The sequence below is a fragment of the Lacticaseibacillus songhuajiangensis genome (genome assembly GCF_003946025.1).
GTDB lineage: Bacteria > Bacillota > Bacilli > Lactobacillales > Lactobacillaceae > Lacticaseibacillus > Lacticaseibacillus songhuajiangensis.
In genome coordinates this window covers 1-42,582 of record NZ_RHNR01000018.1, presented here as the reverse complement: position 1 = coordinate 42,582, position 42,582 = coordinate 1, and the positions used below count along the sequence as shown (strand labels likewise).

Annotated in this window: 42 protein-coding genes; 27 read left to right on the top strand and 15 right to left on the bottom strand. The window is 54.1% G+C overall.

Features of this window, described 5'->3' with window-relative positions; all coding sequences use genetic code 11:
- Nucleotides 1–213: 213 nt before the first annotated feature.
- Both pepI and EKM97_RS06005 read right to left on the bottom strand, forming a co-directional pair.
- Nucleotides 214–1,092, bottom strand: coding sequence for a proline iminopeptidase (pepI, locus tag EKM97_RS06010; RefSeq protein ID WP_125571484.1), 879 nt, complete (start codon nucleotides 1,090–1,092; stop codon nucleotides 214–216).
- Nucleotides 1,093–1,160: 68 nt separating this feature from the next.
- The gene (locus EKM97_RS06005; protein WP_125571483.1) at nucleotides 1,161–3,110 is read right to left on the bottom strand and encodes an elongation factor G; all 1,950 of its coding nucleotides are present in this window, start codon (nucleotides 3,108–3,110) and stop codon (nucleotides 1,161–1,163) included.
- Nucleotides 3,111–3,274: 164 nt separating this feature from the next.
- On the opposite strand from EKM97_RS06005, the gene EKM97_RS06000 reads away from it, so the two are divergent.
- Nucleotides 3,275–4,426, top strand: a complete 1,152-nt coding sequence (locus EKM97_RS06000) for a hypothetical protein (protein ID WP_125571482.1) — start codon at nucleotides 3,275–3,277, stop codon at nucleotides 4,424–4,426.
- A gap of 79 nt (nucleotides 4,427–4,505) precedes the next feature.
- Here the strand turns inward: EKM97_RS06000 and EKM97_RS05995 are convergent, their stop codons facing one another.
- Nucleotides 4,506–5,030 (bottom strand): GNAT family N-acetyltransferase, encoded by a 525-nt coding sequence (locus EKM97_RS05995; protein WP_125571481.1) that lies wholly within the window; start codon nucleotides 5,028–5,030, stop codon nucleotides 4,506–4,508.
- Nucleotides 5,031–5,263: 233 nt separating this feature from the next.
- On the opposite strand from EKM97_RS05995, the gene EKM97_RS05990 reads away from it, so the two are divergent.
- A complete protein-coding gene (locus EKM97_RS05990) occupies nucleotides 5,264–7,186 on the top strand; it encodes a fructose-specific PTS transporter subunit EIIC (protein WP_125571480.1) in 1,923 nt (640 codons plus the stop codon).
- 412 nt (nucleotides 7,187–7,598) lie between these two features.
- Here the strand turns inward: EKM97_RS05990 and guaC are convergent, their stop codons facing one another.
- Nucleotides 7,599–8,576, bottom strand: a complete 978-nt coding sequence (guaC, locus tag EKM97_RS05985; protein ID WP_125571479.1) for a GMP reductase — start codon at nucleotides 8,574–8,576, stop codon at nucleotides 7,599–7,601.
- 457 nt (nucleotides 8,577–9,033) lie between these two features.
- Between guaC and EKM97_RS05980 the strand changes: the two genes are divergently transcribed.
- Complete coding sequence (locus EKM97_RS05980) at nucleotides 9,034–9,453, top strand: GNAT family N-acetyltransferase (protein WP_125571478.1); 420 nt, start codon at nucleotides 9,034–9,036, stop codon at nucleotides 9,451–9,453.
- 49 nt (nucleotides 9,454–9,502) lie between these two features.
- Here EKM97_RS05980 and EKM97_RS05975 read toward each other — a convergent pair whose 3' ends face one another.
- Both EKM97_RS05975 and mmuM read right to left on the bottom strand, forming a co-directional pair.
- On the bottom strand, nucleotides 9,503–9,979 hold the full coding sequence (locus tag EKM97_RS05975) for an NUDIX hydrolase (protein WP_125571477.1): 477 nt from the start codon (nucleotides 9,977–9,979) through the stop codon (nucleotides 9,503–9,505).
- Between the two features lie 17 nt (nucleotides 9,980–9,996).
- Nucleotides 9,997–10,956 carry a homocysteine S-methyltransferase gene (mmuM, locus tag EKM97_RS05970; protein ID WP_125571476.1) on the bottom strand — a complete coding sequence of 320 codons (960 nt, stop codon included), beginning with the start codon at nucleotides 10,954–10,956 and terminating at the stop codon, nucleotides 9,997–9,999.
- A 521-nt stretch (nucleotides 10,957–11,477) separates the two neighbouring features.
- On the opposite strand from mmuM, the gene EKM97_RS05965 reads away from it, so the two are divergent.
- The 3 genes from EKM97_RS05965 (at nucleotide 11,478) to EKM97_RS05955 (ending at nucleotide 14,972) form a co-directional block, all read left to right on the top strand.
- The gene (locus EKM97_RS05965; protein ID WP_125571475.1) at nucleotides 11,478–12,869 is read left to right on the top strand and encodes an amino acid permease; all 1,392 of its coding nucleotides are present in this window, start codon (nucleotides 11,478–11,480) and stop codon (nucleotides 12,867–12,869) included.
- 259 nt (nucleotides 12,870–13,128) lie between these two features.
- Nucleotides 13,129–13,818 carry a type 1 glutamine amidotransferase domain-containing protein gene (locus EKM97_RS05960; protein ID WP_125571474.1) on the top strand — a complete coding sequence of 230 codons (690 nt, stop codon included), beginning with the start codon at nucleotides 13,129–13,131 and terminating at the stop codon, nucleotides 13,816–13,818.
- Nucleotides 13,819–13,835: 17 nt separating this feature from the next.
- Nucleotides 13,836–14,972, top strand: a complete 1,137-nt coding sequence (locus EKM97_RS05955; protein ID WP_125571472.1) for an NADH-dependent flavin oxidoreductase — start codon at nucleotides 13,836–13,838, stop codon at nucleotides 14,970–14,972.
- 174 nt (nucleotides 14,973–15,146) lie between these two features.
- Here the strand turns inward: EKM97_RS05955 and EKM97_RS05950 are convergent, their stop codons facing one another.
- The gene (locus tag EKM97_RS05950) at nucleotides 15,147–15,992 is read right to left on the bottom strand and encodes an aldo/keto reductase (protein WP_125571470.1); all 846 of its coding nucleotides are present in this window, start codon (nucleotides 15,990–15,992) and stop codon (nucleotides 15,147–15,149) included.
- A 195-nt stretch (nucleotides 15,993–16,187) separates the two neighbouring features.
- Between EKM97_RS05950 and EKM97_RS05945 the strand changes: the two genes are divergently transcribed.
- Together EKM97_RS05945 and EKM97_RS05940 are read left to right on the top strand one after the other, a co-directional pair.
- Nucleotides 16,188–17,108, top strand: a complete 921-nt coding sequence (locus EKM97_RS05945) for an SDR family NAD(P)-dependent oxidoreductase (RefSeq protein WP_125571468.1) — start codon at nucleotides 16,188–16,190, stop codon at nucleotides 17,106–17,108.
- 8 nt (nucleotides 17,109–17,116) lie between these two features.
- Nucleotides 17,117–17,536 carry a MarR family winged helix-turn-helix transcriptional regulator gene (locus EKM97_RS05940; protein ID WP_125571466.1) on the top strand — a complete coding sequence of 140 codons (420 nt, stop codon included), beginning with the start codon at nucleotides 17,117–17,119 and terminating at the stop codon, nucleotides 17,534–17,536.
- A 57-nt stretch (nucleotides 17,537–17,593) separates the two neighbouring features.
- Here EKM97_RS05940 and EKM97_RS05935 read toward each other — a convergent pair whose 3' ends face one another.
- Nucleotides 17,594–18,568, bottom strand: coding sequence for an NAD(P)H-dependent flavin oxidoreductase (locus tag EKM97_RS05935; RefSeq protein WP_191985987.1), 975 nt, complete (start codon nucleotides 18,566–18,568; stop codon nucleotides 17,594–17,596).
- 199 nt (nucleotides 18,569–18,767) lie between these two features.
- Nucleotides 18,768–19,061, bottom strand: a complete 294-nt coding sequence (locus EKM97_RS05930) for an ArsR/SmtB family transcription factor (protein WP_125571464.1) — start codon at nucleotides 19,059–19,061, stop codon at nucleotides 18,768–18,770.
- Between the two features lie 317 nt (nucleotides 19,062–19,378).
- Between EKM97_RS05930 and EKM97_RS05925 the strand changes: the two genes are divergently transcribed.
- From EKM97_RS05925 to EKM97_RS05890, 8 genes are all read left to right on the top strand, one after another.
- On the top strand, nucleotides 19,379–19,909 hold the full coding sequence (locus EKM97_RS05925) for an RICIN domain-containing protein (protein ID WP_125571462.1): 531 nt from the start codon (nucleotides 19,379–19,381) through the stop codon (nucleotides 19,907–19,909).
- Between the two features lie 22 nt (nucleotides 19,910–19,931).
- Nucleotides 19,932–20,816 carry an SDR family NAD(P)-dependent oxidoreductase gene (locus EKM97_RS05920; protein WP_225419228.1) on the top strand — a complete coding sequence of 295 codons (885 nt, stop codon included), beginning with the start codon at nucleotides 19,932–19,934 and terminating at the stop codon, nucleotides 20,814–20,816.
- Nucleotides 20,817–20,837: 21 nt separating this feature from the next.
- A complete protein-coding gene (locus EKM97_RS05915; RefSeq protein ID WP_125571459.1) occupies nucleotides 20,838–21,404 on the top strand; it encodes a TetR/AcrR family transcriptional regulator in 567 nt (188 codons plus the stop codon).
- Between the two features lie 464 nt (nucleotides 21,405–21,868).
- Complete coding sequence (locus tag EKM97_RS12265) at nucleotides 21,869–23,233, top strand: response regulator transcription factor (RefSeq protein ID WP_225419227.1); 1,365 nt, start codon at nucleotides 21,869–21,871, stop codon at nucleotides 23,231–23,233.
- Nucleotides 23,226–24,278, top strand: a complete 1,053-nt coding sequence (locus EKM97_RS05905) for a HAMP domain-containing sensor histidine kinase (protein WP_125571458.1) — start codon at nucleotides 23,226–23,228, stop codon at nucleotides 24,276–24,278. Before EKM97_RS12265 ends, EKM97_RS05905 begins: the two co-directional genes overlap by 8 nt.
- Nucleotides 24,279–24,411: 133 nt before the next feature.
- Nucleotides 24,412–24,924 (top strand): hypothetical protein, encoded by a 513-nt coding sequence (locus EKM97_RS05900; RefSeq protein WP_125571457.1) that lies wholly within the window; start codon nucleotides 24,412–24,414, stop codon nucleotides 24,922–24,924.
- Nucleotides 24,925–25,065: 141 nt separating this feature from the next.
- On the top strand, nucleotides 25,066–25,338 hold the full coding sequence (locus EKM97_RS05895; RefSeq protein WP_125571456.1) for a hypothetical protein: 273 nt from the start codon (nucleotides 25,066–25,068) through the stop codon (nucleotides 25,336–25,338).
- Between the two features lies 1 nt (nucleotide 25,339).
- The gene (locus tag EKM97_RS05890) at nucleotides 25,340–25,951 is read left to right on the top strand and encodes a CatB-related O-acetyltransferase (protein ID WP_225419226.1); all 612 of its coding nucleotides are present in this window, start codon (nucleotides 25,340–25,342) and stop codon (nucleotides 25,949–25,951) included.
- On the opposite strand, the gene EKM97_RS05885 is transcribed toward EKM97_RS05890, so the two are convergent.
- The 4 genes from EKM97_RS05885 to EKM97_RS05870 form a co-directional block, all read right to left on the bottom strand.
- The gene (locus EKM97_RS05885; RefSeq protein ID WP_125571453.1) at nucleotides 25,946–26,143 is read right to left on the bottom strand and encodes a Rossmann-fold NAD(P)-binding domain-containing protein; all 198 of its coding nucleotides are present in this window, start codon (nucleotides 26,141–26,143) and stop codon (nucleotides 25,946–25,948) included. The two genes, EKM97_RS05890 and EKM97_RS05885, sit on opposite strands and share 6 nt — an antisense overlap.
- Before the next feature lie 107 nt (nucleotides 26,144–26,250).
- Nucleotides 26,251–27,000: a hypothetical protein gene (locus EKM97_RS05880; RefSeq protein WP_125571452.1), complete on the bottom strand. Its 750-nt coding sequence runs from the start codon at nucleotides 26,998–27,000 to the stop codon at nucleotides 26,251–26,253.
- The gene (locus EKM97_RS05875) at nucleotides 26,981–28,150 is read right to left on the bottom strand and encodes a hypothetical protein (RefSeq protein WP_164507456.1); all 1,170 of its coding nucleotides are present in this window, start codon (nucleotides 28,148–28,150) and stop codon (nucleotides 26,981–26,983) included. The genes EKM97_RS05880 and EKM97_RS05875 overlap by 20 nt, the downstream gene beginning before the upstream one ends.
- Nucleotides 28,151–28,310: 160 nt before the next feature.
- Nucleotides 28,311–29,426, bottom strand: coding sequence for a low temperature requirement protein A (locus EKM97_RS05870; RefSeq protein WP_191985986.1), 1,116 nt, complete (start codon nucleotides 29,424–29,426; stop codon nucleotides 28,311–28,313).
- A gap of 117 nt (nucleotides 29,427–29,543) precedes the next feature.
- Between EKM97_RS05870 and EKM97_RS05865 the strand changes: the two genes are divergently transcribed.
- Nucleotides 29,544–30,395 carry an aldo/keto reductase gene (locus EKM97_RS05865; protein WP_125571450.1) on the top strand — a complete coding sequence of 284 codons (852 nt, stop codon included), beginning with the start codon at nucleotides 29,544–29,546 and terminating at the stop codon, nucleotides 30,393–30,395.
- On the opposite strand, the gene EKM97_RS05860 is transcribed toward EKM97_RS05865, so the two are convergent.
- Nucleotides 30,389–31,270: a LysR family transcriptional regulator gene (locus EKM97_RS05860; protein WP_125571486.1), complete on the bottom strand. Its 882-nt coding sequence runs from the start codon at nucleotides 31,268–31,270 to the stop codon at nucleotides 30,389–30,391. The genes EKM97_RS05865 and EKM97_RS05860 overlap by 7 nt on opposite strands.
- Nucleotides 31,271–31,374: 104 nt before the next feature.
- On the opposite strand from EKM97_RS05860, the gene EKM97_RS12160 reads away from it, so the two are divergent.
- The 6 genes from EKM97_RS12160 to EKM97_RS05830 all read left to right on the top strand — a co-directional run bounded on the left by EKM97_RS12160 (nucleotide 31,375) and on the right by EKM97_RS05830 (nucleotide 36,133).
- Nucleotides 31,375–31,932, top strand: coding sequence for a DapH/DapD/GlmU-related protein (locus tag EKM97_RS12160; RefSeq protein WP_318530773.1), 558 nt, complete (start codon nucleotides 31,375–31,377; stop codon nucleotides 31,930–31,932).
- Nucleotides 31,933–31,948: 16 nt separating this feature from the next.
- Nucleotides 31,949–32,692: an SDR family oxidoreductase gene (locus EKM97_RS05850; RefSeq protein WP_125571448.1), complete on the top strand. Its 744-nt coding sequence runs from the start codon at nucleotides 31,949–31,951 to the stop codon at nucleotides 32,690–32,692.
- A 12-nt stretch (nucleotides 32,693–32,704) separates the two neighbouring features.
- Nucleotides 32,705–33,349 carry an NAD(P)H-binding protein gene (locus EKM97_RS05845; protein WP_125571447.1) on the top strand — a complete coding sequence of 215 codons (645 nt, stop codon included), beginning with the start codon at nucleotides 32,705–32,707 and terminating at the stop codon, nucleotides 33,347–33,349.
- Between the two features lie 111 nt (nucleotides 33,350–33,460).
- Nucleotides 33,461–34,474 carry an alpha/beta hydrolase gene (locus EKM97_RS05840; RefSeq protein ID WP_225419225.1) on the top strand — a complete coding sequence of 338 codons (1,014 nt, stop codon included), beginning with the start codon at nucleotides 33,461–33,463 and terminating at the stop codon, nucleotides 34,472–34,474.
- A 172-nt stretch (nucleotides 34,475–34,646) separates the two neighbouring features.
- Complete coding sequence (locus tag EKM97_RS05835; RefSeq protein ID WP_164507455.1) at nucleotides 34,647–35,009, top strand: BlaI/MecI/CopY family transcriptional regulator; 363 nt, start codon at nucleotides 34,647–34,649, stop codon at nucleotides 35,007–35,009.
- Between the two features lie 14 nt (nucleotides 35,010–35,023).
- The gene (locus tag EKM97_RS05830; RefSeq protein WP_125571445.1) at nucleotides 35,024–36,133 is read left to right on the top strand and encodes a M56 family metallopeptidase; all 1,110 of its coding nucleotides are present in this window, start codon (nucleotides 35,024–35,026) and stop codon (nucleotides 36,131–36,133) included.
- 78 nt (nucleotides 36,134–36,211) lie between these two features.
- Here EKM97_RS05830 and EKM97_RS05825 read toward each other — a convergent pair whose 3' ends face one another.
- Nucleotides 36,212–37,501 carry an adenylosuccinate synthase gene (locus EKM97_RS05825; protein WP_125571444.1) on the bottom strand — a complete coding sequence of 430 codons (1,290 nt, stop codon included), beginning with the start codon at nucleotides 37,499–37,501 and terminating at the stop codon, nucleotides 36,212–36,214.
- Between the two features lie 226 nt (nucleotides 37,502–37,727).
- Between EKM97_RS05825 and EKM97_RS05820 the strand changes: the two genes are divergently transcribed.
- From EKM97_RS05820 to EKM97_RS05805, 4 genes are all read left to right on the top strand, one after another.
- Complete coding sequence (locus EKM97_RS05820) at nucleotides 37,728–38,429, top strand: response regulator transcription factor (protein ID WP_125571443.1); 702 nt, start codon at nucleotides 37,728–37,730, stop codon at nucleotides 38,427–38,429.
- Nucleotides 38,422–39,393: a sensor histidine kinase gene (locus EKM97_RS05815; protein ID WP_164507454.1), complete on the top strand. Its 972-nt coding sequence runs from the start codon at nucleotides 38,422–38,424 to the stop codon at nucleotides 39,391–39,393. Before EKM97_RS05820 ends, EKM97_RS05815 begins: the two co-directional genes overlap by 8 nt.
- 116 nt (nucleotides 39,394–39,509) lie before the next feature.
- A complete protein-coding gene (locus tag EKM97_RS05810; RefSeq protein ID WP_125571441.1) occupies nucleotides 39,510–40,280 on the top strand; it encodes an ABC transporter ATP-binding protein in 771 nt (256 codons plus the stop codon).
- The gene (locus EKM97_RS05805; RefSeq protein WP_125571440.1) at nucleotides 40,280–42,301 is read left to right on the top strand and encodes an FtsX-like permease family protein; all 2,022 of its coding nucleotides are present in this window, start codon (nucleotides 40,280–40,282) and stop codon (nucleotides 42,299–42,301) included. Before EKM97_RS05810 ends, EKM97_RS05805 begins: the two co-directional genes overlap by 1 nt.
- Nucleotides 42,302–42,582: the final 281 nt, after the last annotated feature.

The window sequence follows — 42,582 nt, the reverse complement described above, 5'->3', positions numbered from 1 at the left end:
CAGCGGAAGACCGCGTTAGCGGGCTGAAGCGGCCCCGCCCGACGTAGTTCCCGGAGCGTATCCCAAGCGCACCACCACTGGAGTTGCCGACCCACCGCCTAGCGGCGGTTTGAAAACAAACCCAAGCGTAAAGTGCACCCTTGCGGGCGCAGACTTACGCTGACGGACAGTGACACAAAAAAACAGCCGCTTACACGACTGTTTGGTAGTTTACTAATCGTTTTGCTTGAGCCAGTTGTCGAGCACGCTGATGAACTCGTCGTGCTGATCAAGCAGTGCCAGGTGGCGGCTGTTGGCGAAGAGGTGCCACTTCGCACCAGGAATGTGATCGTACACAGACTTGGCAATCAGCGGTGTGCACAGGTCGTCGGTCCCGTTCGTGACAAGGACGGGCACATGAATTTTGTGCAAGTCATCCGTGACGTCGTAGTCGCTGATGGTGCCGTTCTCGGTGAACTCGTTGGGGCCTTCAGCAATCAGGCTGGCGCGCTTACCGTTAGTTGGCCGGCGCAGTGGCTCTGGTGAGTTCTCGTCGGGGTCGTCCCAGCAGTAACGCTCCATGTAGCGGTCGTTGGCGGCCAAGTACTTCGGGCCGCTGAAGTTGCCGGTGCGCTCTGCTTCGGCAATCGCCTCGCGATCTTCATAGCTGAGGTAAGAGATGAGTCGGTGCTGCTCCTGCGTCCACAACTTGATGGAAGCTGGTGAGCCGTCAATCATGACACTCTTCACACCGGTCTGGTCATACTGGGTCAGGTAAAGCATTTCGAGCATCCCGCCCCATGACTGACCCAACATGTGGATTTCGTCTAGGTGGAGGTACTTGCGCAGCGCGATGAGCTCTTCCGCCCAGGTTTCCTTCACGTAAACGGACTCGTCTTCTGGCAAGGAGGACTTCCCGCACCCGACTTGATCATACATAATCAGCTGCCGACCGGTCTCCGCATAGTCATCCATCAATTCAAAGTAGTTATGCGATGAACCAGGACCGCCGTGAATGAGGAGCAGTGGTGCCTTGCCCGGTGTCTTTTCCCCAACAATTCGGTAGTAGGTCTTGTAACCGCGAAACGGCATGTAGCCTTCTTCAATTTTCATACTTTTGCCAGCCTTCTTTAATATTGAATACAAGGATGATTGTACTACTCGCGGGAATTGGCCTCAAATCACTTGGCCATGTAGGGGTAGTGCGCCATCTGCGGCAACTCGTGCCACGGTACTGGGTACCCAGCCCCGTGCGCGCAAAAAACGGAGTCTGGGGTGTTATCCAAATCGGCGGTGGGCTGGTAATCTGTGGCCGCAATCACCTCGTCTGCATTGTGGCACGGTTTGTACCCCGCCACGACACATTCGAGTTGGCCCTGGCCGTGCGTATAGGCACGCTCCGTCTGCGCGTAATCTTGCATCTGCTCAACCGGCGTTGTCCCCGTTAGCGTGACGAACGCAGCACCTGGTGCAGCATCAGGCAACTCAAAAGTGCCACTCATCTGCTGAATGTCATTCATGGCCCGGCCCACTTGGTCCTGACCCACTGTCAGCCGAAAGTCATACCATGGCTCCAGCAGCTGGCATGTCCCCTGCTCGCGGGCCATCATCAGCCCCTGCCGCACCGCCCGCCATGTGGCCTCGCGAAAGTCGCCGCCGACCGTGTGGACGTTGCTGGCGCGACCACCAACCAGGGTAATGGTCATGTCGGTAATTGGCGCACCGGTGAGCACACCGCGGTGGGTTTTCGCCGCTAGGTTACTAAGAATCTGGTGCTGCCAGTTGCTGGCGAGTACCTCGAGCGAGCAATCACTGGCAAAAGTCAACCCACTGCCGGCAGGCGCGGGACTAAGCAGCAGGTGTGCTTCCGCGTAATGCCGTAGCGGTTCAAAATGGCCAACGCCCTCAACGGGGGCGGTAATGGTCTCCTTGTAGAGAATACTACCAGCACCGAAGGACACGGCCAGCTTAAACCGATCCTGCAAAAGTTGCTGCAGCACTTCCAGCTGCACCGGTCCCATAATCTGCACGCGCAGCTCCTGCAGCTCACTATTCCACGCCACCCGCAGCTGCGGATCTTCGTCTTCCAGCTCACGCAACGCGTCTAGGCACGCGTGAATATCGGCGTCACCAGGATCCACCGCGTAAGTCAAGACGGGTTGAATGCTGGCGGCCATGGCGTCTGCGAGTACGCCTAGGCCCTGCCCAGGATAGGTGCCGGTGAGGCCACTGACCGCGCAGACCTGACCCGCTGGCAATTCTGCTACCGCCGTGAATTTGGCGCCATTATAAACACGCAGCTGGTTTGCCTTTTGCCCAGGGAGCAACTCATCCTTCGCGTGCAAAATGCCACCGGTTACGCGCACCCAGCTGAGGCGTTCGCCCTTCTCGTCGTGTGTCACCTTGTACACCCGCGCGCCAAATTCCGGCGTGACGGCTGCCGGCTGCGCCCAACGGGCAATACCGGCCAACAGCTCCGCGGTGCCAGCCAGTTTCAGCGCGGCGCCGAAGTAGCAGGGGAACACCTGCCGCTGCCGAATCAGCCCCTGCACCGTGACCGCGGTCAGTTCGCCGCTGTCCAGGTAGTCTGCGAGCACATCATCATCTTGCACGGCAATGGCTTCTTGCTGCTCCGCAGTCAGCGGCGTATCCGCACTGGCAGTCGTGAAGTCCACCACCGCTTCGTCCAAATTTACCTGCAAGTTGGCCAGCACCTGCGCCTTGTCGACATCTGGTGCGTCCATTTTATTCACGAAGATGAAAGTCGGTACCTGATAGCGGGCCAGTAAGCGCCACAAGGTGCGCGTGTAGCCCTGCACTCCATCCGGTGCAGACACGACGAGCACCGCGTAGTCGAGTGCGCGCAATGCCTGCTCGGTTGCCGCCGCAAAATCCACGTGTCCCGGCGTATCAATCAGCGTCAGGCGCATGTCGTCGTATTGTAATTCCGCCTGGTGGGCAAAAATGGTAATGCCGCGCCGCTTCTCCAGCGCGTCTGGATCGAGGAAGGCATCCCCTTTGTCGACACGTCCTAATTGCCGCAGGGTGCCCGCTTGGTACAACAAAGCCTCTGATAATGTAGTTTTCCCGGCGTCAACGTGTGCGACAATCCCGGCGACGATGTTCTTCATGCGTGCCCCTCCTGCATTTTGCCAATCAATGATTATAGAAGAATTGTAGCACTCGTGTCTGGCTACGCTCACGGTCAATTGCCGCCGCCTGTCACACAACTGATTTATGCTGGCGACACGGGGCGGCGTACAATGAAGCTAAACGTACCCGAAAGGAATTCAGCATGTCGAAACTCAAATACGTCCTCGCGCTAGCCGCCGTTGTGCTGCTTACCGCCTGCGGCAAAAATACAGCGCAAAAGACCAGCAGTGTCTACCAGCACAGCACCAGCCAGTTGCAGAAAAATGACCAGGTTTGGGCGGAAAAAGCCGTCGCAACCGCCGCACTAAACGGTAAGAACGGTCTGACTGCCGAAAAACGCACGAATGACGACAAGCTCGCGCCGTGGATTACCAGCAAAGGCAAGTTCTACAACGTCGCCAACTACCAGCAGACTAACTATGCGACCATCAAGAAGCAACTCAAGAAGAATGACAGCATGCCCCAGAACTTGCATTTTGTGACTGTCAAGCAGGTGAACGCGACGCTGAAAACGCTGGGCGCCACGGCTAAAATCAAGAGTTTGAATGACCTCGTGTACATTAAGCAAACTAACGGGACCACGTTTCAGAATGGCACCGGCTTCCTGATTGCTGGTGACAAGCTCTACGATGTGTACGTGAGTTACACGAGCGGTGCCAAAGGTGCCAGCGTCAACCGCGGCACGGTTTACACGTGCAAGCTGAAGTACACCAGCAGCGCAGCGGTTAAACCCGCGGCCATCACGGGTTTATGGCAGACCAGCGATGGCACCAAGGCACTGGTCAAGGATAAGCAGCTTGTCACTATCCAGAACAACGCCTTCGTGCGCGGCGCTATTGAGAACCTCGGCGCGCTAAAGCAAGCTGAACTCTACGGCACCATGAGTTACTACCTGCGCCAAACGACCACCACGAAAAAGAGCGTCAAGCTCAGCAGTAATTCCCTAGCCAGCGGCGACCTTTGGGGCAATCTCTACGTTTTCCTGTCCGCCAGCAAAATGGTGCAGGTCACCAATAGCGGTGTGAAGGTCTTCACCAAGACGAGCGCCAAAGACGACACGACCGACTTCCCTAAGCAGGTCTTCACGGCCTTCAAAGGTTTGGACAAGGAAAAATCGGCAGCGGGCGTTGCCGGCTACCTTTTGCCAAAAGGTAACAACACCTACTCCGTTGGTCTCGTCAGCAGTACACACTTCGTCCTAGAGAACTACAACACTGGCATCAGCGGCGCCGAAGCAGTGTCCGTTGATAGCAAAGGCAAGATTAGCGTTGGGGCGGATATGAACCACAACTAACACCGATAAGTAAAAAGCGCGGCGCTATTCCCACAATGCTGGGAACAGCGCCGCGTTTGCGTTTCACTTCAGAAATCATCTAAATCCGCGCTTCCCGCTTCAGTTTCGAATACCGCGCCGCGTCATGAAATTGACCATCGAGCAGCTTAATCTCTTCGCGCTCAACGCCCTCCAGTACGTAACCAGCGCGCTCGGCGACCCGACGACTGGCCAAGTTATCAGTGGCAGCCAGAATCGTAATTTTGTTTAGCGCCAAATCACCGAAACCAAAATGTTCCAGCTGGTGCAAGGCCGCTGCGGTAATTCCCTGCCCGCGCGCCGTTTCAGCGAGAAAGTAACCGACTTCCGCATGCTGACTCTCATGGTCCACGTTGTGCAGGTCAATCGCGCCGACAACCGCGTCATCCGCCTGAATGACGAACATAAAGGTACGCTTGGCCAGCGCCGCTTCCACCATGCCGTTCAGAAAGCTGCGTTCGTCGCCCACATTTTTAGTTGCCTGCGCCCATGGGAGCCAGGCGGCGATGCTTTCCCGGCTGCCATCAACGACCGCGAACAGGTCCGGCGCCAATTCGGGACGGGCAGGCAGAAGCTGAACATCCATACTTTTGATCCTCCACAGTGTTTTCACCAATTCGTTAATAATGCCTACAAAATAAACGATGTAAGCGCTACAATTAAATATGTAATCACAGTTATCTGTACATGTAAGTACAAAAGTATCTTCATTATACACCGCTGGCTAGCCAAAGACGCAGCGGTGCCAACGCAATCGCGCCCCAAAAGGCTGAATTTGCCTTCTGGCGCAGCTTCACTTAATGCAGGGGGGCATTGGGTATGAGTAAATACGATTTAATCGCGGCGACCGGCTGCGCAACCGGAATTGCGCACACCTACATGGCGCAAGAAGCACTAATCAAGGCCGCCCGGGAGCGGGGCCTGACCATGAAGGTCGAGACGCACGGCCAAAGTGGCGTGGACGAACCACTCACCGCCGAAGAAATTGCCGGCGCACGGGCCGTCATTATTGCTGCCGATATTGACGTCCACCCCGAACGGTTTGCGGGTAAGCCGCTGGTCATGGTGCCGGTGGCCGCCGGAATTCGCCAGCCAAACAATCTAATTGATGAGGCGCTGGCACCCTACGCGCCCATCTATTTGCCGACCGGTGGCCGCGCCGCCGCAACGACGGCAACGGTCAAAATCAGTCCGATGCGCCTTGCTTACACTAGTCTCATGAATGGTGTGTCGCACATGTTACCGCTGGTGGTGGCCGGCGGGGTGCTGATTGCCCTTTCGATGCTGTTCGGCATCTACTCAATGAACCCCGACAGCAGTCAGTACAATGCCTACGCGGCAATGTTGAATCACATCGGCACGATTACGATGAGCCTCATGGTGCCCGTCCTTAGTGCCTACATCGCCGAAACCATCGCTAAACGCAGCGGCCTCATCGTCGGCTTTGCGGTCGGCATGGTCGCTCAATACAACGGCATCGGTTTCCTAGGCGGCATCATTGGTGGTTATCTGGCCGGCGTGATTGTGCTTGGCCTGCAGCATCTGCTCAGCATTTTACCGGAGCGGGAATTCCGCGGCTTAAAGTCCATTTTTCTCTACCCCGTGTTGGGGGTGCTGGTGGCCGGCACGATTATGTGGTTCATTTCCGCGCCGATGGCCAGCATGAACGCCGCGCTCATGAATTTCCTGAAGAGCATGCAGCATGCCGATCCGGTGGTGCTGGGCGTCATCGTTGGCGTCATGTGCGCGTCTGACTTCGGCGGCCCCATCAACAAAGCCGCCTACCTCACGGGTACGGCGCTCTTGGCATCAGGCAACACACTGTTCATGGCCGGCGTTTCCGCAGCCTGCATCGCGCCGCCACTGGCAACTGGGATTGCCGTGCTACTCAACCGTAAGGCATTTACCCGCGACGAACGTGGTGCCGGCTACGTGAATTTTGTCCTCGGCGCCACGCACATCACGGAGGGGGCCATCCCCTTTGCGGCCAAGAACCCACTGCTGAACATCCCCATCTTCATGATTGGCTCGGCCGTGGCCGCGGTGCTCACCTACATTACGCGGATTCACGTGCCAGCGCCGCACGGCGGCTTCATTATTCTGCCGCTGGTTGACCACCCGATTCTGTGGGTTGTCTTCATCCTCATTGGCGCCGCGATTTCTGGCGGTCTGCTCGCCCTCAGTGCCGGCCGCAGCATGCAAAAGCACCTCACCGTTGCCCCCGCAATGGACGACAACACCGCCAAACAGGTCGCCGCTTATGCTGAACAAACCGAAGCCAGCGGTCTGGGTGAAAACGAACTCGGCTCCATCCTCAGCATGCGCAGCATCGTCATGGATATGCCGACGCAAACCCGCGACGACGTGCTGCGCCAGCTGGCCGAACTCGCCGTGCAAAATGGCATCGCCGACAACGCCGCGGCCGTCTATCGCAAGTACCAAGAACGCGAAGATCAGGGACCAACCGGCATGGTGCAGGGTATTGCGATTCCGCACGCTAAGGACAAAATGGTCGAACGGCCGGCCATGCTGATTGCTCGCCTCCAGCAACCCATTCCGTGGCCAAGCATGGACGAGCAGCCCGTCGACATCATTATCAGCTTCCTGATTCCAGACTCCGGTGACGCCGAGCACGTCGCTTACCTGAGTAACACAGCCAAACTGCTGACGCACCAGAGCTTTATTAAGCAGTTGCGCGCGGCGAAGACACCGCTGCAGGTGATGACCTTGTTTAGGGAATAGACGGCATCAAAAACGTTTAGCTTGCGCGCTACAAAAACGCCCCAGCGAGAATCCCGAATTTAGGATTCTTGCTGGGGCGTTTCCGTATTCTGTTAAGCTGTCCGGTAAGTCGGCGACTACAATCGCTCACGCTGGTTGCCGTGTAACTGGGTGTGAGTGATCAGCAGTCGCGCTCCGAAGGGCAGGCCCTCAATGCATAAGTCAACTAGAACCAAAATCCTAAACCCGGGATTTTAGTCCTAGTCGTATTATGCAACCGGGCCTAACCGCCCTTCTTCGCAGCCTCATCTTAGTCGCGCTCCGAGGGGCAGAACCCTAATGTACAAGGCAGCCCCAACAGAAATCCTAAGACCGGGATTTACACCCAAACCACCTTACATGACCGGACCACCCGTCTCGGTCCGCAGCTTGCCTAGTACTGATCCCCGTTAAAAATGGAGTTCTTCACAATCACATAGTCGACCTTGCGCAGGCCCATGAGGTCGCGGCCGCCGGCGTAAGAAACAGCACTCTGGAGGTCTTCTTCCATCTCGGTGAGGGTGTCGCTAATTTTGCCCTTCAGCGGAATCAGAATCTTCTTACCTTCGATGTTGTGGTGGCTGTTCTTCTGGTAGGAGGACGCAGAACCGAAGTATTCCTGGTACATCTTGCCGTCCTTCTCCACCTTCTTGCCTGGCGTTTCTTCGTGCCCGGCAAAGAGGGAACCAATCATGCACATGTCGGCGCCAAAACGAATCGACTTGGCAATGTCACCGTGCGTGCGAATCCCACCATCGGCAATGATGGGCTTGCTAGCAGCCTTAGCACACCAGCGCAGTGCGGCAAGCTGCCAACCACCAGTCCCAAAACCAGTCTTAATTTTGGTGATGCAGACCTTACCCGGGCCAATCCCAACTTTAGTGGCGTCAGCACCCGCGTTTTCCAATTCACGGACCCCTTCAGGCGTGCCGACGTTCCCGGCAATGACAAAAGCGCCCGGCAGGTGCTTCTTGATGTGGTGAATCATCTCGACAACAATGTCCGAGTGACCGTGCGCGATGTCGATAGTGATGTATTCTGGCGTCAGATCAGCCTTGTCGAGCTCTTCGATGAAGGCGAACTCGCTCGGCTTCACACCAACAGAAATGGACGCGTAGAGGCCACGTTCCTGCATGTCGCGGACAAAATCCAAGCGAGTTTCGGGGGTGAAGCGGTGCATGATGTAGAAGTAGCCGTTATCTGCCAACCAGATGGCGAGTTTCTCGTCCATCACGGTCTGCATGTTAGCGGGCACTACCGGAATCTTGAAGGTGCGGGGACCAAATTTGATGGTCGTGTCAACTTCCTTGCGGCTCCGAACGATACATTTGTTCGGAATAAGTTGAATATCTTCGTAATCAAAAATCTGCATAAGGCTTCCTCCGTATATAAACACGAACAATAATCGTGAATGAAGTATTTATCATTCACACCAAGAGGGTACTATACATGGGTTAGTGAACAAGGTCAAGCAAAAGCCGAATTAATTTTCGCATTTTCGGCATTATCATACTCAATTTAAGCAAAATTAAGTTCACCAAAACACGAATGTTCCTAAATTGCATCTAAACGCGAACATTTTTTCAACATCGCAATCCAGTAATTAGTAATCAGTTGCTAGATTGATGTATTCTTCCACCCACACTTCATCCCCATGCTTTACAAGTCCCTGCACGCCATGCTATTCTTAACGCATGGTGCCAAACCATACTGGTGGGTTAGCGGATCGGCGCGCAAGCGTTCAGAAGGTCTTAAGGCCTGCCTACTACATAAAGAAAGGATGAATCGCCAAGGCGATTCATCCTTTTTGTTTAAGGGAGCGTGATGTCATGAATATTCGGCAAGCCACCAGTAGCGACTACCCGCAGCTACGCAATATCTACCTCAGCAGTCGCCAAACGGCATTCTTCTGGGAAGACGCCGCCAAAATGACGCTGAACGATTTCGACCACGACACCGTCGATGAACAAATCTTGGTCGCGACCGATGAAAAAGATCAGCTCACTGGCTTCATCTCGCTCTACCTGCCGGACAACTTCATCCACTGCCTGTTCGTCGCGCCCACCGCGCAGCACCAGCACACGGGTAGTCAGCTGCTAGCGGCCGGGCTAACACACATGGGGCGCCCGGCACGATTGAAGTGCGTAGCGCGCAATACGAATGCGCTCGCCTTTTACGAAGCGCACGGCTGGCGGCGTGAGAGCCTAAACACAGACGATGAACCGTACTGGAACCTTATTTTCGAATAATGCGCAAAAACAGGGTGTGGCCGTCATGGTCACACCCTGTTTTGCAATTCTAATCAAAATTCGTCAGCACACTGCCACTGCGGCGCGCCGCAAAGTAATTGGCGATAATGCGCTCATGTTGCGCGTTGAAAATCGGCGGCAACTGCTCCTCGCTGAAATACTCGAGCGCCAGTGTTTCGTCATTGTCCGCATTCAGCTGACCGCCCGCCGCACGTACTAAGTAGGTGACGAGTACCGCCTGCGCCACATCCCCATTGGGATAGTGCTGAATCTGACCGCTATCGACGTCCAGAATCCGCAGGGGTTCAACTTCCAGACCCGTTTCTTCGCGGAATTCACGCTGACAGGCTGCACTAGTGGTTTCACCAAACTCCAAGGCGCCACCAACCATGCCCCACTGCTGATAATCTGCCCGCTTTTGGAGCAGAATCTCCCCAGCATCATTCACCAGAATGCCGCCCGCAAAAGTCAGAATGATGGGGGCGTGGCCAACGAGTTGCCGCACATCATGAATGTAATCCGCCATGAGTTAATCCTCCACAGCTAGTTCTGAGCGGCAAGCGCGGTTGCCATTCCCGCGATGTCCGCCGGCGTGCTCCGGCAGCAACCCCCAATGATGCTGGCGCCTGCCGCGCGCCATTCGGGTGCGAGGGCCGCAAAACTACGGGCGTTGGGGTTCGCCTGCCAACTTTTGTCGATTGGATTGTAGATATCACCGTTATTCGGGTACACGATAATCGGCTTGGCCGTTAGGGGCGTCAGCGTGTGTAGCGTTGCTGTCACGTTCTCCTCGGCGGTGCAGTTGATGCCCACCGCGGTGATCTGGTCACAATCATTGGCCATGGTCGCTACCGCATCCAGCGGTGTGCCGTCGCACAGCGCGGTGCTGCTTGCGCCGACTGAGAATGACAGCCAGGCGGTCATTCCTGGAAACTCGTCCGTCAGCAGGCCGCAGAGCGCCTTGACCTCAGCTGCATTCGGCATCGTTTCGAACGCGAAAAGATCAACACCAGCATCTGCGAGTAGCTGCATGCGTTCACGGTGGAAATCGCGGTACTGGGCATCCGTCAACGTGTAGTCGCCGCGGTACTCGCTGCCGTCAGCCAAGTAGGCACCGTAAGGCCCAACGCTACCGGCGATGAGCAGTGCACCGCCTTTTGCCAAGCGCTCTTCGCGGGGTAAGTTCGCCAGGTACTCATCGCGCGCCGCCTGGGCCAGCTGCACCGACTGGGTAATGAACTGCGCACCTTGCGCTTTTGTGAAGCCAGCCTCGACGAAAGCCTGCGGGGTCGCCTGGTAGGAATCCGTCGTCGCAATCGCGGCGCCCGCTTCAAAATAGCTACGGTGCACGGCAATGACCGCTTCCGGGTTCTTAATCAGCGCCTCTGCTGACCAGAGCGCACTGTTCGTATCAACGCCGCGTTTCTCCAGTTCGGTCGCCATCGCACCGTCACTCACAATGTAATTATTCTCGTCCAGCAGCCTGCCAAGTGGGTTAATCATTGCCTGTCCTCCGTGTATCATCAGATGATAATCGTGATATTTATTATCGTTAATGGTAATCTAATTAATGCGCAATTGCACGCGCAGACACGGATACATAATCTTCCGGCGGTTAGGCTGAGAGGCTAAGCGCTGGGTTCCGCACACTTTTAGAACGGCTTCACCCAGCAGCTTTCTGCGCTTAGCACAGCCTCGAAACCGACGCAAAAACCGCGTCAATTCCGAAGCTCCGCTAATGCTCAAAAGCTAAGCGCTGGGTTCCGCACACTTTTAGAACGGCTACGCGCGACAGCTTTCTGCGCTTAGCCCGACTCCGGAACCGATGCAAAAACCGCATCACTTCCGGAGTCACGCTAATGCTCAAAAGCTACCCGCCGCGCTCCGCACACTTTAGAACGGCTACGTGGGGCAACTCCCTCCGCTTAGCCCAATTATGGAACCGACGCAAAAACCGCGTCATTTCCATAATTACGCTAATGCTCGAGAGTTAACCGCCCCACTCCGCACACTTGGAGGTACACATGCAAGATTCCCATACATCCCTAGAACGCAAAATGGAGTCCCGGCACCTCTTGATGATCTCGCTTGGCGGCGTCATCGGGACCGGGCTCTTTCTGAGTTCTGGCTACACCATTCACCAGGCCGGCCCCGTTGGCACCATCCTCGCTTACGGTATCGGCGCCATCGTCATCTACCTCGTCATGCTTTGTCTCGGCGAACTATCCGTCGCCATGCCGCAGACTGGTTCCTTCCACGTTTACGCCGATAAGTACATCGGCCCGGGCACCGGCTTTACCACTGCCATTTTGTACTGGCTAACTTGGACCGTCGCGCTCGGTTCCGAGTTCACCGCCGCTGGACTCATCATGCGCACCTGGTTCCCGCACACCGCTACTTGGGTCTGGAGCGCACTGTTCATGGTGGTCATCTTCACCGTCAACGCGTTGTCGGTCCGCATTTTCGCCGAAGCCGAATTCTGGTTCTCCAGCATCAAGGTCTTCGCCATCGTCGCGTTCATCATCCTCGGCTTGCTCGCCATCACCGGCATTTTGCCAATTAAGGGCTACACGCACGCACCCGGTCTGATTAACCTCTTCAAGGATGGCCTCTTTCCGACCGGCTTCAAGGGCGTGTTCACAACAATGCTGACGGTTAACTTCGCCTTCTCTGGCACCGAACTCATTGGCGTCACGGCCGGCGAAACCAAGGACCCGGAGCACAACATCCCCAAGGCCATCCACACCACGCTGCTGCGCCTGGTCATTTTTTTCATCGGGAGCATCGTCGTCATGGCCGCCCTGATTCCTTGGCAAAAGGCAGGCGTCAACGAATCCCCATTCGTGCTCGTTCTCAGCAACATCGGCTTGCCTTTTGCCGGGGACATCATGAACTTCGTCGTGCTCACAGCGATCATGTCTGCCGCCAACTCCGGTCTCTACGCCTCCACGCGCATGCTGTGGTCGCTGGCCAACGAGGGCATGATTAGCCCGCGCGTTGCCCACACCAACAAGCGCGGCGTGCCACTGCTGGCATTGTGCCTGAGCATGGTCGGCGGCGTGCTCGCCCTCCTCTCCAGCGTTGTGGCGGCCTCAACCGTCTACCTGGTGCTGGTGTCCATCTCCGGTCTCGCCGTGGTCATCGTCTGGATGGTTATCGCGCTATCCGAAATCAACTTCCGCAAAAGTTGGCTCGCTGGCGGTCACTCGGTGGATGAGCTCAAGTACCGCACGCCATGGTACCCCGTCGTGCCCTGGGCCGCGTTCATCATGAGCCTGCTCAGCTGCGTACTGATTGTCTTCGACCCAACGCAGCGACCATCGCTCTACTACATGCTACCGTTTCTCCTGCTGTGTTACGCCTTCTACTACGGACGTGAACGCTGGCGCAAACGCCGAGCAGCAATGCCAAAATAGGTCTAAGCAAAAACCGTTCATCTCCGGATGGACGGTTTTTGCATGCCAATCCGGAATTCATCTGTTGGTTTTGGAATCAATGACATGGCAATAACACCTCATCCCAGAAACAGATGTGTATTGGTGATATTTTAATAACAAAGTGAGAGTCAATTCCAGCACAACGGGCCATATTGTCCGCTGTACGGCGCGAAGGAGCCTGCTATAATCGACTTACAAATCATAAGCACGATAGCAAATCAATCAAGGGGGAATATGCATGACCAAAGCACTTATCGTCGTCACCAGTACAGCGCAATTCGCTGGCCGTAAACAGGCAACTGGGGTTTGGCTCAGTGAGGCGACCCACTTCCACGCCGTCATGCGTGAACACGGCATTGACGTAGATTACGTCAGTCCAGAAGGCGGCTACGTGCCGCTCGATCCTGGCAGCATTTTACCAGAAAACCTCGATGACGCGACCTGGTCCTTCTATAGTGACGACGCTTACCGCCAGCGCTACCTGGCAAATGCCATGAAACCAGCGGACGTCAACGTAGCCGACTACGACCTGATTTATTTCGCTGGTGGCCACGGCACAATGTGGGATTTCCCGGGAAATAAAGCCCTTGCGGCAATTGCCCAGCAGATTTACGCTAACGGTGGTTTGGTTACCGCCGTCTGCCACGGTGTTGTCGGTCTTTTGCCACTGGTCAACCCTGACGGCACGGCCTTCATTAAGGACCGCAAGCTGACCGGCTTCACCAACGAAGAAGAAGCCATCAACAAACTGACCGATGCCGTGCCGTTTCTCGCTGAAGACGCCCTGCGCAAGGCCGGCAGCGACTATAGCAAGGCTGCCGCCTACACGGAACACGTCGTTGCCGATGGTCGCCTGATTACCGGTCAAAACCCGCAGTCCGCACGCGGCGTTGCCCTCAAGGCAATTGCGGCATTAGCGAAGAAATAATAGGAAGAAGTCATATTATGCCAGCATTCAATGACAAACTCGAATTACGGTCCGGCGTCACCCTCAAAAACCGCCTGTTCATGTCCCCCATGACCACCCAGCAGAGTTTCTACAACGGAACGGTCACGCAGGATGAAATCAAGTACTACGCCGACCGGGCAAAAGGCCTGGGGGCGGTCATCACTGGCGCCGCTAACGTTCAGGACGGCGGTAAGGGTTGGCCTGGTGAACTTAGCATTGCCCACGACGAGATGTTGCCAGAGCTGAGCCAATTGGCTAAGGCCATCCAGGGTCAGGGCGCTAAGGCCATCGTCCAGATTTTCCATGGCGGCCGGATGACGCACCGCGCCACCTTGAGCGGCGAGCAACCCGTTTCCGCCAGTGCCGTGGCCGCATTGCGTCCTGACGCGGAAACACCACGTGCAATGACCGTTGACGAAATTCACGCCACGATTGCCGCCTTTGGCGTTGCCACCCGCCGCGCGATTCAGGCCGGCTTTGACGGCGTGGAATTGCACGGTGCCAACACCTACCTGATCCAGCAGTTCTTCTCCCCGCACTCCAACCGGCGCACCGATGAATATGGTGGCAGCCGTGAGAAGCGCTACCGCTTCATCAAGGAACTGCTGGACAGTGTCTTCGCTGCCGTGGACCAGTACGCTGATCGCCCGTTCATCGTCGGTTACCGCTTCTCCCCGCTCGAATTCGAGGAACCCGGCATCCGCTTCGACGACACGCTCTGGCTACTCGACCAGCTTAAAACCAGCCGTCTCGACTATCTGCACATGTCGCTGAACCGTTACGACCGCAGTGAAAAAGGCGCCGCTGACACCCGTAGCATGCTCGCCCGCGCCCATGAACGTCTAGATGGCAGCATGCCACTGATTGGTGTCGGTGGTGTCCGTACCCGCGCCGATGTTGAAGGGGTTTTGCAGTCAGCCGATGCGGTCGCCATTGGCCAACAGCTGCTCTACGATCCAACTTGGGCCGTGAAGCTCGCAGACGGCTTGGACGATGCCATGCTCAGCGCCGACTTCGAAGACGCGCTCAAGTTCGTGCCCCTGAACAAGCCGCTCCACGACTTCGCCTCAAGCATGGTACTGGGACGCAAGGCACGGCAGGCAGCTTACCGAAAGGAACACCCTGCTAAGTAAATCACCATGAACAGAAAAAAGCCCGTTGCCAATTACTACATGGCAACGGGCTTTTGAGTCCCCCCGGACTTTTCCACTGCGCCGCAAAAGCGGCGGGCCTGCTATCTAGAGCAGATTGAACAATCATCCTGCGCTAAGGGTGGTCGTTCAATCTGCTCTAGAGAGGACCCAGCTTTAGATTTCCTCTAGCGGCACCTTCGCACTTGGTGCTGGAAAGAAACTATCAATCAGCCGCAACTCGTTTTCATCGAGATCAACCTCTGCGGCCTCAATGTTTTCACGCATGTGCGCTGGCGTTCCGGCCTTGGGAATACTGAGCACACGGCCACTACGCAGCGCCCACGCTAGCAGTAACTGGTGTCCCGTCAGGTTGCGGGTCTGCGCCAGGTCCAACAATTCCTGCGGCAGATTAATACTGCGACCGTCCCCAGAGCCAAAAGGCGAGTAACCAATCAGGGCGATGCCATCTTGTTGCTGCTCCGGCACCAAATCAAACTCAATCCCGCGTGCAGACAGATTGTACAGCACCTCGTTGGCGGCAACTCCCTTGCCGCCACGAACAGCGCGCGCTTCCTTCAGATCAATCGTGTCGAAATTGGAAACACCGTAGCTACGAATGCGGCCCTCATTTTGCAAATCTCGCAATGTGCCGATGGTTTCGGTCAGCGGTGTGGTGCCGCGCCAATGCAGCAGGTACATATCGAGGTAATCCGTGCCCAGACGCTTCAGACTACGGCCTAATGCCTTGCGAATTTCCCGGTCAGTGGCGTGCCAAGGATAAAACTTGGAAATGAGGTAGATGTCGTCACGATTACGGCCGGCGATTGCGCGCCCAACGACGCGTTCAGCGGCCCCTTCACCGTACATTTCAGCGGTATCGATTACGTTCAAGCCATTATCCAATCCAAACTGGATACTAGCCGCCTCTTCAGCACTCCGAGCACTACTGGTTTCACCCATGTGCCAGGTACCCATCCCCAGAACTGGTACATGCCGGTCGCCCAGCCGTATCGTCTTCATCGTCAATCGCCTCCACGTTATTTTGCTATTAGTATAGCGTGATTGGTATGGCACCGAGGCGGACAAAACTCGCGGGGGTGTCCGGCAACCTCATCTTCTGGCCGTCTACGTTTATTGGCCTCACTGAAAATAGTAGTTGACGATTTAATAGTTAAGTTCTAAACTGTAAACAACTTAACCGAAGGATGATGACTCATGACAAAACAAACGATTATCGTAACTGGCGGCAACTCCGGGCTGGGCTACCAGGCCGCTAAGAATATTGCCAGTGCCCAACCCAACAGCACCATCATTATTGCCAGCCGTAACCAGGCCAAAGCCAGGACCGCCCAAGCCCAGATGGCGGCTGAAACCGGCAATGCGCACATTGTCACCCGCCCACTAGATTTGGGCTCCTTACAATCCGTACGTGATTTTGCCCGTGAGTTCAAGACAGCGGATTTTCCGCCCCTATACGCGCTAGTCTGCAACGCCGGGCTTAACCCCACCAAGCTCACTTACACGCAGGAAGGTTTCGAGACAACTTTTGGTGTCAACTACCTCGGTCACTTCCTGCTCGTCAACCTGCTATTAGATTCAATCAGTAACAATGGTAGAATTGTGTTCGTATCCAGCGATACCCACAACCCACCGAAGCTCTTCCCGTTCCCGGCGCCGGTTTTCACGGACATCGAACCCATTGCCCACCCAGATGCCGACAGCAATGACCTGTTGCGCTACCCGACTTCGAAACTGCTCGATCTCATGGCCGCCTATACCTTCGCGGCCAAAATTCAGGAACAAACGGATAAGCACATCACCGTTAACGCCTTCAATCCCGGTCTCATGACCTCAACCAACCTTAACGGTGACGCTGGCAGCAACCGCCTGATGAAAGTCAGTATGAACGCCTTCTCCTACTTACTTGGTCGGCACGGCAGCGCGATTACCTCGGGTCAGCAACTTGCCGACACGGTCACTAGTGCGCAGTGGACGGGCGTATCCGGTAAGTACATCGACCGAGGAAAGGCGCGTCAATCATCACCCGCTTCTTATGATCAGGCGGCGCAAGAACGACTCTGGCTGCAAAGTCTAGCACTAGCGAAGGTGACACCGGACGAAACTATTCTCAAATAGGAGCTAACATGGCCAAAATCACTAAAGAAGATTACTTGAAAACTATTTTTCAGTTCAAAAACCTGATTAACACTGAATTCGGACATGGCAAGCAGCACGCGCTCAGTCTCACTGAACTACTCATCATGCAGGGAATCGCCCAGCAGCAGAGTTCAGTCGCCATCGCTAGCGACCTGCACATCACCAAGGCCGCCGTCTCGCAATGCACAACCGGACTCGACAGGAAGGGGCTAATCACCCGCACGACTGACCCGCAAAATCGGCGCAACCTCAGCCTTACACTGACCGAAACGGGCCGCACACAATTAGCGCAGACCAACCATGAATTTGACGCTGCCTTTGCCACTTTTGTTCAGGACATGGGTGTCACCGATTTGGAGCAGTTGCTCAGTCTTATGCAGAAAATGACAACAATCATTGGCAAATAAATACAAAAAAGCAGCCGCCTGGCCACTTTTTTTGACGTGATTTGGTAATAATGCGCGTTAATTCTGCTCTTCTGCAAGGTCCAGCTTAGCCATGATGGCCGCAACCGGTTCAGCGCTGTGAATCTGCGAGATGCCAAGGCCGAAAGAGGCAATACCGTTCTCCAAATCCCCGAGCAGCATGCCGTCATGCATCGCACGCATCCCCTGATGGGCGGCGTTAATTTCTACCCGCGTGGCACCATCTGCGCTCATTTTGGCAAGCCGCTTAGCCATTGTCCCGGGTAAGGAACGGTAATAAGCCGGCTGATCACGGTAAAATAGCAAATCATCCGCGTCTGCGGCAATTGCTTGCTGCTTCACATTTGCCGCCAAGCGACTTTCGGCAGATAACAAGAAAGCCGTGCCAACATACAATCCTTCAGCACCCAGAGCGTAGGCAGCCCGCGCCGTCCGTGCATCGACAATGCCGCCAGCGGCCATAATCGGTGTGTGCTCAACGGCATCCACCAGCATTGGCACGATGGCAAAGGTCCCGATCACCTGGCACGGCACCGTGCCGCCTTCGTCAAATCCGGTCGCCACAATGATATCGGCACCGGCTGCTTCAGCCTGCTTGGCATTCGCAACTGTCGGGTTGAGCGCCCGATACACAACCTTGATGTGCTGCTCGTGCAATTTCGCAAACCATTTTGGGGCAACGTCACCGACTACAATCGCGACCGGAACGTGCTCTTCCACGAGTAGATCAAACATCGGCTGCGTAAACGGACTGTCCTCATCGTCGCTGGCCGCAAAATCCACGCTGAAAGGCTTATCCGTCAGTGCACGCACCTTCTGAATCTCACGCCGCATTCGCTCCACAGTTTCCTCCACGTCACGAGTTACCGTCGTTTGCCCAGCGTTGAAGCCCAATGTTCCTAAACCACCAGCATTGCTGACGGCGGCCACTAACTTGGCGTCTGTCATCCAGAACATTGGCGCCTGAATAATTGGCTTACTGATTCCCAGAATTTCACTGACACGATTAGTCATGATGCATTTCCTCCTCTAATTTCTGTCATTTAAAAATTACTAGATCAATCTGTTTTCACAATGCACCAATGACTTGCACGCTTTCATCATCTTCCTTACGTTAAAAAATTGGGTGTTCTAAGCACAATATGGTGATACTAGCTGTACGACATCACCATATTTCTATAAATATAGAAATATCGGGCAAATGAAAACGCCGCTACCTAGCGACGTTAACAGTTGCGGCCGCGGCCCACAGTTCCGGAACAAAGCGTGCTGCCAGCACTGGATCAAGCGTGTAATAAATGAAGGTGCCGCTGCGTTCGGGTACAATGAGGCCGCTAGCCGCCAGCAGTTTGAGATGGTGTGACAGGGTTGATGATGGCACGCCGTCCAGCAGTTCCTCAATATGACCTGCACAAAGACGCGTTTCTTGGCTCAGCAGGGTTACAATCTGGTAGCGCGTCTTATCGCCGAGTGCCTTGTGCATTTTGATAATCGCCGCTGTGTCCATTCCTTGTCCCTCCGCATTGTCGCGCTGTGCTAATATTTCCAAATATACGGAGCTACGGTAACACTTCACTCCGCACATTGAAAGCAGCATTGCCGCTGACTGCGTGTCATTTAGGCGGCCACGTTATGGAACAATGCGCTGCAGTGACCGCGCGCTTCAAAAAAATTTCAAATCTGGTTGACTATAACTAACTGATTGGTTTATTATAAATCAGTCAACAAGTCATATTAAAATTAACGTCATGCAATCTGGTGGGAAGTACCCACCATTTATTTTTGCCATTTAAAGACTAATTAGTCAGTTATGGAGGGATTCATATGCACGCAAGTACCATATTAATCGGTGACGCTCTCATTGTCGCCGGTTTGGTCACTGTCTTTGGCCATCGCTTAATCAAAAATTACCACCGGAAGGTTGAGACCCCAAATGCATTCATGATCAAGAATGAGCAGTCAGGTTTAGTTATCCGCCCACAGAACGCCGGCATCGCTGATGGTGTCCCCATCATCCAGTTCACCCCGCAGAATTGGGAATGCACCACTTGGCAAATGATTGAAATTGGCCCTAACACCTTCCTACTCAAGGACCTCTATACGCAGAAGTCCTTCGCACCTGTTGGCACGCCAGACGCCGGCGCACTGCTTGAGCAGCGCCCCATTGGCGGCGACCGGAATCAGCATTGGCAGTTCAACCATCAAGAAGACGACACTTACACGATTCAGCTCGCCGGCACCGACTTATTCATCACCAGCACATCTAGTACAGTTGATGACCGACTGACGCTCCAGGAAGCCAGTGATGGCGCTGATCAGCGCTGGACTTTGACGCAGCAACACCCCATTATCTAATGAATTCGGAGGCATTACCATTTTGACAAAACTAATCCTCATCACCGGCGCAACCGCCGGCATCGGTAAGGCTACTGCGCGCGAACTCGCTGCCAAAGGCCATCATGTCATTATCCACGGTCGTAATGAACAAAAGGCCCAAAAGGTGGTTGCTGAGATTAAGCAAGCGACGGGCAATCAGCACGTCAATTACCTCATTGCTGATCTCTTTTCAATGACCGCCATCAAAGAGATGGCCGCGCGTTTTAACGCCAAGTATGATCACCTCGACGTGCTCATCAACAACGCCGGTGCCGTGCTCGATGATAAGCGCTTTGAAACTGCGGACGGAATTGAAGGCACAATGGCACTGAACGTCTTTGCGCCGCTCCTGCTGACAGAATTACTGTTACCGCGGCTGCGCAAGTCGCAAGACGCACGGGTCATCAACATGTCTTCCGGAACGCACCGTATGGCGCATCCTGACATGAATGATCTCAATCTGGAACACGTTTCTTCCGGGCAAACACGTTATGGCATTAGCAAGCTTTTTGTCATCTGGAACACCCAGCACCTTGCCGCACATCTACAACAAGCCGGTATTACCAACGTGACGGTTAATGCCTCCCACCCCGGAATGGCGACCACGAATTTTGGTCAGTCGAGTGACAACGGCTTCTGGAATAACTTAGTTTATAAGGTCGCTCTGGCAATCGGTAAGACCTTCCACATCGCCACACCTGAACAGGGTGCAGTCACCAACGTTTACCTGGCAACGAACGATGCCGTCAAGGGCGTCAGTGGTGAATTCTTCAACAACAAGAAACAGCAAGCGAAGCCGGCAACCGGCGAATACACGCCCGCTCGGGAGCTTGCCTTGTGGAAGTATTGCATGGCCAAGCTTCAACCTTGGATTGACGAAAACTGAGTGATTAGTTAAGGTGGACTCATGAGAAAACGAGACGAAAATAAAGTAAAAGCAATCCGCGAAGCTGTCATCAATTTGTGTGCGGCAGACGGTTTCACCAATCTCACCACCGCGAAGGTCGCCAAGCTTGCCGGCGTCAGCCCCGCCACCATCTACCTCAATTACCAAGATAAAACTGATATGTTAAGTCGCCTATATGAAGAAGTAAAGGATGATTTGCACAAAGGCCTCGCCGGCGCCATTGCTGCCGCTGGCGATGATCTTGAGGCGCAACTGCGCGCAACCCTGCGTTTCTCCATCACGCAAGCTCAAGAGCACCCCAAGGAATCGCACTTTGTCTCCGCGCTTTGGACCAACCAAGAGCTGCTGGACGATGCTGCCCGTGCATATGGTCAAACTGCTGCCGGGCCACTGCTACAACTCTACCAGCGCATCGCCGCTGCGCCTGACTTCGTTGACGCCCCTGAAGTCACTGTTGCTAGTCTCGCCACTGTACCGGTGCTGATTTTGCAAACGGCTAATGCCGCAGTTGATGACCCAACACTGAACCAGGCGATTGATATGATTGTTAAAGCACTGAAAAAATAAACAAATAGCGTCTACCACAACTGCGGTAGACGCTATTTTTGTCCTTATCCATAGCGACATCACGCACAGAACGTAAGTTGTTGTCCTCGCAGTCGCGAAAGTCGTCAGTCCCCTCATGGATAAGGCCGCAACAACATGACTGGCAAAAATTTGTCCGCGTCATAACCTGCTTCACTTAAATCTTTATTCTCCCGCGATTAACATTTCAGCAACATCTCAGCAACATTCCGCTAACGTCGTTTTCCTAAAATAGGCTCAACAAGCACTCAGCCGGAGGATAACGATGACCCACAACCAAAAATCACACTTAGTTGCAACATGCACCTACTGCGCCCAGATTATTCTGGCACTGCTATTGCCTGCGCTGAACCATTGGCCCAGCGATTGATGTCGAACTCGCTGACCAGCAACGACCAAATTAAGCTATACTGGGTTCAAAATAACCAACTCTTTGGAGGTATTCCATGCTCAACGCGATTATCCGGCGCCTACATCTCCCCTTTAATATTGACCACCGGCGCGATCGAGTAGCCCTATATGCCGCACTCAGTGTGCCGATTGGTTTGCTGATGGCCGTCGCTAAGCTCGTCATGGGTGTCCTATTCTTTTCAAATTGGTTGCTGATTTTCGGAACTTACTACCTGATTTTGCTGATTTTCAAGATTGTAACCCTGCGGCAATACCAACGCATTCGCGTCAAGCAAGCACCGGTTAATACCAAAATTCGCGCCGAGCAAGCCTTCTTAACACTGGGTGGCATTGGCTATTGTCTGATTGGTCTTAGCTTTGGAATCTTCTGTTTCGTCATGTATGCACACGGATATAATCAGCAGTTTAACCTGAACGCTGCACTGATTGTCGCCATGCTGGGGTTCTTCAAGCTGACCTCCGCAATCATCGGTTTAGTCCGTTCGCGGCATCTGCTGAGTCCCTTAATCACCTTACTAAAGGCCTACAGCGTCGCCGACGGCATAACCGCGATTGTGCTGACCCAGTATGCGCTGTTGACGTATCAACATAGTGCCCAAGCGACAACGGCGACCGGCTTGTTCGGAATGGCCGTTAGCCTGCTCATTGTGCTCGTGGGCATTTGGATTACCGTTTTTGCCGCGCACCGCGACTTATCATTACAAGAACAAAAGGAGCAGCCATGCAAAAAAATCTTAGTTGTCGAAGATGATGATCAGTTTAACGCCATTCTCACTCGCACTCTGGTGCAGGCCGGCTATCAAGCGCAAGGCGCAAGCAGTGCCAATGACGTCTACAACCTCATGTATGAACAAACTTTTGATTTAATCTTGTCGGATATCATGATGCCGGACATCGACGGTTACACCTTCGCCGAAACCGTGCGGCGCACCGATCCCGCCATCCCAATTCTATTCATTACGGCGCGCGACGACATTGCTTCCAAGGAAAAAGGCTTTAACCTTGGCATCGATGACTACATGATTAAGCCCGTGCAACTCGACGAAGTCAAAATGCGGGTGCACGCCCTCCTGCGCAGGGCCAACATTGGGAAGTCGCAACAACTCACGGTCGGCAATGTCACCCTAGACGCAGATAGTCGCGTCGCCACCCTTGCCGATGTTGAAGTACCGTTAACCGTGCGCGAGTTTGACCTGTTAACGAAATTCTTGACTTACCCCAACCATGCTTTTTCACGCGCGGAGTTGATTAATGAGTTCTGGGATCTCGACAGCGAAACCAGTCTGCGCTCAGTGGACGTCTATATTACCAAGTTGCGGGACAAGTTTTCTGACGCGGACGGTTTTGCCATCAAAACTGTGCACGGGCTGGGTTACAAAGGAGTCTTAATCAATGACTAAATCCAAAGTAGCCTTTATTACCCACACGAATCGTTTTTCCTGGCTCGCAATGATTGGTCTGTTTTTCGGCTTCGGCTTACTGGCCGCCGTTCCGGGAATTGCTTACAGCAAGGACTGGCAAGATGTATTTTCACCCTACGCTGGCTGGTACTTGCTTTATTGCCTGATTGTTGCGGTCATCTTGGCAACACTGACTTCCTGGCAGAAATACCGCACCTTCGATAAGCCGCTGCGCGCGCTCAGTGCCGCTGCCGAGAAAGTTGCCGGTGGCGATTACTCCGTCTACCTGCAACCCGTCCACAGACCGGAAAAATATGATTATCTTGACGCGATGTTTGCCAACTTCAACACCATGGTGGCGGAACTGAACTCGATTGAAACACTACGCGGTGATTTCGTCGCGAACGTGTCGCACGAATTCAAACGTCCCTTAGCAATTATCAAAAGCTACACTGAAACACTACAACAAGGTGATTTAGACGCCGCCACCCGCGCAGATTATTTAAAGACTATCGACACTGCGGCAACCGACCTTGCCGAACTCGTCGCCAATATTTTGCGGCTGAACAAGCTGGAGACACAAGTTACGGAACCAAAACGGGTGCCCTTTGATTTAGTCGAGCAACTGACCCAGGTCATTTTTGCGCATGACCCCACTCTTGAAGCGCACCAATTAGACTTAGACGTGGACATGCCGGAGCGGCTGGCCATGATTGGTGATCCGGAACTACTCAAAGTAGTTTGGAACAACCTGTTGGCCAATGCCATTAAGTTCACACCAGACCGTGGGCAAATCAGGCTAACCGTCACTCAGCACAGCAAGCACGTCACCGTCAGCATCAGTGATTCTGGTGCCGGCATGGATAAGCAGACCCAGACGCACATGTTTCAAAAATTCTTCCAAGGCGATTCATCGCACAAGGCCATGGGCAACGGTTTAGGATTAGCCATGGTGGCCCAAATTTTGAAACTCGTTCATGGGCAAATAGAAGTAGCAAGCGTTGTCGATCACGGCAGTATCTTCACCGTTCGGCTTCCCCGCTGAGAATTTACTGGCAGATGCCAGTATTTTTTTTGCCCAAAACCGATTTAACATCTCAGCAACATCTCGTGAACAATTCGCTAATACCCGCTGGTTATACTGACTTTGTTAATTAAGTCAAAGGAGATTCCTCAACATGTCAGATAACAACTTCATCGCTTACGAATACCTCGAACAACGCATCCCCAAGTCCATGCAAAACGCCTACCTCGATGGCTACACCAACTTCGGCTGGACGGTCACTGACCGCACGCCCGACATTGGCAAAAACACGGTTACCTTAAAACTCAAGCGCAATCGCAGCCTGCCAGAAAAGGCAGCCTTGAACCGCCTGCAAAAACAATTCGAACAGGAAATGGCCGCAGCGGCCGCAATGGAAAGTAGCAAAACCTCCGTTCCCACCATGGTGGCCTTAGGAGTCGGGCTACTAGGTACAGTTTTCATGGGCGGTTCCGTTTTCGCCTACATCGGCGGCCTACTACTAGTCTCAATCATCTTAGCTGTACCTGGATTTATTGGCTGGGCGTTGGGTTACTTCAGCTTCAATTGGGCACAAACGCGCCGCGCGCAAAAACTAGCGCCTGTTCTCGAACAGACTTATGACACCGCCGCTGACTATTGCAAACAGGCTTTTCAACTCATGCATTAGGGAGGCTCGTCATGAATCTAAGCAAACTGCTCATCTTCACCGCTCTCTGCGGTGGCCTGGCGACTTACTGGCACCATTACCGCCGCCAGCGACCAACACTCAAAATGCCCATTAAGCACACAAAATAAGGAGAATTCAACTATGTTAACCATCATTACTGCAGTTATTATCGGCGCACTCATGGGTGCATTCGTTTACGGCTTCGATTACCTGATTCACGGCAAAAATATTGCCATCTTGCTGACCAATTTCATTTTCGGTGCACTCGGCAGCTACTCCGGTACCTACTTAGTCAACTATGGTCCGCACGTCTTCGGTGTCGACATTCTGCCAACACTCGCCGGTGGGATCGTGCTCAGTTTCGTCATGACTTATGCCATTCGCCGCTTCATTTTACGTAAGGAGGTTGCTTAATATGTGGGTTGAAGAGCAAAACTTAGCTGCAAACATCATCACGGGTCGGCATAATTTTTACGATGCGGCCGCTGGCACTGATTTTGGCAGCGACAACGTTCTGTATAACCGACCCGGCCATAATCGCCTCATCATCGGCAGTTTTTGCAGCTTCGCACGCAATGTCCGCTTCATCATGGGTGCTGCCAACCACCCCATGAATACCTTCTCGACGTTTATTTTCCCAGAACTCGACGCCAATTTAATCAGTAAACTAGGAATGAGCAAAGCCGATATGCCCGTCAAGCGGGACACTGTTATCGGCAATGACGTTTGGATTGGGCGGCACGCAGTCATTATGCCTGGCGTACACGTGGGTGACGGCGCAATCATCGGCGCCTACGCTTTAGTCACCAAGGACGTCCCCGCCTACGCAATTGTGGGTGGTAATCCTGCTAAAATCATTCGTTCCCGTTTTAATCAGGCTACAATTGACTGGCTGGAAGACTTTCAGTGGTGGCAATACGGTGATGATCTGCTGACACAACTGGTTCCGTTGCTGACTTCGGTGGACACCACATCTGCACGGCAGCAACTTGAGCAATTAGTTCGGCGGCAAGGTCTCGCTTCATAAACAGTGTCGTCGTCCGCTTGGTTTATTAGATAAAAACGAGTCGCAGCGCTGCGACCCGTTTTTTTGAATATGAATTGCCACATCTGTGATATTGATTCCCATCATCACGCATAGCATCCTCGCCTGCGCCAACTGCAGTGCCGCGCTCTTGCCAATACCACTAGATGCTCCTGTAATCAAAATAACTGTCATGTTTGTTGCCTCCTGGATTTGATGTTGTCCCCATTATAGGAAGCAGCGCCGACCAAGCCCATGACATTTCGCGCCATTATTCAACGGCCGGTAATTAACTACATGCGTCACCACATAAACAATACAAATCCAACACAAACGATACGCCAAACCAATTCATAGCTCAGCAGCACAAACCAAAAATTACGCCAACGAGAATACACTAACAGCGAGGCGATTGCAGGTACGCCAAGCACCAGCAAATTACGTACAAATGTCGGTTGCAAACTAGTTGTTCCCAGTCCTGCCGCCAGCACGCCTAACGCCAGATAAAGCACCCACCGCCATGACAACCGCACGCGATCTTCGAAAGCAATCAATACGGTTAACAACACCAATAGCACAGTCGCCAGCGTTAGCAACTCACGCACTGCAACAACCCCAATTAAGCTAAAATCAAACCACTGGATATCCGCAATGACGTCACTATTGAGCCAGGTCCAAGGCAATTGATTAGCAGCAGTAGTCAGTCCCCAGCGTAATGCCGCCATGACCACGGACAGTGGCACTAAGCACCACCAATCGCGAGCCGATAAGTGCTGCAAGAGCGCCCGCCAAAGATTACGGCCACCAATCACTGTTATCAGTAACGTGATGATTAGTGTCCCGGCTAGCGGCCCAGCAAGCAGCTGCAGTACAAGATGTGTACTGACATCCACCGTCTTAACATCATAAACTGACACTGCAGCAAAATTAGCCAGGGGATTGCGGGTATTACCAGCCAAGTAAGTCAGCCAGAAACCGCACACTAATATCGTGACTTGCAACCATGATAAATGATGACGAACTTTTGCTGATTTAACGTTTGGCGTTTGCATGACTCTTCACCTTCTTCACCGATTTGTGTGTCTTCTGAGCACGTTTTTCCTGACTCCGGTAGTAATCGACCACATCTTTGATATCAAGCGTCAAAACGCGATCCGTCTTGCGTTGCGATTTGCGGCGGTACGGCTGTGCCGCACCCTCAAAAGCCATGTATAGTTTCCCGCGGTACGCTGTAATCTGTTCGAGATGCGGTGGCGCAGTGATGGTCATCAATGCTTTATCTTCGCTGTACGTTCCGGTTTGTTGCCTGAATAAATAGATATGTGAGTTGCGAGATCCATACGACTGCGACAAGACAACATAACCCTTGTAAATCGCTAAACCCTGAATCTGCTTTAGTAAGTTCTGGTTAGTCATCGCTTCGGCGTACACACGCCACGTCGTCCAAAATTCACTCGAAATGTCCTTGCCTGACACCCCGCCGTCTTTTTCCAAGTGGTACTTTTGCACGTATCCTAAGCCGCGACGGCGAAACAGGCCGACGTATAACTGATTCCGATAAACGGTGACATAAGATGCTCGCCCAATTGTACCCAGCACGGCTTCTTGATCATAAACAATTGGTTTAGCCGCCTTCTCGTTATAACTCGCAATCTGTTTCATCGTGATGCCGATGATACTGGCTTCGCCCTTACGTCGCCCGCAAATCAATACTTGGCCATGGCGCTTATCGTAAGCAATACCGCCGACATGCGGGTGTCCTTTAAGAACGATTGTCTTGAGGTAGCGATGTATTTTGAGACTTTGAACGTAAATTACCGACGCATGATGCTTGTAGTGATCATACGCCGTTGTGAGTAAGTATTTGCCCGCCGGTGTGACCCCCTGAGGCGTCATGCCTGTACACGTCTCAATTTTACCGGTGCGCAAATTACGCGTCCGTGTCGTCTTTAAACCGGGCTGCACAGCATATGTCCCAATGGCCGGAGTTTCAACATTGGCTTTGTCTTGACCACCGCCTGGCACCAAAAGGTACGTAAAGTCAGAATAATGACTAATTGTTTGTTGTACGTAGTGGTTGGAATAAATATTTTTAGTTGAAGTCACCAAGCTTGTGGTCTTGGGTTCACCCTCGCGCGGAAAGACATCTTGTGTCCCCAGCCCGTACGCTCTAAGTAACATGATGGATAATAACACGGTCAATGACAACGTCACAATGATAATGGCGGCATGCTTATTTCTCATAGTGTACCCCTGTGTTAGTTTAGTTAAGGCGTTAATTATAACGTTATTATTAACGCTAATAAAAAACGTATTATCGACCAAATGTACCCAGTTAATTATGTTCCACGTGAAACACACATTATTGACGCACCTGCTGTTTCTGCATGTGAGTCACCAAGATCACACTGCCCGCACTGGTCACAACCGCCGTCAGTAGGAGCACCAGCAACGGTTGCGTCATCTGCAAGCACAGCACCCAGCCCAGCGCCATGACCACCATGTAGCCCCAGTTCTGGCGCGCATGCCCCTGGTATTGCGGCTTGTTGTAGCGCTGCGCCAGCCAGATACCGAAGTTAAACAGCGTCAGGCCAACGTACAAGAAGCTCACGGCAAAAGCGTGGTTCGCCGTAGCATTCGTGACGAGTTCAATGGCGACGTTAATCATGCTCAGACCGAAGATAATTGGGTAGTGCAAGTAAATGAGCAAATTGCCCGTTTGGCCTTGCCGGTGGTCGTCAATCAAGTGGTCAAACTGCGTAATGTAGGCAAAGAACAGCGTTGCCACGATGACAAAAATCAGTACCGATGTAATGGAGAAGCTGCTTTCTGTGAAGAAGCCGGCAATCCCGACAATGACTTCCCCGAACAACACAATCGTCAAACTCGTCAAGCGCTCAAGCAGATGTGCAAAGATAATCGGGTGCTTACTCGTCGCAAAACCGGTGAAGCTCGGCGCAACCCAACTGACAATCACCCCAATCAGTGCGCAAACGATGTCGGCTTGCGGCGGCAATACCCCTGCCAGTAGCAGACTGCCCGTGCGTAGCGCCAAAATGCCGAGAAAGAGCTGCGCAATTTTGCGGTCAACGGCTTGATCCGTCCGCAACACCACCAGTAAGTATTGGAGAAATAAGGTCAGCGAGAGTAGGCCAGCCGCGATGAAAAACGGGCGCAGACTGCACGCCGCCCCGTTGCCGAATGCATTCGACATGTAGAGCACAATCATCATGTCCACGAAGGCAAAGCCGATGTCTATCAACGACGACTCACCAAAACGATTAGTGAAGACGCTCTGCACCATCCACGAATTAATGAACACGATGATAATGAAGGCGAAGAGCAATAGGGAACTTGGCGCAATGATACCGTGCTGCAAGTGCCGCAACAAGCTCGTTGCCTGGGCAATCATGTATACGAACACCAAATCATAGAACAACTCAATCATCGAAACACGCTTAGTATCTGGCTGCGACACGGCGGCTTCCTCCTTTAACTATAACCAATTCGTATGCTTACACCCCCAATATAAGCATTAGACATTAACTGATTTTCTCCTTAAGCTGATGACAAAATCACTTAGGGAGGCAACCTAATGCAACAGCTTCAACTTAACAACGGCGTCACCATGCCCCAACTCGGCTACGGCGTCTTTCAAATCGACGACTTAGCGCAATGTGAGCAGAGCGTACTCGACGCCCTGCAGACCGGCTACCGGCTCATCGACACGGCCGCCTGCTATGGCAATGAGGCCGCGGTCGGTCGGGCCATTGCCAAAAGCGGCGTGCCGCGGCGCGAGATTTTCATCTCCAGCAAGGTCTGGATTCAAGACAGTGGCTACGACAAAACCATGGCATCCTTCCGGAAGACGCTCGAGAACCTGCAAACCGACTACTTAGACCTCTACCTCATCCACATGCCTTACGGCGACTATTTCGGCAGCTGGCGTGCGCTGCAAGATCTGTACCGCGCCGGCAAAATTCGGGCAATTGGCGTCTGCAACTTCCTGCCGGACCGTCTGGTTGACCTCATCGCGTCCTTCGACATCGTACCTGCAATCAACCAAATCGAGCTACACCCCTTCGCTCAGCGCCACGACCTGCGTGAACTCATGGACAAGTACCGCATCACGCCGATGGCCTGGGCACCCTTTGCAGAAGGTCAGCACCACTTGTTCACCGACCCAACGCTGAGTGCAATCGGTGCGCAGTACGGCAAAACCGCAGCGCAGACCACTCTGCGCTGGCTCCTGCAGTCCGGCATCATCGCCATCCCCAAGTCCGTGCATCTTGAGCGCATCCGCCAAAACTTCGCGGTCTTCGACTTCACGCTTAGCGACAGTGACATGGCGCAGATTGCGGAACTCGACACTGGTCAACCATTAATTCTAGACGTGGCAACCTGCAAAGAGGCCTACCGTCTGCACGGTATTACCTTCGTTCAGTAATCACTAGGCAGAATCGCGCGCAGCGTATTCAAAAACGCGGTGGCTGCTGGCGATAACGGGCTGTGCTGCAGCCACACAATACTTGAATGGGCCTCTAGTCGCGGCGTCAGCGGCACAAACACCAAGTCGGAATTAGCCGTGTTGATGATGCCATCGAGGCACAGCGCAGCTCCCACACCCGCCGCCACCATGATTGCGGCGTTATAGAGCAAATTGTAGCTCGCCACCACGTTCAGCTTAACCTCACTACTGCCGAGCCAGTCGCTAAGATAATCAATGCTGCCATGCTGCTGCGGCATGATGAGCCGCTGACCAGTTAAATCAGCGGCAGTGATGGCCGTCTTCTGGGCCAGCGGTGAATCCCGCTGCACCAACACCCCCCACGCTGTAGTCCCCGGCAGACTAATGAAGTCCTGATCATCTTTAGCGAGAGGCTCCATCACCACGCCAAAATCGAAGACACCGGCCGCCAGCTTCTGGTTCACCTCGTTCGCGTCAGTGCTGTAGAGCCCGACGCGCACGCCCGGCGCCGTTTTGGCTAGCTGGGCAATCGCCTTGGCAACAGACGTCATCATCGGTGCCTCCGCGCTGCCAATCAGAATGCTACCGGTCAATTCCGGCGTTTGGTTGACGTTGGCAACCGTCTTATCAGCTAGTTGCACAATCTGCTGCGCCTGCTTGGCAAAATATTCGCCGGCACTCGTTAGATCAATGCTGCGACTGCCGCGTTCAAACAACGTCACCCCAAGTTCATTTTCTAAGTCCTTGAGTTGGCGCGAAATCGTTGGCTGGGACACATGCAGTTTGTCCGCGGCGCGCGAAATATTGCGCTCATTAACGACCATCAAGAAATAACGTAACACCCGTAATTCCATGCGTTCATCCCCATGCATTTTAGGCATAGTATAGCATCAAATTTAGGAATTAGACATGTATCCGACCGCATTCTATCATGAACTCATCACAAGGAGGCACGCACGTGAACCTAGACGATTTAATTAACGCCGGTCCAGTTGTTTGGGCCGGCGACACAGCCGCGGCAACGGACGCGGTTGTGGCAGAAACTGGCAACCACCTGATCGATTTTAACCAGGCGCGCACCGCTGCGGAACGCCGCATCATCCTGGCAGACATTCTCGGCTACAACCTGCCGGCTAGCAGCGTTATCAATCCACCTTTCCAGACGGATTTTGGCCGGCACACCATCATCGGGGAGCACGTCTTCATCAATCGCGAGAACTTCTTCGTTGATCTGGGCGGCATCACCATTGAAGATGACGTGCTGCTCGGCCCGCGCGTCACCCTCATCTCGGTCAACCATCAGGAAGACCCGGCGCACCGCCGCGACCTCGTCCTTAAGTCCGTGCGCATCTGCCGCGGCGCCTGGCTGGGCGCCAACGTCACCGTCGTCCCCGGGGTCACCATCGGTGCTAACGCCATCGTGGCCGCCGGTGCGGTCGTCACCAAGGATGTACCGGCTAATGCCATGGTCGGCGGCGTGCCCGCGCACTTCATTCGCAACGTTCAAACTCATTAATAAGGAGAAACTCAATATGATTAAAGATAAAGTTGTTGTTATCACCGGCGCTTCCAGCGGTATCGGCGCGGAAACCGCCAAGTTGCTCGCGAGCCAGGGCGCAAAAGTCGTCCTCGGTGCCCGCCGCGAAGACAAGCTCAAGGCACTGACTGATGCCATCATCGACGCCGGTGGCCAAGCCGTCTACCGCGTCACCGACGTTACTCGCCCAGCTGACAACGAAAACCTCGTGCAGCTCGCTAAGGATGCGTTCGGCGGCATCGACGTGATGTTCCTAAACGCTGGCCTGATGCCCAACTCCCCACTGTCCGCCCTCAAGGTCGACGAGTGGAACCGCATGGTAGACGTTAACCTCAAGGGCGTACTCAATGGCATCGCCGCCGCCCTGCCAACTTTTAAGGGTCAAAAGTCTGGCCACTTCATCGCCACCAGTTCCGTTGCCGGCCTCAAGGCTTACCCTGGCGGCGCGGTTTACGGCGCAACCAAGTGGGCCGTCCGCGACCTGATGGAAGTGCTGCGCATGGAAGCCGCCCAGGAAGGCAGTCACATCCGCACTGCCACCATCTACCCAGCGGCCATCAAGACCGAACTGCTCGACACCATCACCGACAAGGCTTCAGCTAAAGGCATGCAAGAAGTCTACGATAGCTACGAAATCGGCGCCGACCGCATTGCCAAGGTGGTGGCTTTTGCTATCGACATGCCGGCCGACACTAACGTCAATGAATTCACAGTTGGCCCAACCGACCAGCCATGGTAAGAAAGGATTCCCATGCGCAAAATTCTAATTCTCGGCGCACACGGCGCCACCGCCCAAATCGTCACCGATCGCTTGCTGGCCGAAACGCAAGATACGCTTGTCCTCTTCCTGCGCAACGCCGCGCGCCTCAACCGCTATGCCGCTAACCCGCGCGTCACCATCATTGATGGCGACGCCCAAGACGCTACCGCACTCGCAAATGCAATGGCAGACGTGGACATTGTCTACTCTAACCTTGGCGGCGCTGACCTCGCTAAATCTGCCGCTGGGGTGCTTAGCGCTATGAAGCAGACGGGCCGCAAGCGCCTAATTTTCTACAGTGCACTCGGCGCCTTGCACGAAGTTCCCGGTAAGTTTGGGGAGTGGAACGAACTGGCCATTGCCGCCTACCTGCCCGGCTTTCGCGATTCTGCGGCCTTGATTGCCGCTCATCCGGAGATTAACACCACGCAGCTGCGACCCGCATGGCTGACGGATAATGGCGAAATCGACTACGAAACTACCGGCGCCAATGAAGCCTTCAAGGGTACCGAAGTTTCCCGGCAGAGCGTCGCCGACTTCATCGTGCGGGTCATTAAGGATCCCGCGCTCTACCCAAATGACAGCATTGGCTTGAACAAACCGAACACCGCTGGCGACAAGCCGGCATGGGTTTAGATAAGCAACGTTAAAATAACAACAAACAGTTGTATTTCCGCCGCAGGATAATATAATTAAAGCAAAGTCTTGGGGGCTGGAATGCGTCATAACAGAAACAGAGATGGCACTATGACAGAATTTTTGAATAACCCTGAGTACCCGGCTGGTCGCGCCAACGTCGCCGCGCGTAACCCTGAACTGCCAACCGGCAATCGGCACCACGGTGCGAACAATTGGTACACCAGCGATGCGGTAGACATGCAGCCAGTCACCTTTAGCAACGTCTACGGCATGCAACTAGCCGGTAATCTCTTCACCCCGAAGGCGCTAGATAAGACGACTAAGTCCGCTGCGCTCGTTGTGGGCGCACCCAACGGCGCCGTAAAGGAACAGGCTGCAAACCTCTACGCCACCAAGATGGCCGAAGCAGGTTTCGTTGCGCTAGCTTTTGACCAGGTTTTCTGGGGCGAGAGTGAAGGCCGTCTGCGCAATGCCATGGCACCAGATCTCTACTCCGAGAGTTTCTCCGCTGGCGCCGACTACCTGGGCCAGCTGAGCTTCGTTGATGCCAAGCGCATCGGCGTACTGGGCATCTGCGCGTCCGGCAGTTTTGCCATTAATGAAGCCAAAATTGACACCCGCCTAAAGGCCATCGCGACCGTCAGCCTCACCGATATGGGTGCTGTTGCCCGTGGCCAGCGGGACATGATGGGCGGCCACGCCATGGTTGATGAAGCAGCTGCGCAGCGCGACGTGGAAGCTGCTGGTAGCGCCATCGCCTACACCTCCGGCACACCCGAAACCATTGACGAAAGCTCTGATGCTTTTGCCACTGAGTTCTACGACTTCTACCGCACCCAGCGCGGCGCGGCGGATACGACGACTCACCCGACACTGACGACTTTTGCTAAGTTGCTCAACTTCTACTCACTCAGCGACGTGGAGACCATCTCGCCGCGGCCATTGCTCTTTGTTGCCGGCGATCAGGCGATGTCCCTCGGTTTCAGTGAGGAGGCTTATGCAAAGGCAGCCGAACCTAAGGAGCTCTACAAAGTTCCTGGCGCGGGGCACGTTGATTTGTATGACCGCACCGAACTGATTCCATTTAGCAAGCTGAGCGATTTCTTTAAAGCAAACCTGTAATAACCCTTATCCTGTCCATGAATTGGCGCTAACCGCGCGGTCCGTGGACAGGATTTTTTTACTATTGCGCTTTTATGACTCCTTGTCACTTAAATGTAAAAATCCACACTCTCCCTATTTTTAGCCATATTGGTTATACTATTAGTAAGTAGTCATTAGGGGGAAAATGAACATGACAGAAAAGATTCGGCTGACGCGCCGTGAAGAAGACATTTTGAAGGTGCTCTGGGCTAGCGATAAGCCACTGGCCGCGCACGCGGTGTCCGATCAGGCAGATATCAGCATGAACACGGTGCAGTCGGTGCTGCGCAAGTTGCTCAAGGCGGGTTACATCAAGGCCGCCAGCATCGGTTACAGTGGGACCGTGCTCACCCGCGAATACGTCGCAACGCTGACGGAGGAAGAATACTACGCCACCGTCATCAGCAGCAACGCGCTCAAGGGTCTCGTCGCACACTTCATCAACAAGGACGCCAAGGCTAGTGACCTCGACGACCTGCAGCAGCTCATCGACCAAGAGCGCGCGAATAACTAGTCGGGAGGTCGCCCATGCACCTGTCGCTCGCCTCATTCTTAATCACCCTGGTATACGGCTGCGTGCTGACCGGCCTGCTGCAACTACTGCTAACGCGCAAGCAATCGTACCGGGTGTTTCGCATTGACTTCATTGCGGCCTTTGCCATCATCGCCTTGGTGCGGATGGTCTTGCCACTGGAATTCATTAATACGCATACTTTCGCATCGCTGACCATCGTGCCGGCGATTTTCACTTTTCTGGCAGCACCGCTGCTTGGCGCCTTTAGCATTGGCAAAATGCTGGCGCTTATCTGGGGGCTAGGCAGTTTGGTCGGTATCGGGCGGCTCGTCATACGCACCCGCCGCTTGAACCACGCCATCCAGCACTTAGCAGAAGCAAGACTGCCAGAGACTTTTGCGGTGCCTCAAGGCGTGCGCGTGGCGCGCATGCACGGCGCCGTATCGCCATTCGTGTGCGGCGTGCGCCAGCCGCAACTGGTGCTTCCAGATTTGCCAATGGACGCGGCCACTTTGCGCAGCGTGCTCACGCATGAGTTCCAGCACGTGCGCAACCATGACGTGCTCTGGAAGTACCTGCTGGCCGTACTCGTGTGCGCCTACTGGTGGTTCCCGCCGATTTACCTGCTGCGGCGCCAGGTCAACCTCATCATCGAGATGCGCGTTGACCAGCAGGTCGTCCGCGCCGGTAACACCACCACCGCCTACGCACAAAATTTGCTCAACATCACCCGTGAGCTGCAGAAACAGCCCCAGACCGCTTACCAACCAGGACTGGCGGCACTACTACCGCAGTTCACGATGTTCGAAGGCGCCACGCTACGCGAGCGTATTGAGTTCATGCTGGCGGGGCGCCAGGTGCGGCGCACGCAACCGCTACTACTGGCACTCATCATTGCGGTGCCGCTATTGGCCAGTGCAGTGATTGTGGAACCGGACTTCTCTAACTATCCGGAGGTGCAAGAGAAGCTCGCCGGTACCTTCGAAATCATTCCCGGGCGCGATTTTGTTTACGAACACCAGGGAAAGTTCGCCTTGATGATTGATGGCAAGTACATGGGCCATCTTGATCAGAGAAGCATGCACGCAAAACCAATTAGTAAGCTAGACATCATTAAGCGCTAAAAAAGAGTCATCGCAAAATAATTGCGGTGACTCTTTTTGACGTTAATACTCAGGCGCTACCCGCATTGCGGTCTACGCTTACTTTGCCCAAATATCTTCCAGCACGTTCGTCTGGTCACGGTCTGGACCGACACTGAAGGTCAGCAGGTCAACACCGATGAGTTCAGCGAGGCGCTTGGTGTAGTTGCGCGCAGCTTCAGGCAGGTCAGCCAACGTCTTGGCGCCGGTGATGTCTTCCGTCCAACCAGGCATGTCTTCGTAAACTGGCGTGCAGTCGGCCAGTTCCTTGAGTGATGCTGGGAAACGCGTGATGATTTCACCGTTCGACTTCTTGTAAGCCGTGCAGATGCGCAGTGTGTCGAGGCCAGTCAGCACATCGATGGAGTTGATGCACAGGTCGGTAACACCGGCAACGCGCTTGGCATGGTTAACCACGACAGCGTCAAACCAGCCGATGCGCCGGGGACGTCCGGTAACGGTCCCGAATTCGTGGCCGGCGTTGCGGATGAAGTCACCCGTTTCGTTCAGCTGTTCAGTTGGGAATGGGCCATCCCCAACGCGGGAAGTGTAGGCCTTCACAACCCCAACAACGCGGTCGATGCGGGAAGCACCGACCCCGGAACCGGTGGAGACACCTCCAGCTGGGTTGGAGGAGGTGACAAATGGGTAAGTGCCCTGGTCCACGTCGAGCATGATGCCCTGCGCACCTTCAAACAGCACGTTTTCGCCAGCATCGAGTGCATCGTTCAGCACAACGGAGGTGTCGACAACGTACTTGGCCAACTGCTGACCGTAGGCGTAGTATTCGTCAAAAATCTGGTCGAAGTCCAGTGGATCGTGGTCATAAACCTTCGTGAGCAACACGTTCTTTTCGTCCAGGTTGGCCTTCAGCTTAGCTGCGAAGGTGTCCTTTTCGAGGAGGTCGGCAAAACGAATCCCAACGCGACCCGCTTTATCCATGTAGGCAGGGCCGATCCCGTGACCGGTCGTGCCAATTTTGCCATCACCCTTGGCCGCTTCCTGCAACTTGTCGAGCAGGATGTGGTAAGGCAAGATGACCTGGGCGCGATCACTGATGCGCAGGTTGTCGCCAGAGACGCCCTGTTCGTGCAGCCGGCCGAGTTCGCCGAGCAGGCTCTTCGGGTTCGCCACTACCCCGTTACCAATAACGGAGAGCTGGTCTTCGTAAAGGATGCCAGATGGTACAAGTTGCAACTTGTAAACCTGACCGTTCGCGTGGATAGTGTGGCCGGCGTTGTCGCCGCCCTGGTAGCGCGCCACAATCTTGGCGCCGCGGCTCATGAAGTCGGTAATCTTACCCTTACCTTCATCGCCCCACTGTGTACCAACGATAACTACTGTGCCCATAAAAAATACCCCTTCCTGGATATGCGTTTCAAAGCCTTAACCATGATAGCAATGTTTCCGAACGTAAACAAGCGGTATAGGTAGTTTGTGCGGATTTTTACGGGATATTGTTCGGGTTTTGCCTCTTCAAGCCCACAAATCCGAACATTTTGCCAAAATTTTCCCGACGGGCGATCGGCAAGCGAGCAAATGCTACACTTAAGCCAAATCACTCGAGGAGGCAAACATGCAGAAGATTTTTATTGTGGAGGATGATGCCGTCATCGCGCGCACTATCAGCCAATACCTGACGCAATGGGGTTATGCCGTGCAGATTGCCAACGATTTGACGGCGGTCGACGCCGAAATTCGCAACACATCGCCAAATTTGGTGCTGCTGGACGTGCGTCTGCCCTACTTTAACGGCTTCCACTGGCTCGAGCTGCTGCGAAAGCATTCGCACGTGCCGGTCATTTTTCTGACCAGCGCCAGCGAGGACATGAACCTTGTGCTTGCAATGAACATGGGCGCCGACGACTTCCTCGCTAAACCAGTTGAACTACCAGTGTTGCTGGCCAAAATTCAAGGTCTACTCCGCCGCGCCTACGAATACCAAGTTGATGGTAGTACCGACGGAAGTTACAGCAGTGGCCCCTTCACGCTGGCGGCGCTTGATAACCGGATCAGTAGCCAGTCTAAGCCCGGCAGCATCGACCTGTCGCCGACCGAAACTCGCATTTTGCGTCTCTTATTCGCCAACCCGCAGCAAGTTGTCTCCCGTGAAGCCATCATCACCCACCTTTGGGAAAGTGACGCCTTTATTGATCAGAACACGCTGGCGGTGACGATGACGCGCCTGCGTCAAAAGGTGGCACCAATTGAGCTGGATGACTGCATCCAAACCGTCCGCGGCCAAGGCTACCGCCTCGTGGTGCCGACCAATGAATAGCCTCTGGGAGTACCTGCGCAGTCGCCGTCTCGCCATTGGCGGCACCATCGGATTGTTCATCATTGCTGCTTGCACCTGGTGGCTCGAAGAACTGCCAGCCATCGCGCTTCTCGACCTGTGTCTATTCAGCGCGGTTCTGCTCATCCCGCTCATCACCGCTGATTTTCTGCGTTGGCGCCGGCGCCTGCAACTGCTACACACCTTGTCAGCAGCGGAGGCCACGCAACTGTCACCGTCTCCAGACGCGACACTGGTCGCCTATCAGCAGCTCCTAACGAAGGCTGTGGCTGGCCAAAAGACCGCGGAAGAGGCGGCTAAGGCGCAAACACATGCTTTTAACGAGCACTTCGGACTCTGGAGCCACCAGATGAAGACGCCGCTGGCAGCCCTGGACCTCCTGCTGCAGGTGAAGCCGGTCGACACCACTGCGGCGCGCGGCGAGGTGCGCAGTATTGAGCGTTACGTGCGTATGATGCTGACTTACGTCAAAATGGCAGACGTCAACATCGACCTCGTGCTGCAAAAGTTAGCACTGCTGCCGCTGGTGCAGCAGCAGTTACGCCAGCTCGCGCCCCTCTTCATCGGTAAGAACCTGGCCGTGCGCGTCGATGAACTACCACAAGTCGTGGGTGATAGTCAGTGGCTGAGCTTCATTCTGGAGCAAATTCTGACGAACGCCGCCAAATACACCAAAACTGGCAACGTGCACGTTTACTGGGACGGCGACTCCTTGGCAGTAACCGACACCGGCATGGGCATCATGGCGAGCGACCTGCCGCGCCTGTTTGACCCCGGTTTTTCCGGCTACAATGGCCGTTACAACCAGAAGGCCAGTGGCCTCGGGCTCTACATGAGTCAGACCATCGCCCACAAAATGGGGCTAAACATCACCGTTGACTCAACGCTTGGCCACGGCACGACCGTCCGCCTGCATTTTGCCCAGCAGGAGTGGCACAGCGAGTAAACTTACAGCATTGTAAGTTTGCCTGCATGCTTGTAAGTACCGCCGCATCAGGCTAGATGCTAGGGTAGAAGTATCAAGAAAGGTGCACGTTTCGTTGCGCCGGAAAGAAGATTCCCATGCCCTCATTACTCGAACTCAAACAAGTTGCCAAAACCTACCACGCCCGCTTCGGTGCCCGTAGCACGCATGCGCTGACCGATGTCTCGCTGACCGTGGAGGCCGGCGAGTACGTTGCCATTATGGGTGAATCTGGCTCTGGGAAGAGCACGCTGCTCAACCTGATTGCCGCTCTCGACAAGCCGACTTCCGGCAGCATCACTTTGAGCGGTCGCGAACTCGGTAACATCAAAGAACAAGACGCCGCCCGGTTCCGGCGTGAACACCTAGGCTTCATCTTCCAGGACTTCAACCTGCTCGACACCTTCAACGTCTACGACAACATTGCCCTGCCGCTGGTCCTGAGCAAGACCCCTGTTCCCGAGATGCAAAGGCGAATTGCCGATTTGGCGCCTAAACTCGGCCTAGCCGACAAGTTGCAGAAGTTCCCCTACGAGCTCTCCGGTGGCCAGCAGCAGCGCGTCGCTGCTGCTAGAGCACTCGTCACAAATCCCGAACTACTGCTGGCGGATGAACCTACCGGCGCGCTCGACTCCAAAACGGCCAACGCGTTATTGGAGCTCCTCGGCAATCTGAACACTGAAGGACAAACCATCCTGATGGTCACACATTCCGCGGTTGCAGCTAGTCACGCCCAGCGTATCCTCTTCATTCGCGACGGCCACATTTTCCACCAACTTTACCGTGGAGATATGAGCAACGACGAACTCCTCGTCAAGATTTCCAGCACAATGACCGCCATGCTCACGGGTAATAAGGAGGCGGAATAATGTTCTATCTCCGTCTTGCCGCCACTAACATTCGCGCCCACAAACGCATCTTCATCCCCTTCCTCGTGGCCACCATTTTCCTGACCGTCATGAACATCATCATGATTTCTGCCTACACCAGTGCTCATTCCATGTTCGCCGCCGGTAGCGCCGGCACCCGGACCGCAGCCGCCGAACTATTCAAGTATGGCAGTGTCGTCATGGCCATCTTCTCACTGATTATGGCCTGGTACGCCAACAGTTTCCTGCTCAAGCAACGCACCCGCCAACTCGCCCTGCAGAGCATTATTGGTTTCGGCAAGCGCGAACTGCGCCGCGTCGTCGCCGGTGAACTCGGCATCAGCTTGCTTATCACCCTGCTTGCCGGCAGTATCATCGGTACTGCCTTCGCCCGTCTCACCTATCTGCTTTTGGCCAAAATTTTGCAGGTGCCGCGGGGTACCGGCTTCGGCGTTTCACCTGTGCCCATTCTGATTACGGCGGGTATCATGCTGCTGATCTTCTGCTGGCTGTTTATCCTCGACAGCGTCTGGCTCGCACGACATAAGCCAATCGAGATGATGCGCGCCACCAGTGAAGGGGAACGCGAACCCAGGACACGCTGGCTATTGACGTTGATCGGCTTCATCGCACTTGCCGCCGGTTACGCTGTCGCCGTGGGTATCACCAAACCACTAGGCGCGATGCAATTCTTCCTGGTTGCCGTCATCCTAGTAATTATTGGCACCTACGCGCTCTTCATCGCCGGCTCCGTCTTCATCTGCAAACTGTTGCGGAAGAACAAGCACTATTATTATCAACCTGCCCACTTCATCAACACAGCCAACATGATCCACCGAATGCGCCAGAACGGGTCTGGATTGGCCTCAATCGCGATTCTAGCCACAATGACCTTAGTTACCATCGCCAGCACCTTCACCCTCTACAAGGGTGTTGATCAGATTGTGGCACTTGAAACACCGGTTGATCTGACCTACCAACTGCACGCGGACAAATCCTACGGTAATGTGCGCTACGAAAAGCAGGCCCAAGCAACCATTAGTAAGCTCGCCAAAAAGCAGCACCTAACCATCACCAGCAGCACGCCAGTCACCAGTTACGCCACAGTTCCAACTATTTCCAAAAATGGTAAACTGCGGCTGGCAAAAGATAGCGACTACTCAGGTTTGTTCGGACCAGACGACAACCTGAGCATGACCACCGTTACCACGGTAGCTGCCTACCGCCGACTGCACAGTTATTCCGGAAAACTCAAAAACACGCAGGTACTCTACTACACGAGTGCCGGCACACGGCCAAGCACCCTGCATCTTGGCGGCAACAATTTCACTACCGCGGCGGCGCAAAAATTGCCCTATGGTGACAGCAGTAACGGCCTGCACACGTCTTTGATTGTCTTCGCCAACGCAAATGTTCTGAAACGTGCCATGAGCGCATTTTCTAACGCGAACAAAGGCGTCCTGGACTACCTGCAAACTAGCACCATCGTATACATGAATCTCAGCGGTAGCGACAGCCAGCAGATGCATTTTGCCAAGGCTGTCCGCAAAAGTGAGCTTGCCGAATCTGGTTGGATTATCGGCGTCAATTCGCGCGCCGAATCCCGCGACAGCATCATGCAGTGGATGAGTGCCTTCCTCTTCATGGGCATCTTGCTTGGCCTGATGTTCATCATGGCCACCGCGCTCATCCTCTACTACAAGCAAGTTTCGGAAGGTCTAGCGGATGCCAAGCGTTATGCCATCTTACAGCAAGTCGGCCTCAGTCGCGCCGAGATTAAGAAGACCGTCAGCAGTCAACTGCTCACCCTCTTCTACGTGCCGCTCGTCGTCGCAGCCGTGCACACATTAGTTGCCGCACCCTTCGTGCAGCGCATTATGGTCCTGTTTGGCATCACGAACTGGCGAACTTACATGCTCATTATCGCCGGCACACTTGCTATTTTTGCCCTCGTCTACGTCCTGATGTACCGCATTACTTCTGGTGTTTACTACCGCATTGTAGCGGAACGCAAGCAATAAATAGCTTTCACAAAAACGAACGTCACTGTGCTTCCTGAATTAGGAAATGTCGCGACGTTCGTTTTTTTGACTAACTTGCTGACAATTTGGTGGCACCATTAATCTAGGAAAATCCATAATGGTATATATCCAACTTTTGATGCCGCTAACATTTTAAATTGTATTCTAATTACTCTTCCCGTAACATTAGTTATTGAAACCTGGATTATTCACCTCGGTATTTGGGACATGAAATCGCATCTGGCCGGTCTGAAAGCAACGTTTGGAGCGTTGCGAATACT

Excerpts from the sequence above, each read along its gene's own strand:
- EKM97_RS05960 (WP_125571474.1), top strand. The coding sequence starts at position 13,129 with ATGACCAAAGCACTTATCGTCGTCACCAGTACAGCGCAATTCGCTGGC.
- EKM97_RS05880 (WP_125571452.1), bottom strand. The coding sequence starts at position 27,000 with ATGCAAACGCCAAACGTTAAATCAGCAAAAGTTCGTCATCATTTATCA.
- EKM97_RS05935 (WP_191985987.1), bottom strand. The coding sequence starts at position 18,568 with ATGACTAATCGTGTCAGTGAAATTCTGGGAATCAGTAAGCCAATTATT.
- EKM97_RS05940 (WP_125571466.1), top strand. The coding sequence starts at position 17,117 with ATGGCCAAAATCACTAAAGAAGATTACTTGAAAACTATTTTTCAGTTC.
- EKM97_RS05845 (WP_125571447.1), top strand. The coding sequence starts at position 32,705 with ATGCGCAAAATTCTAATTCTCGGCGCACACGGCGCCACCGCCCAAATC.
- EKM97_RS05930 (WP_125571464.1), bottom strand. The coding sequence starts at position 19,061 with ATGGACACAGCGGCGATTATCAAAATGCACAAGGCACTCGGCGATAAG.
- mmuM (WP_125571476.1), bottom strand. The coding sequence starts at position 10,956 with ATGATTAACCCACTTGGCAGGCTGCTGGACGAGAATAATTACATTGTG.
- EKM97_RS05835 (WP_164507455.1), top strand. The coding sequence starts at position 34,647 with ATGACAGAAAAGATTCGGCTGACGCGCCGTGAAGAAGACATTTTGAAG.
- EKM97_RS05965 (WP_125571475.1), top strand. The coding sequence starts at position 11,478 with ATGCAAGATTCCCATACATCCCTAGAACGCAAAATGGAGTCCCGGCAC.
- EKM97_RS05860 (WP_125571486.1), bottom strand. The coding sequence starts at position 31,270 with ATGGAATTACGGGTGTTACGTTATTTCTTGATGGTCGTTAATGAGCGC.
- EKM97_RS05900 (WP_125571457.1), top strand. The coding sequence starts at position 24,412 with ATGTCAGATAACAACTTCATCGCTTACGAATACCTCGAACAACGCATC.
- EKM97_RS05865 (WP_125571450.1), top strand. The coding sequence starts at position 29,544 with ATGCAACAGCTTCAACTTAACAACGGCGTCACCATGCCCCAACTCGGC.
- EKM97_RS05975 (WP_125571477.1), bottom strand. The coding sequence starts at position 9,979 with ATGGCGGATTACATTCATGATGTGCGGCAACTCGTTGGCCACGCCCCC.
- EKM97_RS05915 (WP_125571459.1), top strand. The coding sequence starts at position 20,838 with ATGAGAAAACGAGACGAAAATAAAGTAAAAGCAATCCGCGAAGCTGTC.
- EKM97_RS12265 (WP_225419227.1), top strand. The coding sequence starts at position 21,869 with ATGCTCAACGCGATTATCCGGCGCCTACATCTCCCCTTTAATATTGAC.
- EKM97_RS05830 (WP_125571445.1), top strand. The coding sequence starts at position 35,024 with ATGCACCTGTCGCTCGCCTCATTCTTAATCACCCTGGTATACGGCTGC.
- EKM97_RS05995 (WP_125571481.1), bottom strand. The coding sequence starts at position 5,030 with ATGGATGTTCAGCTTCTGCCTGCCCGTCCCGAATTGGCGCCGGACCTG.
- EKM97_RS05805 (WP_125571440.1), top strand. The coding sequence starts at position 40,280 with ATGTTCTATCTCCGTCTTGCCGCCACTAACATTCGCGCCCACAAACGC.
- EKM97_RS05850 (WP_125571448.1), top strand. The coding sequence starts at position 31,949 with ATGATTAAAGATAAAGTTGTTGTTATCACCGGCGCTTCCAGCGGTATC.
- EKM97_RS05955 (WP_125571472.1), top strand. The coding sequence starts at position 13,836 with ATGCCAGCATTCAATGACAAACTCGAATTACGGTCCGGCGTCACCCTC.
- EKM97_RS05825 (WP_125571444.1), bottom strand. The coding sequence starts at position 37,501 with ATGGGCACAGTAGTTATCGTTGGTACACAGTGGGGCGATGAAGGTAAG.
- EKM97_RS05945 (WP_125571468.1), top strand. The coding sequence starts at position 16,188 with ATGACAAAACAAACGATTATCGTAACTGGCGGCAACTCCGGGCTGGGC.
- guaC (WP_125571479.1), bottom strand. The coding sequence starts at position 8,576 with ATGCAGATTTTTGATTACGAAGATATTCAACTTATTCCGAACAAATGT.
- EKM97_RS05840 (WP_225419225.1), top strand. The coding sequence starts at position 33,461 with ATGACAGAATTTTTGAATAACCCTGAGTACCCGGCTGGTCGCGCCAAC.
- EKM97_RS05815 (WP_164507454.1), top strand. The coding sequence starts at position 38,422 with ATGAATAGCCTCTGGGAGTACCTGCGCAGTCGCCGTCTCGCCATTGGC.
- EKM97_RS05980 (WP_125571478.1), top strand. The coding sequence starts at position 9,034 with ATGAATATTCGGCAAGCCACCAGTAGCGACTACCCGCAGCTACGCAAT.
- EKM97_RS05925 (WP_125571462.1), top strand. The coding sequence starts at position 19,379 with ATGCACGCAAGTACCATATTAATCGGTGACGCTCTCATTGTCGCCGGT.
- EKM97_RS05885 (WP_125571453.1), bottom strand. The coding sequence starts at position 26,143 with ATGACAGTTATTTTGATTACAGGAGCATCTAGTGGTATTGGCAAGAGC.
- EKM97_RS05905 (WP_125571458.1), top strand. The coding sequence starts at position 23,226 with ATGACTAAATCCAAAGTAGCCTTTATTACCCACACGAATCGTTTTTCC.
- EKM97_RS05890 (WP_225419226.1), top strand. The coding sequence starts at position 25,340 with ATGTGGGTTGAAGAGCAAAACTTAGCTGCAAACATCATCACGGGTCGG.
- EKM97_RS05950 (WP_125571470.1), bottom strand. The coding sequence starts at position 15,992 with ATGAAGACGATACGGCTGGGCGACCGGCATGTACCAGTTCTGGGGATG.
- EKM97_RS06000 (WP_125571482.1), top strand. The coding sequence starts at position 3,275 with ATGTCGAAACTCAAATACGTCCTCGCGCTAGCCGCCGTTGTGCTGCTT.
- EKM97_RS05810 (WP_125571441.1), top strand. The coding sequence starts at position 39,510 with ATGCCCTCATTACTCGAACTCAAACAAGTTGCCAAAACCTACCACGCC.
- EKM97_RS05820 (WP_125571443.1), top strand. The coding sequence starts at position 37,728 with ATGCAGAAGATTTTTATTGTGGAGGATGATGCCGTCATCGCGCGCACT.
- EKM97_RS06005 (WP_125571483.1), bottom strand. The coding sequence starts at position 3,110 with ATGAAGAACATCGTCGCCGGGATTGTCGCACACGTTGACGCCGGGAAA.
- EKM97_RS05895 (WP_125571456.1), top strand. The coding sequence starts at position 25,066 with ATGTTAACCATCATTACTGCAGTTATTATCGGCGCACTCATGGGTGCA.
- pepI (WP_125571484.1), bottom strand. The coding sequence starts at position 1,092 with ATGAAAATTGAAGAAGGCTACATGCCGTTTCGCGGTTACAAGACCTAC.
- EKM97_RS05990 (WP_125571480.1), top strand. The coding sequence starts at position 5,264 with ATGAGTAAATACGATTTAATCGCGGCGACCGGCTGCGCAACCGGAATT.